The organism is Actinocorallia aurea (genome assembly GCF_054783995.1).
On the sequence record NZ_BAAGPQ010000015.1, the window covers coordinates 221,985 to 277,106 of the forward strand.

55 protein-coding genes (1 of these 55 cut by a window edge) are annotated in these 55,122 nt (G+C 73.4%); 27 read left to right on the plus strand and 28 right to left on the minus strand.

Going from position 1 to position 55,122, the window contains the following annotated elements; translation table 11 throughout:
* The 4 genes in view from ACYVOM_RS20730 to ACYVOM_RS20745 are tightly spaced (each overlapping or abutting the next) and all read left to right on the plus strand, a layout consistent with a single transcriptional unit that may run on beyond the window.
* On the plus strand, window positions 1–327 hold the final stretch of the coding sequence (locus tag ACYVOM_RS20730) for a cytochrome P450 family protein (RefSeq protein WP_460305077.1). Its footprint begins 921 nt before the window's first position; 327 of the gene's 1,248 nt are visible here — the last part of the coding sequence; the start codon falls outside the window, past its left edge; the stop codon is at window positions 325–327.
* On the plus strand, window positions 324–1,907 hold the full coding sequence (locus ACYVOM_RS20735; protein WP_460305078.1) for a peroxidase family protein: 1,584 nt from the start codon (window positions 324–326) through the stop codon (window positions 1,905–1,907). The genes ACYVOM_RS20730 and ACYVOM_RS20735 overlap by 4 nt, the downstream gene beginning before the upstream one ends.
* Window positions 1,904–4,054 (plus strand): hypothetical protein, encoded by a 2,151-nt coding sequence (locus ACYVOM_RS20740; RefSeq protein ID WP_460305079.1) that lies wholly within the window; start codon window positions 1,904–1,906, stop codon window positions 4,052–4,054. The genes ACYVOM_RS20735 and ACYVOM_RS20740 overlap by 4 nt, the downstream gene beginning before the upstream one ends.
* On the plus strand, window positions 4,051–4,290 hold the full coding sequence (locus tag ACYVOM_RS20745) for a hypothetical protein (RefSeq protein WP_460305080.1): 240 nt from the start codon (window positions 4,051–4,053) through the stop codon (window positions 4,288–4,290). Before ACYVOM_RS20740 ends, ACYVOM_RS20745 begins: the two co-directional genes overlap by 4 nt.
* Before the next feature lie 127 nt (window positions 4,291–4,417).
* On the opposite strand, the gene ACYVOM_RS20750 is transcribed toward ACYVOM_RS20745, so the two are convergent.
* Window positions 4,418–4,693 (minus strand): hypothetical protein, encoded by a 276-nt coding sequence (locus tag ACYVOM_RS20750; protein WP_460305081.1) that lies wholly within the window; start codon window positions 4,691–4,693, stop codon window positions 4,418–4,420.
* Between the two features lie 55 nt (window positions 4,694–4,748).
* Here ACYVOM_RS20750 and ACYVOM_RS20755 point away from each other — a divergent pair, with 55 nt between their 5' ends.
* Window positions 4,749–5,480: a MerR family transcriptional regulator gene (locus ACYVOM_RS20755; protein WP_460305082.1), complete on the plus strand. Its 732-nt coding sequence runs from the start codon at window positions 4,749–4,751 to the stop codon at window positions 5,478–5,480.
* 5 nt (window positions 5,481–5,485) lie between these two features.
* On the opposite strand, the gene ACYVOM_RS20760 is transcribed toward ACYVOM_RS20755, so the two are convergent.
* Entirely contained in the window at window positions 5,486–6,547 is a 1,062-nt protein-coding gene (locus ACYVOM_RS20760) for an AI-2E family transporter (RefSeq protein WP_460305083.1), read from the minus strand.
* A gap of 151 nt (window positions 6,548–6,698) precedes the next feature.
* Here ACYVOM_RS20760 and ACYVOM_RS20765 point away from each other — a divergent pair, with 151 nt between their 5' ends.
* The gene (locus ACYVOM_RS20765; protein WP_460305084.1) at window positions 6,699–7,241 is read left to right on the plus strand and encodes a hypothetical protein; all 543 of its coding nucleotides are present in this window, start codon (window positions 6,699–6,701) and stop codon (window positions 7,239–7,241) included.
* A gap of 9 nt (window positions 7,242–7,250) precedes the next feature.
* Here the strand turns inward: ACYVOM_RS20765 and ACYVOM_RS20770 are convergent, their stop codons facing one another.
* From ACYVOM_RS20770 to ACYVOM_RS20790, 5 genes are all read right to left on the minus strand, one after another.
* A complete protein-coding gene (locus tag ACYVOM_RS20770; RefSeq protein WP_460305085.1) occupies window positions 7,251–9,650 on the minus strand; it encodes a hypothetical protein in 2,400 nt (799 codons plus the stop codon).
* A 966-nt stretch (window positions 9,651–10,616) separates the two neighbouring features.
* Complete coding sequence (locus tag ACYVOM_RS20775) at window positions 10,617–13,592, minus strand: hypothetical protein (protein WP_460305086.1); 2,976 nt, start codon at window positions 13,590–13,592, stop codon at window positions 10,617–10,619.
* 124 nt (window positions 13,593–13,716) lie between these two features.
* Window positions 13,717–14,151 carry an ATP-binding protein gene (locus ACYVOM_RS20780; RefSeq protein WP_460305087.1) on the minus strand — a complete coding sequence of 145 codons (435 nt, stop codon included), beginning with the start codon at window positions 14,149–14,151 and terminating at the stop codon, window positions 13,717–13,719.
* Between the two features lie 525 nt (window positions 14,152–14,676).
* Window positions 14,677–14,868: a DUF3040 domain-containing protein gene (locus ACYVOM_RS20785; protein ID WP_460305088.1), complete on the minus strand. Its 192-nt coding sequence runs from the start codon at window positions 14,866–14,868 to the stop codon at window positions 14,677–14,679.
* Between the two features lie 86 nt (window positions 14,869–14,954).
* A complete protein-coding gene (locus ACYVOM_RS20790; protein WP_460305089.1) occupies window positions 14,955–16,535 on the minus strand; it encodes a glycoside hydrolase family 10 protein in 1,581 nt (526 codons plus the stop codon).
* A 72-nt stretch (window positions 16,536–16,607) separates the two neighbouring features.
* Here ACYVOM_RS20790 and ACYVOM_RS20795 point away from each other — a divergent pair, with 72 nt between their 5' ends.
* The 4 genes from ACYVOM_RS20795 to ACYVOM_RS20810 are packed head-to-tail and all read left to right on the plus strand — an operon-like array spanning window position 16,608 to window position 19,758.
* Window positions 16,608–17,099 (plus strand): pyridoxamine 5'-phosphate oxidase family protein, encoded by a 492-nt coding sequence (locus ACYVOM_RS20795; protein ID WP_460305090.1) that lies wholly within the window; start codon window positions 16,608–16,610, stop codon window positions 17,097–17,099.
* A gap of 39 nt (window positions 17,100–17,138) precedes the next feature.
* Window positions 17,139–18,029 carry a metal-dependent hydrolase gene (locus tag ACYVOM_RS20800; RefSeq protein ID WP_460305091.1) on the plus strand — a complete coding sequence of 297 codons (891 nt, stop codon included), beginning with the start codon at window positions 17,139–17,141 and terminating at the stop codon, window positions 18,027–18,029.
* A complete protein-coding gene (locus ACYVOM_RS20805; protein ID WP_460305092.1) occupies window positions 18,026–19,075 on the plus strand; it encodes a PDR/VanB family oxidoreductase in 1,050 nt (349 codons plus the stop codon). Before ACYVOM_RS20800 ends, ACYVOM_RS20805 begins: the two co-directional genes overlap by 4 nt.
* Window positions 19,076–19,095: 20 nt before the next feature.
* Window positions 19,096–19,758 (plus strand): TetR/AcrR family transcriptional regulator, encoded by a 663-nt coding sequence (locus ACYVOM_RS20810; protein ID WP_460305093.1) that lies wholly within the window; start codon window positions 19,096–19,098, stop codon window positions 19,756–19,758.
* 175 nt (window positions 19,759–19,933) lie between these two features.
* Here the strand turns inward: ACYVOM_RS20810 and ACYVOM_RS20815 are convergent, their stop codons facing one another.
* Window positions 19,934–21,169, minus strand: coding sequence for an isochorismate synthase (locus ACYVOM_RS20815; RefSeq protein WP_460305094.1), 1,236 nt, complete (start codon window positions 21,167–21,169; stop codon window positions 19,934–19,936).
* Between the two features lie 100 nt (window positions 21,170–21,269).
* Here ACYVOM_RS20815 and ACYVOM_RS20820 point away from each other — a divergent pair, with 100 nt between their 5' ends.
* A complete protein-coding gene (locus tag ACYVOM_RS20820; RefSeq protein WP_460305095.1) occupies window positions 21,270–22,043 on the plus strand; it encodes a tyrosine-protein phosphatase in 774 nt (257 codons plus the stop codon).
* A gap of 205 nt (window positions 22,044–22,248) precedes the next feature.
* Here the strand turns inward: ACYVOM_RS20820 and ACYVOM_RS20825 are convergent, their stop codons facing one another.
* On the minus strand, window positions 22,249–22,905 hold the full coding sequence (locus tag ACYVOM_RS20825; protein ID WP_460305096.1) for an HAD family hydrolase: 657 nt from the start codon (window positions 22,903–22,905) through the stop codon (window positions 22,249–22,251).
* Window positions 22,906–23,067: 162 nt separating this feature from the next.
* Between ACYVOM_RS20825 and ACYVOM_RS20830 the strand changes: the two genes are divergently transcribed.
* Window positions 23,068–24,822 (plus strand): hypothetical protein, encoded by a 1,755-nt coding sequence (locus ACYVOM_RS20830; protein ID WP_460305097.1) that lies wholly within the window; start codon window positions 23,068–23,070, stop codon window positions 24,820–24,822.
* Entirely contained in the window at window positions 24,819–25,160 is a 342-nt protein-coding gene (locus tag ACYVOM_RS20835; RefSeq protein WP_460305098.1) for a hypothetical protein, read from the plus strand. Before ACYVOM_RS20830 ends, ACYVOM_RS20835 begins: the two co-directional genes overlap by 4 nt.
* A gap of 177 nt (window positions 25,161–25,337) precedes the next feature.
* On the opposite strand, the gene ACYVOM_RS20840 is transcribed toward ACYVOM_RS20835, so the two are convergent.
* Window positions 25,338–26,357 carry a Gfo/Idh/MocA family protein gene (locus ACYVOM_RS20840; protein ID WP_460305099.1) on the minus strand — a complete coding sequence of 340 codons (1,020 nt, stop codon included), beginning with the start codon at window positions 26,355–26,357 and terminating at the stop codon, window positions 25,338–25,340.
* 55 nt (window positions 26,358–26,412) lie between these two features.
* Window positions 26,413–27,360 carry an endonuclease/exonuclease/phosphatase family protein gene (locus tag ACYVOM_RS20845; RefSeq protein WP_460305100.1) on the minus strand — a complete coding sequence of 316 codons (948 nt, stop codon included), beginning with the start codon at window positions 27,358–27,360 and terminating at the stop codon, window positions 26,413–26,415.
* A 98-nt stretch (window positions 27,361–27,458) separates the two neighbouring features.
* Between ACYVOM_RS20845 and ACYVOM_RS20850 the strand changes: the two genes are divergently transcribed.
* Both ACYVOM_RS20850 and ACYVOM_RS20855 read left to right on the plus strand, forming a co-directional pair.
* Window positions 27,459–27,911: a winged helix-turn-helix transcriptional regulator gene (locus ACYVOM_RS20850; protein WP_460305101.1), complete on the plus strand. Its 453-nt coding sequence runs from the start codon at window positions 27,459–27,461 to the stop codon at window positions 27,909–27,911.
* A complete protein-coding gene (locus ACYVOM_RS20855; RefSeq protein WP_460305102.1) occupies window positions 27,908–28,450 on the plus strand; it encodes an NADAR family protein in 543 nt (180 codons plus the stop codon). The genes ACYVOM_RS20850 and ACYVOM_RS20855 overlap by 4 nt, the downstream gene beginning before the upstream one ends.
* A 6-nt stretch (window positions 28,451–28,456) precedes the next feature.
* Here the strand turns inward: ACYVOM_RS20855 and ACYVOM_RS20860 are convergent, their stop codons facing one another.
* Genes ACYVOM_RS20860 through ACYVOM_RS20870 form a run of 3 tightly spaced genes read right to left on the minus strand, consistent with a single transcriptional unit; the run spans window position 28,457 to window position 30,306 of the window.
* Window positions 28,457–29,128 (minus strand): hypothetical protein, encoded by a 672-nt coding sequence (locus ACYVOM_RS20860; protein WP_460305103.1) that lies wholly within the window; start codon window positions 29,126–29,128, stop codon window positions 28,457–28,459.
* Window positions 29,121–29,618, minus strand: coding sequence for a SigE family RNA polymerase sigma factor (locus tag ACYVOM_RS20865; RefSeq protein WP_460305104.1), 498 nt, complete (start codon window positions 29,616–29,618; stop codon window positions 29,121–29,123). The genes ACYVOM_RS20860 and ACYVOM_RS20865 overlap by 8 nt, the downstream gene beginning before the upstream one ends.
* 13 nt (window positions 29,619–29,631) lie before the next feature.
* Window positions 29,632–30,306, minus strand: coding sequence for a class I SAM-dependent methyltransferase (locus tag ACYVOM_RS20870; protein WP_460305105.1), 675 nt, complete (start codon window positions 30,304–30,306; stop codon window positions 29,632–29,634).
* 211 nt (window positions 30,307–30,517) lie between these two features.
* On the opposite strand from ACYVOM_RS20870, the gene ACYVOM_RS20875 reads away from it, so the two are divergent.
* Window positions 30,518–31,651, plus strand: coding sequence for an MFS transporter (locus ACYVOM_RS20875; RefSeq protein ID WP_460305106.1), 1,134 nt, complete (start codon window positions 30,518–30,520; stop codon window positions 31,649–31,651).
* Window positions 31,652–31,667: 16 nt separating this feature from the next.
* Here ACYVOM_RS20875 and ACYVOM_RS20880 read toward each other — a convergent pair whose 3' ends face one another.
* Window positions 31,668–32,750 carry a hypothetical protein gene (locus tag ACYVOM_RS20880; protein ID WP_460305107.1) on the minus strand — a complete coding sequence of 361 codons (1,083 nt, stop codon included), beginning with the start codon at window positions 32,748–32,750 and terminating at the stop codon, window positions 31,668–31,670.
* Window positions 32,751–32,903: 153 nt separating this feature from the next.
* On the opposite strand from ACYVOM_RS20880, the gene ACYVOM_RS20885 reads away from it, so the two are divergent.
* Window positions 32,904–33,869 carry a pirin family protein gene (locus tag ACYVOM_RS20885; protein WP_460305108.1) on the plus strand — a complete coding sequence of 322 codons (966 nt, stop codon included), beginning with the start codon at window positions 32,904–32,906 and terminating at the stop codon, window positions 33,867–33,869.
* A gap of 54 nt (window positions 33,870–33,923) precedes the next feature.
* Here the strand turns inward: ACYVOM_RS20885 and ACYVOM_RS20890 are convergent, their stop codons facing one another.
* Window positions 33,924–34,763, minus strand: a complete 840-nt coding sequence (locus ACYVOM_RS20890; RefSeq protein WP_460305109.1) for a DUF4253 domain-containing protein — start codon at window positions 34,761–34,763, stop codon at window positions 33,924–33,926.
* Between the two features lie 117 nt (window positions 34,764–34,880).
* On the opposite strand from ACYVOM_RS20890, the gene ACYVOM_RS20895 reads away from it, so the two are divergent.
* A complete protein-coding gene (locus tag ACYVOM_RS20895) occupies window positions 34,881–35,669 on the plus strand; it encodes a CPBP family intramembrane glutamic endopeptidase (RefSeq protein WP_460305110.1) in 789 nt (262 codons plus the stop codon).
* Between the two features lie 43 nt (window positions 35,670–35,712).
* On the opposite strand, the gene glpK is transcribed toward ACYVOM_RS20895, so the two are convergent.
* Both glpK and ACYVOM_RS20905 read right to left on the minus strand, forming a co-directional pair.
* Window positions 35,713–37,188 carry a glycerol kinase GlpK gene (gene glpK / locus ACYVOM_RS20900; RefSeq protein ID WP_460305111.1) on the minus strand — a complete coding sequence of 492 codons (1,476 nt, stop codon included), beginning with the start codon at window positions 37,186–37,188 and terminating at the stop codon, window positions 35,713–35,715.
* Window positions 37,189–37,287: 99 nt separating this feature from the next.
* A complete protein-coding gene (locus tag ACYVOM_RS20905; protein ID WP_460305112.1) occupies window positions 37,288–38,052 on the minus strand; it encodes a hypothetical protein in 765 nt (254 codons plus the stop codon).
* A gap of 154 nt (window positions 38,053–38,206) precedes the next feature.
* On the opposite strand from ACYVOM_RS20905, the gene ACYVOM_RS20910 reads away from it, so the two are divergent.
* The 7 genes from ACYVOM_RS20910 to ACYVOM_RS20940 all read left to right on the plus strand — a co-directional run bounded on the left by ACYVOM_RS20910 (window position 38,207) and on the right by ACYVOM_RS20940 (window position 43,615).
* Window positions 38,207–39,205, plus strand: coding sequence for an AAA family ATPase (locus tag ACYVOM_RS20910; RefSeq protein WP_460305113.1), 999 nt, complete (start codon window positions 38,207–38,209; stop codon window positions 39,203–39,205).
* Entirely contained in the window at window positions 39,205–40,086 is an 882-nt protein-coding gene (locus ACYVOM_RS20915) for a DUF58 domain-containing protein (protein WP_460305114.1), read from the plus strand. Before ACYVOM_RS20910 ends, ACYVOM_RS20915 begins: the two co-directional genes overlap by 1 nt.
* Window positions 40,083–41,030 carry a VWA domain-containing protein gene (locus ACYVOM_RS20920; RefSeq protein WP_460305115.1) on the plus strand — a complete coding sequence of 316 codons (948 nt, stop codon included), beginning with the start codon at window positions 40,083–40,085 and terminating at the stop codon, window positions 41,028–41,030. The genes ACYVOM_RS20915 and ACYVOM_RS20920 overlap by 4 nt, the downstream gene beginning before the upstream one ends.
* A 175-nt stretch (window positions 41,031–41,205) precedes the next feature.
* Window positions 41,206–41,811 (plus strand): class I SAM-dependent methyltransferase, encoded by a 606-nt coding sequence (locus ACYVOM_RS20925; protein WP_460305116.1) that lies wholly within the window; start codon window positions 41,206–41,208, stop codon window positions 41,809–41,811.
* The gene (locus ACYVOM_RS20930; protein ID WP_460305117.1) at window positions 41,798–42,337 is read left to right on the plus strand and encodes a TrmH family RNA methyltransferase; all 540 of its coding nucleotides are present in this window, start codon (window positions 41,798–41,800) and stop codon (window positions 42,335–42,337) included. The genes ACYVOM_RS20925 and ACYVOM_RS20930 overlap by 14 nt, the downstream gene beginning before the upstream one ends.
* A 62-nt stretch (window positions 42,338–42,399) precedes the next feature.
* Window positions 42,400–43,176, plus strand: coding sequence for a glycerophosphodiester phosphodiesterase family protein (locus tag ACYVOM_RS20935; protein WP_460305118.1), 777 nt, complete (start codon window positions 42,400–42,402; stop codon window positions 43,174–43,176).
* Window positions 43,177–43,270: 94 nt separating this feature from the next.
* Window positions 43,271–43,615: an RNA polymerase-binding protein RbpA gene (locus ACYVOM_RS20940; RefSeq protein ID WP_460305119.1), complete on the plus strand. Its 345-nt coding sequence runs from the start codon at window positions 43,271–43,273 to the stop codon at window positions 43,613–43,615.
* Window positions 43,616–43,774: 159 nt separating this feature from the next.
* On the opposite strand, the gene ACYVOM_RS20945 is transcribed toward ACYVOM_RS20940, so the two are convergent.
* Window positions 43,775–44,326, minus strand: a complete 552-nt coding sequence (locus tag ACYVOM_RS20945) for an FxsA family protein (protein WP_460305120.1) — start codon at window positions 44,324–44,326, stop codon at window positions 43,775–43,777.
* Between the two features lie 240 nt (window positions 44,327–44,566).
* Here ACYVOM_RS20945 and lnt point away from each other — a divergent pair, with 240 nt between their 5' ends.
* The gene (gene lnt, locus ACYVOM_RS20950) at window positions 44,567–46,174 is read left to right on the plus strand and encodes an apolipoprotein N-acyltransferase (protein WP_460305121.1); all 1,608 of its coding nucleotides are present in this window, start codon (window positions 44,567–44,569) and stop codon (window positions 46,172–46,174) included.
* Window positions 46,171–46,884, plus strand: a complete 714-nt coding sequence (locus ACYVOM_RS20955; RefSeq protein WP_460305122.1) for a polyprenol monophosphomannose synthase — start codon at window positions 46,171–46,173, stop codon at window positions 46,882–46,884. The genes lnt and ACYVOM_RS20955 overlap by 4 nt, the downstream gene beginning before the upstream one ends.
* A 15-nt stretch (window positions 46,885–46,899) precedes the next feature.
* Here ACYVOM_RS20955 and ACYVOM_RS20960 read toward each other — a convergent pair whose 3' ends face one another.
* From ACYVOM_RS20960 to ACYVOM_RS21000, 9 genes are all read right to left on the minus strand, one after another.
* On the minus strand, window positions 46,900–47,673 hold the full coding sequence (locus ACYVOM_RS20960) for a hypothetical protein (RefSeq protein WP_460305123.1): 774 nt from the start codon (window positions 47,671–47,673) through the stop codon (window positions 46,900–46,902).
* Complete coding sequence (locus ACYVOM_RS20965; RefSeq protein ID WP_460305124.1) at window positions 47,670–48,596, minus strand: ABC transporter ATP-binding protein; 927 nt, start codon at window positions 48,594–48,596, stop codon at window positions 47,670–47,672. Before ACYVOM_RS20965 ends, ACYVOM_RS20960 begins: the two co-directional genes overlap by 4 nt.
* Window positions 48,593–48,895, minus strand: coding sequence for a PLDc N-terminal domain-containing protein (locus tag ACYVOM_RS20970; RefSeq protein ID WP_460305125.1), 303 nt, complete (start codon window positions 48,893–48,895; stop codon window positions 48,593–48,595). Before ACYVOM_RS20970 ends, ACYVOM_RS20965 begins: the two co-directional genes overlap by 4 nt.
* Window positions 48,892–49,758: a DUF5808 domain-containing protein gene (locus tag ACYVOM_RS20975; protein ID WP_460305126.1), complete on the minus strand. Its 867-nt coding sequence runs from the start codon at window positions 49,756–49,758 to the stop codon at window positions 48,892–48,894. Before ACYVOM_RS20975 ends, ACYVOM_RS20970 begins: the two co-directional genes overlap by 4 nt.
* Entirely contained in the window at window positions 49,755–50,093 is a 339-nt protein-coding gene (locus ACYVOM_RS20980) for a PadR family transcriptional regulator (protein ID WP_460305127.1), read from the minus strand. The genes ACYVOM_RS20975 and ACYVOM_RS20980 overlap by 4 nt, the downstream gene beginning before the upstream one ends.
* A 100-nt stretch (window positions 50,094–50,193) precedes the next feature.
* On the minus strand, window positions 50,194–51,129 hold the full coding sequence (locus tag ACYVOM_RS20985; RefSeq protein WP_460305128.1) for a carbohydrate ABC transporter permease: 936 nt from the start codon (window positions 51,127–51,129) through the stop codon (window positions 50,194–50,196).
* 10 nt (window positions 51,130–51,139) lie between these two features.
* Window positions 51,140–52,051, minus strand: a complete 912-nt coding sequence (locus ACYVOM_RS20990; RefSeq protein WP_460305129.1) for a carbohydrate ABC transporter permease — start codon at window positions 52,049–52,051, stop codon at window positions 51,140–51,142.
* A 29-nt stretch (window positions 52,052–52,080) separates the two neighbouring features.
* The gene (gene ngcE, locus ACYVOM_RS20995; protein ID WP_460305130.1) at window positions 52,081–53,526 is read right to left on the minus strand and encodes an N-acetylglucosamine/diacetylchitobiose ABC transporter substrate-binding protein; all 1,446 of its coding nucleotides are present in this window, start codon (window positions 53,524–53,526) and stop codon (window positions 52,081–52,083) included.
* A 77-nt stretch (window positions 53,527–53,603) separates the two neighbouring features.
* Entirely contained in the window at window positions 53,604–54,794 is a 1,191-nt protein-coding gene (locus ACYVOM_RS21000) for an ROK family protein (RefSeq protein WP_460305131.1), read from the minus strand.
* Window positions 54,795–55,122: the final 328 nt, after the last annotated feature.

The window sequence follows — 55,122 nt, forward strand, 5'->3', positions numbered from 1 at the left end:
CACGTCCTGGCCTCGGGCGCCCACCTTTCGGCGGGCGGGCCGGTGCTCGCCGCGGTCGCCTCGGCGATGTTCGACGAGGCGGCGGTCGCGGCGCCGAACGAGTTCCGGCTCGACCGTCCCGCGCACACCCTGCTGCACTTCGGGCACGGCCCGCACGGCTGCGTCGGCGTCCACCCCGGGCGCACCGTCATCGCCGAGACCCTTCGGCGGCTCCTTCTGCGACCGGGACTGCGCACGGAGGGCGCCATCGTGCGCGACCGCGGCGTCTTCCCCGACGGCCTCCTGCTGCACATGGACTCCCCCGCCTGGAAGGAGCCGCGCGCATGAGCCGCCGCAGCGCCCGCGGAATCTCCTCCGACGGCGCGGTCAACCGCCTGCGTTTCCTCGCCCTCACCCACGCCCGCCCGCTGTGGCGGCTCGCCGAGACCGCCACGCCGCTGCGGCGCGGGCTGAACGCCGTGCTCATCGACCAGGCGGTGCGCGAGATGCCCGCCCGCCCCGAACCGCTGAGCACCTTCGCGCCCTACACGTCCTGGACGTCCCTCACCGACCGCACCTACGCAGGGCGTCACCTGCCCCCGTCAGAGGCCGTTGAGAGCGGACGCCCGTCGGTCGACAAGGCTGCCGATCTCTTCACCCGCGAAGGCCCGATGGATCCGTGCCCACGGTCCACCGTGCTGTTCGCGTACTTCGCGCAGTGGTTCACCGACGGGTTCCTGCGCGGGGAGTCCGCCGAGCCGCGCGATCCCCGGCGCAGCACCTCCAACCACGAGGTCGACCTCAACCCGCTGTACGGGCTGGACGAACGGGCCACCCGCGCGATCCGCGCGCACGAGGGGGGCCTGCTGAAGAGCCAGATCGTCAACGGCGGCGAGTTCCCGCCCTACCTGTGCGAGAAGGGCGAGATCAAGCGGGAGTTCGCCGCCCTGTCGGCGGTGCGGATGGAGATGCTGCCGCCCGAGCACCGCGACACCCTCTTCGCCCTCGGCGGCGACCGCGGGAACGTCCAGGTGGGCTTCACCCTGATGACCGTGCTCTTCCTGCGCGAGCACAACCGGGTGGCCCGGCTGCTGGCCGAGCAGAACCCGGGCTGGGACGACGAGCGGCTGTTCCAGACGGCCCGCAACATCGTCATCGTGGAGGTCATCAAGATCGTCGTCGAGGAGTACATCAACCACATCACGCCCTACCACTTCCGGTTCCTGCTCGACCCCCGCCTCGGCCGCACCCTGGCGCGCGCGCCCTGGCACCGGCAGAACTGGGCGTCGGTCGAGTTCAACCTCGTCTACCGCTGGCACAGCCTGATCCCGGGCGCCCTCGACGTCGGCGGACGCGAGGTGCCGCTGGCCCAGACCCTGTTCGGCGGCGCGCTGATCCCCGGTCCCGGGCTCGGCCGCCTGTTCGAGGACGCCTCGGAGCAGCGGGCCGGGCGGATCGGCCTGTTCAACACGGATCCGGCGCTGCGCGAGGTCGAGGTCTCCTCGATCGCCGACGGCCGGGCGCTCGGCCTCGCGCCCTACAACGACTACCGGGAGCACTGCCGCTTCCCCCGCGTGCGCCGCTTCGACCAGGTGTCGGGCGATCCGCGGGTGCACGAGGCGCTGGCCGATCTGTACGGGAGCGTCGACGACCTCGAACTGTACGTGGGGCTCTTCGCCGAGGAGCCGGGGTCGGCCAAGGCGATCCTGCCGCCGCTGCTCACCAAGATCATCGCCATCGACGCCTTCTCCCAGGCGCTCACCAATCCGCTGCTGGGCCCGCGCGTGGCGAACGCAGCCACGTTCACGCCCCTCGGAATGGAGATCATCGGCCGTACCCGGAGCCTGTCGGACGTGCTGCACCGCAACATCCCCGAGGATCCGGCGCCCCGGTTCGTCAGCATGACCTGGCGGGGAGCTCCGGCATGAGCGATCTCGAAGGCGACGCCGACGCCCGGCTACGGGCCGCGGCCCGCGAGCTGGCCGAGATCGCCCACACGCTGCGGGAGGCGGCAGGGCGGGCCACCGCGGTGCTGGGCGACCCCGCGCTCGCGGCCTCGCTGCGCCGCTCACCGGGCACCGGGCTGCGCGCCCAGCGCGCGCTGCTGCGGGCGCTGACCGACCGGCGCGGGCTCGGCTGGGCCGCCACCGGCGGACGCACCGGGACCCTCGGCGCCAAGCTCGGCGGGCTCGTGGGCGCCGGCAGCCTCCCGATCCGGGTGATGACCACCTCGCTCCGGCTGCGGATCGCCGTGGTCGCCCGCGCCCATCCCGAACTGGGCGACGATCCGAAGCTGCGCACCCTGCTGGAGGCGGTCGCCGCCGACAGCGACCTCGCCGCCGGGCGCGCGCTCTACGCGCTGGTCAGGGACCGGGGCGCCGCACGCGCCCTGTCGGGGATCGCGCCCATCTTCGGCGAACTCCTGGCCCTGCGCGCGCTACTGGACCGCAACCCGCTGAACGACACCACGGCCTGGCTGATCGCCACCGGTATGGGCACCGCGACGGCAGATCCGCTGACCGGCATGAGCAACCGGGTCATCGCCGCGATCGACCGGGGACGGGGCGCGGCGGTCCCGGTGGAGCCCGCGCCGCACGAGACCGCCCGGCTCAGCCCGCAAGGGTCCTTCTTCGACTACCTCGCGGACCTCCAGGTGATCCGGCCGACCGGGCGGGCGCTGGTGCAGACGGTGCGCGGACCCGACGGGATGGAGCGGTACGTCGTCCTCGCTCCCGGCATGCGGATCGGCCGACCGCAGACCGAGCACCCCGCCGACCTGCTCGGCGCGTTCAGCAGCACGGTCCTGGACTCGGGCCCCTACAGCCGCTCCCTGGCCGCGGCGGTCGCCGAGTACGGGATTCCCGAAGGCGCGCAGGTGGCGTTCGTCGGGCACAGCGCGGGCGGCTCGGCGGTGATGAGCCTCGCGCAGGACCCGGCGTTCAACGCGCGGCACGACCTCACCGACGTGATCGCGATCGGAGCACCGATCGACTTCAAGCAGCCCGCCTCCCCCGCGACCCGCGTCTCCAGCATCACCAACCACCACGACATCATCCCGACCCTGGACGGCCAGGGCGCCGGGAACTGCTTCGCGCTGCACCCCGACTGGTACGTCGTGGACTACACCGACGGCACGCACCTCTTCCCTGCCTGCCACGCGCTGGAGCAGTACGCGGCCAATCTCCGCGACGACCTGCCCGAGGCGCGCGCCCACCTGGAGGCCCAGCTCTCCTCCTACACGGGGCCGATCGTCCGGCGCCGCCTCTACCGCCTCCTGGACCACGCGCCCGTGCCACCGGGCTTCCCGTTCCTCACCGTGCCCACCCACCGTGTCGCCGGACCGGCGGGGCCCGTCACGGTCCCCCTGCTCACCCGGGAGGCCACGGCGGTCTCCGCGTGGTTCGCCGTCCGCGCCGAAGCCGCCGCCGACGTCCTCGCCGGCACGTCCGCACACCCGGTCGTGCTCGGCTCTCGGGCGCTGGCGGTCCTGCACCTCACCGACCACCGCGCCGGGGCGCTCGGCCCGTACCGCGAGATCACGCTGAGCCTCGCGGTGCACTCGCCGCTGCGCCCGCACCGGCGCGCGCTCTGGCGGGACGCGCTGCGGCCGCCCGCCATGCGCCACGCGGGCCTGCGCCCGCTGGCCTCGCTCGTCACCACCGCCGAGGCGCTGCACGCCGCGGCCCTGTGGCCGCACCCCGCGCACTCGGCCGAGGTCGAGCTCCGCGTCACCGCGAAGTCCCTCGCGGCGTCCGCGGCCGAGGACGGGGAACCGCTGGTGTCGTTCGCGGGCGACCTGGGCCCTCGCCTTCCCGCCCGAGCTGGGTCCCACCCGAGTTACACGGGGGCCGATTCCGACCGCTCGGCACGCCACCTCCACGCCCCCGGCACCGTCCTGCACACCCTTCCGCGTCTTCGCCTGCACGCGAGCACCGCACCCCACCCCTTCACCGAAACCCTGCGCGCCCTGTCCTTGGACGGCGTCCGCCCACTCCTCGTCCGGGTCTCCCCCGAGGCCCGCATCCGCCGCGAGGCCCCCGCCCCGCTCCACCCCGCCGAGGAGCCCCGCCCATGACCTCCGCCGGCTCCCAGGCCGCAGCACTCGCCGCGTCTGCCGAGTCCGTCGCCGCCTGCGCCCAGCGCCTCCGCGTCCTGGCCGCCCGGCTCCGCACGGATCCCGCCGCCCCGCCCTGGCTGCACGCCGCCCTCGACGCCCACCTCACCGCCACCACCATCGCCGCCCACCATCTATCCGAAGCCGCCGCCCTCCTCACCACCCACCCCACACTTCCTCCCACCAAGAAGCCCTAACCAGTCGGCGGGGGCGGGTCTGGCGCGGGGGCGGCTGGATGTGGGAGGACTGGGCCGGGTCGGCGCGGAAGCAGTCGGCGCGACGGCCCCGTCGCGAGGGTCGGCGCGGGGACGGGGCGGGGGGTGGTCAGGGGGTGGGGGTGGAGAGTGCTTGGGTGAGTGCTTCGGAGGCGGTGGGGGCGTCGGCGTCGGCCAGGCGTTGGAGTTCGCGGAGGTCTCCGGCGGCGGCGGCGCGGCGGGTGAGGAGGAGGCCCGCGCGTTCCGAGCCCTCGTCCAGCAGGTCGTTCAGCTCGGCCAGGTCGCCTTCGGTGTCGGCGAGGTCGGCGAGGCGGTCCAAGGCGAGTTCGTTGCCTTCGTCGGCGAGGGCTCGGAGGGTGTCCCGGTCGGGGGTCGTGTGCGTCATGGGAGCAGGATGCGACCCTGCCCCTGGGGCAGGGTCAATCCGGGAGGATGGAGCCGTGATCACCATCGGACGGCTGGCCCGGTACGCGGGTGTGACGGTCAAGACGATCCGCGTCTACCACGCGAAGGGCCTGCTGCCCGAGCCGGAGCGCGACTCCTCGGGCTACCGGCGCTACACCGCCGCGCACGCCGTCGACCTCATCAAGATCCGCGCGCTCGCCGAGGCGGGCGTCCCGCTCTCCCGCATCCGGGAGCTGCGCGCCGCCACCGACGCCGATCTGCCCGCCGCGCTCCGCGGTGTCGAAGCCGAACTCTCGGCCCGCATCGACGACCTCCACCGGACCCGGGAACGCCTGCGCCGCCTCGCCGACGGCGACGCCGACCTCCTGCCGCCCGGGGTCGGCGCCCACCTCGACCGGCTGCGCCGGTACGGGTTCAGCGAACGGTGGGTGGAACTCCAGGCCGACCTGTGGCTCCTGCTGTTCACCACGCACCCGCAGGACGCCGCGGCGGCGTTGTCCGACCAGGCCGGGTCCGTCGCCGACCCCGGCCTGCGGCGGCTCTTCCTCGACCACGACCGCATCCACGGCGTCGATCCCGATGACCCCGCCGTCGCGCTGCTGGCGGAGCGGATCGTCCGCGCCACCCTGGAGCGCTACGGCACCGGAAGGCCGCCCGGGCAAGGCATCGACTCCGAGGTCCCGGCGCTCATGCAGCGTGCCGTCAACGGCGCGTCACCGGCGTGGCGGAGAGTGGACGCCCTGATCCGGCGGAGCCTCGGCCTCTGAGGCGTTCAGGTGGTGAGGGGGTGGTCTTCGACCTTGTAGCGGCGGATGTAGGTGGTGAGGAAGGCCTGCATGGTGGCTCCGGCGGGCAGTGCGAGGATCGCCCCTGGGGCGCCGAGCAGGGAGGCGCCCGCGATGACGAGGCCGAAGGCGACGGCGGGGTGCATGTCCATGCTGGCGGCCGTGACCTTCGGCTGCAGGACGTAGTTCTCGAACTGCTGGTAGGCGACGATGAAGAGCAGCACCCACAGGGCGGTCGACGGACGCTGGGCGAGCGCGACGAGGACGGGGACGGCACCGGCGATGTAGGTGCCGATGGTGGGGATGAACTGCGAGACGAGCCCCACGAAGATCGCCAGGGTGATCGCGTTGGGGACGCCGAGCAGTTGCAGCGCCACGAAGTGCGCGACCGCCGAGAAGATCGCGAGGATGAGGCGCGAGTACAGGTAGCCGCCCGTCTTGGTGATGGCGATCTCCCAGGCGCGGAGCACGTCGCGCTGCCGGGCGGGCGGCAGGAACGCGCAGACGGCCCGGCGGAGGCGCGGCCCGTCCGCGCACAGGTAGAAGGTGAACAGGGCGACGCCGAAGGTCTGGAACAGCACGGAGACGGCTCCGGTTCCGATGCCCCAGACGTTCCCGGCCACCGACGTGAAGTAGCCGTCGATGTTCGAGCGCATCTGGGCGAGCTGATCGGTGATGTCCGACGGGGACAGATCGAGGCGGAAGGTTCGGTTCACCCAGGAGATGACGGCGTTGACGCGGGAGGGGAAGTCGTTCACGAGGTTCTGGATCTGATCGACCAGCAGGCTGCCGAGAAGGGCGACGAACGCGGCGAAGAGGACGAGGAGCAGGATGAAGATCAGTGCGGTGGACAGGCCGCGCGGCCAGCCGCGCAGCGCGAGGGCGTTCACCGCGGGCTCGATCGCGAACGACAGGAACAGCGAGACCAGCAGGAGGATCAGCAGGCCCTGGAGGCGTTCGAGAATCCAGAGTCCCGCGAGGAACGCCAGGACCGACAGCGCCGCCAGCAGGAACGCCCGCGGCAGCCATCCCGGCATCCGCTCTCGCATCCGGCCAACGTAGCCGGGAAGGGCGGAGGCCTCGCGGAGGCGACACGGGCGATTCCCGGCGCGCGCGGCCGCGATTGCCTACAGTGGCGTTCGTCATGGGCGGTACGGGAGGATGTGTTCCCTGTGGTCGCCGTTACCGGGGAGGGAGACCGTGAGTCGCAGGCTGCTGAGCGTGGGTGTGCGGCTGCACCCGGAGAAGGGCATGTTCCGGGTCCATGACCTGGGCTCGGACCCGACGAGCCTCCAGGCACCGCCGCCTCCGGGCACCGCCCTGGTGAGCGTCGGCTACGACCAGATGTGGATCGGCAGCCTTCAGGACGACGTCGCCATCACCCTCCTGCTCGAGGAGTGGGACACCGAGCCGCCGTCGTCGCCCGGCCCGTGGGAGCAGGAGGCGTTCAGCGAGCTGTACCTGCGCGGGGCGATCGCGGCGTCGGTCGCGACGGGCGAGCCGGTGCTGCACGGCGTCCGCCTCGCGGGCGGGGTCGGCCGCTACCACCTCGCCGTCCGGACCAGGCACCGCGCCGAGATCGCCCGGCTCTACGACGACCTGCTGGACAGGTTCCGCGACGGTTTCAACGCCGAGTTCCAGGCGGCGCTCCGGGCGTTGGAGGGTGTGGAGCACTATCTCGTGCAGCTCTGGCCGATCCAGCCGACCGGGCCGCTGCGCGTGGTCGTCGACTCCCCGATCTGACGGCGCAGCTCACGGGGTCTGCCCTCGGCCTTCGGTGAGGTCGGTGCAGATGGCGCGGGCGCCGAGGTCGAACTCGCTGGCGGTGGCCATGCAGGCGACCCCCGCGAAGGCCGCCCCGTTCGCTTTGGCGGCGTCGAGGCGCTCACGCGTCATGGTGATCGTGCACGTCGTGGACGCGGGTGCCCCGTCGCAGCCGTACCAGCGCGGGGTCCGGTCGATCGCGGACTCCGACAGATACCGGCCCTTGGCCGGGACCTGACCGCTGATGACGGCCTTGAGGGTGACCGACCGGCCCATCGCCAGCCGGAACTCCCCGCACCGGCTCCGGCCGGTGATCGGATCGGTGTCGCCGGTCTCGTCGGTGTCGTGGCTGCATCCGGCGGGGGCGCCCTCGATCTCGACCCGCCACTGGGTCGGCGCGCGCAGGGCCACGTTGCCCGTGGCGCTCCCCGGCGCGACGGGGTTGCCGGCGGTGAGCGCCTCGCACTCGAGGCGGGCCGCGGCGTCGCGCGGGCCCGCAGTCGTCGCGCACACGACGTGGTCGCGTTCGGCCGTGACGGTGCACGCCTCCGACACGGGGCCTTCGTCGCAGCCCCAGTACCGCAGCTGAACGCCCCTGGAGGCGCGCGGTCCGACGGTGACCGCGGTGGCCTCGCCCTTGCGCGCGTCGACGACCGTCGTGCAGTCGGTCCCCGTTCCGGCGGGCGTGCACGTGGACTCGCCGGGGAGTTCCACCGCCGCGACGTGGGTGCGGACGGTGAGCCGGACCGCGACGGTGTCGCCGGTCGCGGCGCTGACCCCGGCGTAGCCTCCCGCGAGCGCGGCGGCCGCCAGGCCACCGGCGAGCGCCGTCCTGACGCGGCGGCGGGAGGCGGGCAGTGCGTGGCGCGCCTTGCCGTTGCCGCGCTGCGCCTTGGCCTCCTCACGCGGCTCCGGAGGCTGCGGGCGTGCCGTGGCCGCGGCGGGCGCGCCACGGGGAGGGGCGGACGCCGAGCCCGGGGACTCGACGCCCAGGTCGACCGACGAGCCGTGCCGGACCGTCTCGCGGGCGTCCTCGGTGAGGCCGGCCCCGACGGGATCGCCGATTTCCCGCCACAGCACCGCGGCCGCGGCCAGCGCGGAGGAGGCCGCGGCCCTGCGCCCGCTGAGCAGGAGCCGCACCCCGTCCTCGTGCAGCAGGTGCGCGAGGGTGCGGCGGTCCCCTGCGCGCTCAGCGGCGGCCTTGCCCTGTTCGAGGATCCGGCCCCAGGAACCGAGCCGCAGCGAGCGGGCGGCGCCCTCGGAGGCCGCGCGCGCCAGCAGGCCCCCGGACTCCGGGTCGCCCGTCCGGGAGGCCGCGGCGACCACCGCGGCGATGAGGTCGCCGTGCGCGGCGACCTCCTCCGGCGTCCGTCCGGGCGCCCCCGCCCAGGCCCGCAGGACCCGCGCGACGGCGCGCACGTCGGACGCGCCGGGGTTGGGGGCGATGACGGGGCCGGGCGCGATCCGGTACCCGTCGCAGGTCTCCACGGCGAGACCGATCCGGGTGAGCCGATCCGCCCCCGCCGAGCCGAGCGGCAGGAGGTCGTCCAGCAGGGCCGGGCGGACCGCGCCGCAGCCGGGCAGGGCGAGCAGGCTCAGAACGCGCAGGACCGGTTCGTCGAGCGCGTCGATGAGCGCGGGCACGAGGTCGCCGACCCGGGCGGGCGGCGGGAGTTCGCCGCCCGCGGCGCTCGCGACGGCCCGCAGCAGCGCCAGCGGCTCCCCGCTGGTGGCGCGCCACAGCGCCTCGGCGCGTGCGGCGTCCGCCTCCTCCTCGCCGCGGCCCAGCGCGGTGCGCACGAGGGCCAGAGCGGGCACCCGCTCCAGGCCCTCGACCTTCAGGACCGCGTCGTCGCCGAGTCCGGAGCGCGCGGTGCCGGAGAAGACGACGCCGGCCGCGGGCACCGCGTCGAGGATCCTGTCGACGGCGGCGGGGGCCAGATCGTCGATGATCAGGCGTACGGGGACGTCGGCGAGCAGCCGCCGCGCCTCGGCCTCGGCGGGGCGGTGCCCGGGCGCGTCGAAGCACGCCTCGAAGATGTCCTGGAGCAGGTCTCCGGTGTCGCGCCCGGTGGCGTCGAGGTGGACGAGGCCGGTGCCGCCGTGCAGGTGCGCCGCCTTGCGCAGCAGGCTGCTCTTGCCGACGCCCGCACCTCCGCGCACGTGCAGGGTGCGTCCCGCCTCCAGCGCGCGGACGACGGACGCGGTCTCGCTGTCGCGCCCGTAGAGCACGAGGGGTGCTTGGGGCAGGGTCCCCACGACCGGGCGGAGACGCGTCGGGGGCTGCTCCCCTTCCGGTAGCACGGCCACTTTCGATCCTTCGGCGGACACCGTCACCAGGTGCTCGCCGAAGACCATCGGCACACCGACGCCCCGCGCATTGTTCACGCCGCCCATCAGACCTCCGGAGGGTAGGAGAGACTTCAAGAGAATCCGCGCGGGATATCCGCCCTCTCTCTGTCCAAAAGGGGCTGGTCATCCATCGAAACCGCGCACGTCCACCTCGGACGTGCCCAGAGAATAAGCCTCCCCCCTCCTCCAGATCCCCCCTTTTCATCTTTTGATCTGCCCGCAGCAATGTCCACTAGTGACAGAGCCCGAGAATTCCCGCAAAGCACGAAAACCGGTAATTCCGACCGCCCGACACACCCCAAGACCGGGCGGAACCCTACGACACCCCTCCCGCACGACACAGCCGAACGCCCCACACAAGGGGCCACACTCCGACACCCGAGACACGAACGACCCGACAAACCCCACCAATCGGAGTAATCAACCATATCGCCCAATTCCCCGATCGGCCCGCGAGAGCAAGCGCTCTCCACACTTTCGCCATTCATGCCCAACCGGATTAAAGCCACAAACAAAACATAAGCGAATTACACCCACCCGCCTATCGGTCACCCGACCGACACACGATCCGAGATCACCGCCACCGCAGCGGACCCCCGACCCACCGCGCGGAGCCCCTCCGGCGACAGACGCGACGCGCACCGGGCCACGGATCCGCCCGACCCGGGTCGGCAATCCACGGCCCTGCGACCACACTTCGGCACCGGGCATATCGAGCCACGAAACCCACCGGACACGCGGCCGGGACCGGCGTCGTGAGTCCCGTCGCCAGGCCGCGAACGACCTTGCGCACGGCTAGGCCACCGGACTTAACGCGTCGGCGCGGCTGTCGGACATCGGCGGTACCGGGCGAGGGCACCTTCCGGACCCTGGCCCGGTGCCGGGGCGGGCTGGGGAACGGGAAACCGGCTCGAAAGAGCCGGGCGCCGCCGTGGAGACGGTCGCGGTGCCGGGGCGGGCGGAGGTTCGGGTGCCGGGGCCGTGGTCGGCTGGGGGGCGGGGTCAGGTGGGGAGCTCGGCGGCCACGCCGGCCACGTCTTGGGCGCTGAGGACGAAACCGTGGTCGCCGATGACGGCGAGGGTCTCGTCGGCGGTGCCCAAGTGGCGGGTGCAGGCGCGGTCGAGGAACGTCTCGACCAGGCGGGCGTTGACGAGCCTGCCGCGTCCGGGCACCCGGAGGAACTCGGCGCGGATGACCTGCCACGCGTGGTCGCTGATGGTGACGAACCGTTCGGCGGCCAGCAGCGCGAGCAGGTTCAGCCGGGTCTCGCGGACCTCGAGGTCGGGCAGGCGGACCGTGCGGAAGTCCGTGACGATCTCGGAGTGGGCCGCGGCGAACTCCTCGAAACGCTCCGGCCGGACGCTCGCGACGAGGGTCGTGGTGGTGACGCCCTCGGCGCGGACCCGGTAGAGGGCGCGGGCGAACGCGTCGCCTTGGCCGTCGTCGAGGATCAGGTCGTCGAGGCCTTCCAGCAGGACGGTCTGGCCCGCGTACCCGTCGAGGAGGGCGGGAAGGCCGTCGGGGCCTGCCTCGCGCACCTGCTCCAGGTGCAGGGTCGTCAGCCGCTCGCCGCTGAAGCCGACCTCGGCGAGCGCGCGGGCGATCATCCGGGCGAGGCGGCGCTGCCCGGTGGAGGGCGCTCCGACGAGGAGGACGGCGGGAGCCGAGGCGCTGGAGACCTCCTGCCCGCGCAGCTGCTGCGCCCACTTGCCGCGGCGGCGCACCTCGGTGAGCATCCGCTCGATGTCGTCGGCGCCGCACAGGAACCGGATGCCGTACGCCTCCACCGTGGTCCCGCCCGTGGGCGCGAGGGGCAGGCCGAACGGCTCGGCGGGCACCGGAACCGGGCCGGGCTCGGGTGATGGCGCGGGGGCGGGCGATGGCGCGGGGGCGGGCGCCGGGACCGGGGCGGGCGGCGGGGCCTGCGCCGCGAACGTCGGCATGTAGGGCGCGGTGCCCTCCGGCAGGTGGGCCGGGCCGGTGAAGTCGGGCGAGAACGGCGCCGTGGCGTCGGCCGGTGGCGGCGCCGCGGAAGGCAGCGGCTGGCCGTAGGGGTCGTACGCCGGGGGCTCGGAGGCCGCTCCTTGGCCGGGCACGTTTCCGATCGGCTGGCCATAGGCGTCGTAGGCGTAGGCGGGCGGGGCGCCGACGGGCCGCGCGTGCGGATCGAACGGCGGCACCGCGCCCGCCTCCGAGGAGGGCGACGCGGACGGGTCGTAAGGCGGCACGGAGCCGTTCGCGGCGGGCGGCGTGTACGGCGGCGGCGTCGCGGGACCGGAAGCCGGCTGGCCGTAGGCGTCGTAGGCCGGGGGCGCCTCGTGACCGGCGGGGCGGGCGTGCGGATCGAACGGCGGCGGGACCTCGGCCTGCTGCGGGATGTCGCGGCCGAACGGGTCTGGCTGCCGCGGGGCCTCGGGCGGGGGCGACGGCAGGTGGCTCGGACGGGTCGCGAAAGGGTCGTCGTCGAAGGGCGGGGGCTCCGGCGAGGGCGGAGGCGCGATGGGCGGCACGACGGGAGGCGGCGCGACAGGAGACTGTGCAGAGGGAGACTGAGCAGCGGGAGCGGGCGCTGCCTGAGACGCGCCGCGCTCGTCGGCGAGGTGGCGGCGCGCGGCGTTGATGATCTCCCACGCGGTGAGCTCGCCCGTCGCCTTGGGGCGGCTGAGCGCGGGTGTGCCGAGTTCGGCGGCGGCCGCCGCGGGGACGACGAACTCCAGATGCTGCGGCGCGGTCTGCGCGAGGCGGCACGCGGTCATCGCCAGCGTGTGGGTGAGCGCGAGCAGCGCCCGCACCTTGCCGGGATCGGTGCTGCTCAGCCCCGCGGGCAGCCGGACGCCCTGGGGGAACAGCTCGCGCAGCGGGTGCTGGGCCTGGCCGAGGACCTCCTGGACGGTCCGCGCCGACTCCGGATCGAGCCACGGCAGAACCGCGGGCACGGCCTGCGGAATGGTCTGGAGGTCGGCGGCGAAGACCGCCGCGGCGGCGCGGCGCAGTTCGGCGGGAGGCCGCGCGGTGCCTTCGGTGAGGTCTCCGTACAGCAGAGCGAGGTCGTACAGGGCCAGCCGCAGGTATTCGCCGGGCGAGGCCTCGCGCACGATGGGGGCGGCGTACTCCGCCGGGCAGCGGCGCAGCCACTCCTTGGCGACGGTCTGCGGCCCGTAGGCCATCGCCTGCTGGTCGGCCTGGACGTACTGGAGCGTGGTGGCGCAGATCGCCGCGAGCGCGGAGGCGCCGGGCTGGAAGGCGCGGTCGGTGGCCAGCGCCCCGGCCAGTTCCCCCATCATCCGCACGACGAAGGCCGCGCCGACGGGATCGCGCGCGCCGAGCCGGTCGGTGTAGTAGACGGCGAGGCGGGTGAGGTCGGGCGCGATCATCCAGCGCAGGTGCTCGGCCTGGACCGTCAGGTAGGGCGCGAACATGGCGACGAGCGGGTGCTCGCCGAGCACGACGGGCGTGCCCGCGCTGAACAGGACGGCGCCCCAGAGGGCGGCGACGGTGGTGGGGGTGCCCGGCTGGAACGCGGGGTCCTGCATGGCGAACTGCTGCGGGTCGACCGCGATCGCGGTGACGAGGGTCTGCTGCACCCTCGCGACGAGTTCGGCGGAGGGGGCTCCGGCGAGCAGGCCGGCCCCGGCCATGAGTCCCGCGGCGATGTCTGGACCGGTCGGGATGAGCTGGGGCGGAACGGGCGGGTTGCCCACTCCGGGCGGCGCGGGCGCCAGCACGCGGCGGGCGGCCGGGTCGGCGGGCGGCGGGCTCGGGTGCCAGTGCCCGTCGAGACCGGCGCGGTACCAGCGGCCCCAGGCCCCGTACAGCCACCACTCGCCGGGCCCGGCCAGCAACCGGGAGACGACCTGCTCCGCGCGCTGCTGCGGCGAGGCGGTCTGCCACCACGCCGAGGAGGTCATCGCGCGGACGTCGGCCTCGGCATTGGCGAAGGGGTCGTCTGCGGGGGCGCCGGAGGTCTGCCAGTTCACCTTTCGGATCCTAGTCGGGTCGGGTGACGCTTCGCCGAGCGCGTGAGCGCCGCGACCGGAGCGTGACCCGGTACCGGCCGCGGGTGCGGCCGGTACGCCTTCCTCCGCTCAGGAGACGGATCGCTCAGGAGGCCAGTTGGCTCAGCATGCGGGTGAACCACACGGTCTTGCCGTGCGGCTCGGTGCGGAAGCCCGAGTCGGCCGCGAGGGCGGCGACGAGCAGGAGCCCCCGGCCGTCCTCGGCGTCGAACTCGCGCTCGGTCCTCGGCTGCGGTGGTGGTTCGAAGGACTCGTCGGTGATCTCGCCGCGCAGGAGGAGTCCCTCCAGCAGCAGGCAGAGGTGGATGGGTCCCTTGCCATGGACGACGGCGTTGGCCACCAGTTCGTCGACCATGAGGACGACTTCGTCTATGTCCGACTGGTCGGCTATCCGCCAGGCCGCCAGCTCCCCCCGGGTGAGTTCCCTGGCCCTGCCCGGTGCGCGCAGGTCCGGGGTGAGCTCCCATTCCGCGGCGCGGGCGCCGGACCTGCCGACCAGCCCCAGTCGCGGTGCGTCCACTGCCCGTCTCCTCCCGTACGACGTGCGTTGCGATGGTGGCCGAGGCCCCCCGGCCCTCACCTTCGGATGTTCCCCCTCCGGCGGCGGAAAATTGCCGTCCGGCGACGGTATGGCCGAAACGGCACTCTTTCGTGCCGCGTCCGCTTCCGGTTCGACCGGGAGATGGCGTTCCGGCAAGGGCCCCTCCTCGCTGGATATCGGTCTCTCTACACATTTGCGACGCGCCAGGCGGCCGACCGGAGTACGTGACGCGTATCACACCTCGGAGAAACCGGCCTGAAGCAGGACAGGGGGGACGCGGTGCGCGAGACACCCCGCAGGAGCCGTTAAGCTGGCTAGGCCGGTGTGGCCAGTGTCCCCGGGCCGCATCTAACGCCTTCACGGAATACCGTTCGGCTGGAGCCGTGTTGTGCCATCCGCCGAGAGGCGACCACCACACCGGCCTTGACGCAAGACAAGGGCCCCGGCGCACCGCGCCGGGGCCCTCGCCGCGTCCGCACCTCCTCGACGCGGACGCGGAGGCGGTCAAGAGAAGAAGACCGCTATGGCGGTGCCGACCGCCGACACCAACCCGAGCACCGTGATCACCACCGCGGCCAGCACGCGCCTGGTGCGGGTCCGGCGCGCCCGGCCGAACCTCTCCAACCGCTGAGCCAGGGCGGGGTCCTCCCGGCTGAGCCGGGAGGCGATCTCGGTCAGGATCCGCTCTTCGTCCATTGAGAGAGCCAAGGCGCACCTCCGGGGGTCATTGAGGTCATCTTCCCCAGCCGAGACTCGTTCTATTCGTCCCGGAGTGATCTCTGTCACGGCCTTCGGACGGCGCCCGCGCCCGGAGCGCTCTCGTGCTGGTTGCGGTCGAGGGCCGTCACCCGGTACGTGTACGCCTTGCCCGGCTGAGCGCCGGGGTCGCTGAAACCCGTGCCGCGGGTGGTGCCGATGAGGTCCTGCGGGCGCACCGGAGCGCACTCCTGCCCCTCGCCCGCCGTGCGGTAGACCGCGTAGGACGTGCCGTCGCCCTTCCACGTCACCTTCACGGCGCCCTCTTCCGTCTTCGCCTGCACGTCCGTAGGCGCGGCGGGGGCCTCTCCGGTCTGCCACGGCGGGATGAGGGCGGGGCGCTGGTAGTGGTCGCGCAGGATCGCGCTCATGAACCCGCCCTTGTCGCGGGCGACGTCGGCGGAGCTGAAGTAGACGTCGCCGCGCACCTCGGGATACCTGGCGTTGAGCGTGAGGTGGCGGCTGATCTCGTCGGGCTTGCGCCACACCGCGTCGGCGCCGACCCGGTAGGCGCCCTGGCCGATGAACAGCCGCACGTCGGTGCCGCGCACGGCGCCCGACCACCACGGCACCAGGACGCGGTAGTCGGCGCGCGGGTCGCCGATCGGCCAGTAGAGCTGCGGGATCACGTAGTCGAGCCAGCCCTGGCGGATCCATCTGCGGGCGTCGCCGTAGATGGAGGCGTAGGAGTCGAGGCCGTTGGTGTCCGATCCGGCCGGATCGCCCGACTTGTTGCGCCAGATGCCGAACGGGCTGATCCCGAATCGCACCCAGGGCTTGGCGGCGTGCACCTCGGTGTCCAGGCGCTTCACCAGCTTGTTGACGTTGTCGCGGCGCCAGGCGGCCTTGCTCGGGTACTCCGCGCCGAACACGCGGTAGGTCTTGGCGTCGGGGAACTCGCCGTCCGACGGATACGGGTAGAAGTAGTCGTCCATGTGGATGCCGTCCACGTCGTACTTGTGGACGACGTCCATGACGGCCGAGACGGCGAGGTCGCGGACCTGGGGAAGGCCCGGGTCATACCAGAGGTACTTGCCGTACTTGACGGCCCAGCTCGGATTCTTCGCGGCGGGGCTGTCGGGCGCGAGCTTGGACCTGTCGTTGTCCTCGCCGACGCGGTAGGGGTTGAACCACGCGTGGAACTCCAGGTTCCTCGCGTGCGCCTCCTCGATCATGAACTCCAGCGGGTTCCAGCCGGGGTCCTTGCCCGCCTTGCCGGTGAGCCAGACCGACCACGGCTCGATCTCGGAGGGGTAGAACGCGTCCCCGGCGGGGCGGATCTGCACGAACACCGCGTTCAGCCTGGCGGCCTTGGCCTTGTCGAGCAGGGTGCGGAAGGCCGCCTTCTTGCGATCGACGGGCAGCTTCGGGTCGCCGGGCCAGTCGCCGCCGTAGACGGTGGCGATCCACATGCCGCGCAGTTCCTTGGCCGGGTCGTCGGGGGTCGGCTTCAGGCCGGTGCACTCGGCGGGCGCTTCCGCGGCGCCGCCCGGCACCGCGGCCTCGGCCTTCGGGGCCGGCACGGGGTCGATGCCCCCCACCGCCGAGCATCCGGCGACCAGGACCGCCCCCGCCACCGCCGTCACCGCCGTACGCGTTCCACCCATTTTCGTGAGGCTACCCGTTCGCCGCGGGGCGGACCCGCCGATTCTGTCGTACCCCCGTGCTGGTATGGGCGCATGGCCACATGGAATGACGTGATCGAGTCGGCGCCGGAGTTCGCCGAGGATGCCGCGGCCCTGTTCGGCGCGCACAAGCACAAGACCATCGCCACGCTGCGCAAGGACGGCGGACCGAGGATCAGCGGGATCGAGATGGAGTTCGTCGAGGGGCAGGCGGTCGTCGGGATGATGCCGCAGTCCCTGAAGGCGCGCGACATCCGGCGGGATCCACGGGTGGCCGTCCACTCCACGTCCGAGGACCCGGATCAGGCGGATCCGGCGGCGTGGCCGGGCGACGCGAAGATCTCCGGCCGGGCGGTCGAGGTCGCCGATCCCGCGGAGGCGGCGGCCCTGCTGAAGGCCATGGGCGCGCCGGAGGAGGTCGCGGGCAGCCCGGTCTTCGTCCTCGACATCGCCGAGGTCGTGGTGACGAGGGTGGCCCCCTCGGCCCAGTACCTGGACGTCTTCCTCTGGAAGGACGGGCAGGTCCGGCAGATGCGGGCGGAGTAGGCCCTTCCCTCTTATTGACGAATTATCTACTATTGCGAGGTGCTCAAGGAGACAACACCCCCCGACCGTCTCGTGCTCGGCGCGCGCGACGTGCGCTTCGACTGGTCGCGGCTGCCGCGCCACTGGGTGCCGGGCGAGCCGCTCGCCACCCACCTGATGAACGTGCTGCACCTTCTGCTGCCCGCGGGGGAGCGCTGGTTCGTCGAGGTGTTCAAGCAGGCCCTGCCCCTCATCGAGGACGAGGACCTGCGCCGCGACGTGCTCGGCTTCATCGGGCAGGAGGCGCTGCACGCCCGCGCCCACACCGAGGTGCTCGACCACTTCGCCGCCCACGGGCTGGACTGCCGGCCGTTCACCGACCAGGTGGAGTGGTTCTTCTCTGTGCTGCTCGGCGACCGGCCCCGGCTGCGCGGGCGCGCCGAGTCCGAGTGGCTGGTGGCGCGGCTCGCCTACATCGCGGCGATCGAGCACGTGACGGCGTTCATGGGCGACTGGATCCTGAACGCCGAGGGGCTCGACCGGGCCGGCTGCGACCCGACCATGCTCGACCTGCTGCGCTGGCACGGCGCCGAGGAGGTCGAGCACAGGTCCGTCGCGTTCGACCTGTACCGGCACGTCGACGGCCGCCATCTGCGCCGCGTCCAGGCGATGGTCGTCGTCGCGCCGCTGCTGTTCGTGATGTGGCGCAAGGGGGTGCGGTTCCTGTACTCGATCGACGGCGAGCTCGCCGGCGCTCCACTGCCGCGCGCCCGCGACGTCCGCGCCCCCGCCGCGCGCGGCGTCCTGCCGCCGCTTCCCCACCTGGGCCGCAAGGTCCTGCGCTACTTCTCCCGCGCCTACCACCCGACCATGGAGGGCGACACCGACCAGGCCGTCGCCTACCTGGCGTCCTCCCCCGCGGCCCGCGCCGCCGAAGGGCGGACGGGATGAGGCTGCCGGCCGAGCTGCGGGGCAGGGGCGGGGCGGACTCCCTGTTCGGGCTGCTGGCGCGGGTCTCCGCCATGCCGCCCGCGCTGGCGGCCCTGAACGGCTTCGGGCGGCGGGCGCCGCGGCCGGTCGATCGCACGCGGGTCCTTGTCGTCACCGAGGTGCGGGAAGAGGCCGAGGGCGTCGCGGGGCTCGTGTTCGGCGATCCCGCGGGGCGGGCGCTCGCGGGCTGGAGGGCGGGTGCGCATGTGGACGTGCGGCTGCCGTCGGGGCGGGTGCGGCAGTACTCGCTGTGCGGGGACCCCGCCGACCGGTGGTCCTACCGCGTCGCCGTTCGGCTGATGCCCGACGGGGAGGGCGGTTCGGCCGAGGCGCACGCGCTCGTGCCCGGCTCGGTCGTGCGGGTGTCGCCCCCGCGCAACGCGTTCCGCTTCACCGGCGGCGGGCCGCACCTGTTCGTGGCCGGCGGGATCGGCATCACCCCGATCCTGCCGATGGTGCGCGCGGCGGAGCGCCGCGGCGAGGACTGGCGGCTGCTCTACACCGGCCGGGAGCGCGCCGCGCTACCGTTCCTCGCCGAGCTCGCCCGGTACGGCGACCGGGTCGCGGTCCGCACGGACGACGCCGCGGGCGTCCCCGGCCCGGGGCTCCTGGACGGCCTCCCGGTGGAGGGCGCCGCGGTGTACTGCTGCGGGCCCTCGCCGCTGCTCTCGCTCGTCCGCGCGGAGGCGGCGGGCGCGCGGGAGTTCCACGCCGAGCGGTTCGCGCCAGGACCCGTCGAGGACGGGGCGTCCTTCGCGGTCCGGCTCGCGCGCACCGGCGTGACCGTCGCGGTCCCCGCCGACCGCAGCATGCTCGACGCGGTCCGCGAGGTCGTGCCCGACACGCCCTACTCGTGCCGACAGGGCTTCTGCGGCACCTGCCGGGTCCGGGTCCTGGAGGGCGATGTGGCGCACCGTGACCGTTTCCCCGAGCGGGCTCGGCGCGACAGTGAGATGATGCCGTGCGTCTCCCGAGCCTTGGGCGACCACCTCGTCATCGACCTGTGACCGTTCCCGGGAAGGGCCGTATGCCCACGACCGACAGACCGCCCGCACCGACCGCGCCCCGCCCCCGCAGGATGTCGCCCGAGCACCGCAAGCAGGCGCTCATCGACGCCGCCCTCGAACTGTTCGGCAGCGCCGCACCCGAGCGCGTCACGATGGAGGACGTCGCCGCGCACGCCCAGGTGTCGCGCGCGCTCGTCTACCGGTACTTCTCGAACATCGAGGAGATCCACGTCGCGGCGCTGCGCACGTCCGTCGACGACCTCGTCGGCCGGATCCGGCGCGAGCGCGAAGGCGACCTGCTGACGCATCTCCAGGACACCATCGGGGAGTTCGTCGCGTTCGCCGAGGAGCACGCGGCGGGGTACATCGCGCTGCTGCGCGGCGGGTCGGTCATCGCGACCTCCGAGACCGCGGCGATGGTCGACGAGGCCCGGCACGCGGCGGTCGCGGAGGTGCTGGCGCGGCTGGAGATCGCCGAGCCGTCGCCCTTCCTGCTGCTGACGCTGCGCTGCTGGGTCGCGGCCTGCGAGGGCGCGCTGCTCACCTGGCTGCAGGAGCGCACGCTGGCCCGCGAGGAGCTGGTGCCGTGGCTGTCGGGGCAGCTCGTGGCGATGATCGCCGCGACGGCGGGCCACGACCCGGCGATCGCCGCCTTCATCTCCAAACTGGAGCGCCTGGCCTGACCCGCGGCCGACTCCGCGTCCAGCGCGAAATCCTCAGGACCGGGCCGGCCCGTTCGCCGCACCGAGCGACGGGCGGGCCGGGCTGCGGCGTAGGACGAGCCTGTCGACGAGCTCACCGACCGGCTCGTCCCACCTCGGTGCGCGACGCCGTTCGGCCTCCGCCGCCCGGGAGCGCTCAGGTGTCGAGGGCGGTGCGCATGACGCTGAACTTGGCGCGGGCCTCGGCGATCTCGGCGGCGGGGTCGGAGTCGGCGACGATGCCGCAGCCGGCGAACAGGCGGGCGCGGCGGCCGTCGAGTTGGGCACAGCGCAGGGCGATCCCCCACTCGCCGTCGCCGCGGGAGTCGACCCAGCCGACGGGGCCCGCGTAGCGGGAGCGGTCCATCTGCTCGAGTTCGCCGATGAGGTCCATCGCCGCGGCGGTCGGGGTGCCGCAGACGGCCGGGGTCGGGTGCAGCGCCTCCAGCACGTCGAGGACGGAGCGCTCGCCCGCGAGCCTGCCGCGCACCGGGGTGGCCAGGTGCTGGACGTTGGCCAGGCGCAGCAGTTCCGGCTGCGCGGGCACGTCGAGGTCGGCGCACAGCGGGGCGAGCGCGTCGCGCACCATGTCGGCGGCGTAGGCGTGTTCGCGGCGGTCCTTGGCGGAGGCGAACAGCGCCTCGCCCAGCGCGCGGTCGGCCTCCTCGTCGGCGCCGCGCGGGGTCGTCCCGGCGAGCACGAGCGAGGCGATCTCGCCGCCGAAGCGGCGGACCAGGAGTTCGGGGGTCGCGCCGACGAGGCCGTCGACGGCGAAGGTGTAGCAGTCGGGGAAGCGGTCGGCGAGGCGGCGCAGCAGGACCCGCGGGTCGATCGGCTCGGCGGTCTCGGCCCACAGGTCGCGCGCGAGCACGACCTTGCCGAGCCGCCCGTCGCGGATGCGGTCCGTGGCGGTGCGCACGGCCTCGCCCCAGCCCGCGTCGTCGAGGGCGCCGCCGTGCCAGACGACGTCGGACGGCGGCCGGGGCGCGAACAGCTGCGCCAGCGGGTCGGTGTCTTCGCCGACGACGGTCTGCCAGGCGCGACCGTCGCGCCAGCCGACGACGCTGCGGGGCACGATGAGCACCGAGTCGTCGCTCTTCGGGTCGAAGCCGAACGTGCCGAAGGCCACCGGCCCCGAGCCGGGCACGCCGACGGAGTCGTCGATCTCGGCGCCGTCGAACAGGGCGGTCAGCGCGGCGCGGGCGCGGGCGAACCTGCCCGGCCCTCCGCCGATCGGGACTCTCGCCGCCTCGCCCCATCCGACGAGCCCGGAGTCGCGCCTGATCCAGGCCAGGGCCGCCGGATGCGGCAGCCGTCCGATGAGGTCGACGGGGCCCGGCACGGGTAGGGTCCGCACCGTCAGCCGCTCGGAGGTTCCCAGCACAACGCTCACGGGGCCCACAGTACAACTGAGTTGAACCCGTTCAAACCACACGTGTCGCTGTTCACACCGCGGCCTCCGTGGCGTGGGTTGCGCCGGGTAGGCTCCGATCATGCAGAACCGCTGGATACCCCTCGAAGGCGCCGTGAACGTCCGTGATCTGGGCGGTCTGCCCACCGAGGACGGCGGAGCCACCAGGTTCGGCAGGGTGCTCCGCTCGGACAACCTCCAGGACCTCACCGAAGCCGACGTCACCCTCCTCGCGGGCACCATCGGCATCGGCCACGTGCTCGACCTGCGCACCGAGGCCGAGGTCCAGCGGGAAGGGCCCGGTCCGCTCAAGCGCGCCGGAGTCGCCCACCACCACCTGTCGCTGTTCAGCACCTCCGACGACCCCAAGGAGGTCGACGTCGACGCGGTGCTGCCCTGGCAGAAGCGCGACGCCCGCGAGACGTCCGGCGACCGCTCCGTCGCGGCCTACCAGGGCTACCTGAGCGATCGGGCCGACTCCGTCGTCGCCGCGCTGCGCGTCATGGCGCACGAGGAGGGCGGCTCGATCGTGCACTGCGCCGCGGGCAAGGACCGCACCGGCGTCATCGCGGCGCTCGCGCTGTCGGCGGTGGGCGTGACCCGGGCGGCCGTCGTCGCCGACTACGCGCTGACCTCGGAGCGCCTCGACGCGATCCTGCGCCGCCTCCTGGCCTCCGACACCTACCGCCAGAGCCTGAGCGGCCGCGCCAAGGAGACGCACGAGCCGCGCTCCGACGTCATGGAGCGCTTCCTGTCCGGCCTCGACACGTCCCACGGCGGCCCCCTGCCCTGGCTCAACGCCCACGGCTGGACCCCCACCGACACCAAGGCCCTGCGCGACCGCCTCCTCGCCTGACGCGGCCCCCACACCCCGCCCCGTCCCGGACGGCGGCGAGCCGGAGCGGAGCGCCGAGCAGTCTCCGGACATCACCGCGCGTGGTCGGCTCGACCCGTCTTTTTCTGCGCCCGTGCCGCCCACCCGAGCCGGCGGCTGACGTGCCCGCGCGCTGACGCGCGACGCCGGTTTCGGCGGCACCGGCACCTGGCGGCTGCTCGGGGTGTCAGGCGTGCGCGGTGTCCAGGAGGGTGCGGGCGAGGGCGTAGGCCTCGGGAAGGGAGTCGCCCCGGTAGGAGAGGGCGGCGATGCCGGCGAGGTGGTGGTCGGCGTTGATGGCGACGGTGTGGGCGAGGTGGCGGAAGAGGGGCGCGTCGGAGTAGGAGTCGCCGTAGGCGACGACGCGGGAGACGGGCAGGGCGTGGCGGAGGCGGAGTTCCTCGGCGGCGTGCACCTTCGCCTCGGGGCCGAGGATGCCCCCAGGGTCGAGCGGGGTGGTGAAGGGCAGGGCGGGGAAGCGTGAGGCGACGACCTCGTCGACGCCCACGTCGAGCAGGAGGTCGGCGAAGAAGTCGGGCGACAGGGTGATGACGGCGGTCCTGCCGCCGCGGGCCCGGATGTCGGCGCAGACCTCGGTGATCCCGGTGAGCCAGGGCGAGGCGGCGAAGGCCTCGGCGACGTGGTCGGGCGTCAGCTCGTGCCACAGGGCGTAGACGCGGGCGGCGAAGCCCGGCGAGTCGATGAGCCCGGCGCCGAGGTCGGCGTCCAAGGCGGCGAGTTCGGCGGTGATCCCGAGGAGCCCGGCGATCTGAAGGCTCGCGGTCGTGCCGCGCAGGAGCGTGCCGTCCATGTCGAAAAGGTGCAGTTCCGTCACGGGGCCCATACCACCACCCCGTGCGTCCCTCGCGCATCGGGTTTTCCGGCGGGTTCGCGAGTGTGGTGTACATCGCGCACTGGTTTCCTCCAGAACGAGACATTCTCTAATGACACATAGGGAACTGATGCGTTACGGTGCCGAGGACCCCGCAGCGATGAGGAGAGGGACGTGAACGTTCTCGCCGAGGAACTGAAGCCGGCCGGAGGCGCCGCGCTCGACCAGGTGTTCATCGCCAGCGGAGCGGGCGTGGTGTTCGCCGTCGCCCTGCTCGCGCTCGGCTGGGGACACCGGACGGGCAGGCTCACCGCACTGACGAAGGCCGCGGCGGTGGCCGGCCGGAACGGGAAGCTGGGCATCCCGGGCTGGGCGGCGCTGCCGTCGATGGTCTCGCTGGTGTCGCTGCTCACCGCACTGCTCGGGATGTACTGGGATATATCCCTACACATCACCCGGGGGCGTGATGAAGGCCCGTTGGCGAACATCGCGCACTACCCGATCCTCATCGGACTCTTCGGCATCTTCGCCGCGGGCGTGCTCGCCCTCGTGCTGCCGCTGCGCGAGAAGCCCGGCCCGGCCCCGCTGCGCATCACGCGCGACTGGTACGTCCCGGCGGGCGGCGCGCTCGTCGCCGGCGCCGGGTTCTACGCGCTGCTCGGCTTCCCGCTCGACGACGTGTGGCACCGCATCTTCGGCCAGGACGTGACGCTCTGGGGCCCCACCCACCTCATGCTCATCGGCGGCGCGGGCCTCTCGCTCGTCGGCATGATGATCCTGGAGCGGGAGGGCCGCGCCGCGGGGTCGCCCGGCAACGGCGTCATCGCCTACATCCGGCGCGGCAGCATGGCGGGCGGCCTGCTCGTGGGCCTGTCGGTGTTCCAGGCCGAGTTCGACTTCGGCGTCCCGCAGTTCCGGCTGGTCAACCAGCCGTTCCTCATCGCGCTCGCGGCGGGCGGCGCGCTCGTCGTCGCGCGGCTGTGGGTCGGGCGGGGCGGCGCGCTCATGGCCGCGGCGTTCTACCTGCTGGTCCGCGGCGGCGTCTCGCTGCTCGTCGGCCCGGTCATCGGCGAGCTGACGGCGGCCGTGCCGATGTACCTCGCCGAGGCGCTCCTGGTCGAGGTCGTCGCGCTGTTCCTCATCCGGCGGACCTACGCGTTCGCGATCGTCTCCGGGCTCGTCATCGGGACCGCGGGGTTCGCGGCCGAGTACGCGTGGACGGGGGTCGCCTACCGGCTCGCCTGGACGCCCGACCTCGTGCCGGAGGGCGTGGCGATGGCGGTCGCCGGGGGCCTCGCGGGGGCGGTCCTGGGCGTCCTGCTCGCCGAGGGGCTGGCCGGGCGGCTGCCGCGGCCCGCGGTCGCCCGGGGGCTGTTCGCCGGCGCGCTGCTGGTCATCGCCGGGGGCGCCGCCAACGGGCTCATCGCGACGGTGCCGGACGACCTGTCGGCGCACGTCGAGATCGCCCCCGACGGCAACGCGGCCATCACCCTCAGCCGTCCCGTGGACGATCCCGCGTGGGTGCAGGTGACGGCGTGGCAGGGCGGCGACCTGCACGTCGACACGCTGGAGCAGACGGGTCCTGCCGCCTACCGGACGACGACGCCGATGCCCCTGGACGGCGAATGGAAGACCCTCATCCGGATCCACGACGGGCGGGAGCTGTCGGCGGTGCCGATCTACCTGCCGAAGGACCCGGCGATCGGCGCGGAGGCGATGCCGGCCGAGCCGTCGTTCACCCGGCCCGCCCAGTCGGAGAAGCTCGTCCTGCAGCGCGAGCTGAAGACCGACGTGCCGGGCTGGCTGTGGGGGGCCGCCTCCCTCGTCGTCCTGGGGTGCTCGCTGGCGCTCGTCCTGGCCCTCGGATGGGGCACCCAGCGCGTTGACCGTGCCACCCGGGAACGTCCCGATGTACGGTCTCGGTCATGATTCTCGCCGATCACTCCGCCACCGAGGCGATCGCCCTGTTCGTCCCGGCGCTGGCCATCGTCTCGGTCATCGCCGGAGCGATCATCGTCGACCGCCGCCGCGGCGCCGCCGAGGAGGCCGCGGGGGCCGCTGCCGACGATTCCCCCGAAGCGAGCCCTGAGGCCGAAAGCCCGTCCGACGCGGCAGACCCCGGCACGGGGACCGGTCAGGGCGAGGACCGAGGGGAGGGCGGCGCGGGCTCGCCCGTCTCCGGCGCGGGGACCGGTCCGGACGCGGCCGAGCCCGCCGACGGGTCCGCCGCGACCGGCGCGGCGGGCCATTCGGAGCGCGAAGCCTGACCAGGGGCGGGCGTCACCGCTCCCGCCCGAAGAGGCCGAGCCGCTCGTGCAGCGGCGCTTGGGGAGCGCGGGGGCCAGACCGCTGATCCGGCTGTCCGGCGCAGGATGCGGGGCGGGACCGGAGGGTCCCGCCCTAGAAGTCAGCTCTGGTGCGTGGGGCCCACTCGGGCGCCGCGGTCATCTGCCGACGGCGGAGCGGAGGGCGGCTTCGATGACCTCCAGGCCGGCGATCGCGTCGGCCATGCTGACGGGCGGCGGGGCGCCCTGCTGGAGTGTGGCGGCGACGCCCCGGTAGAACTCCTGGTAGGCGCCCGGGTCGGTGCGGACGGGGCGGGCCCGGCCGGGGACGCCGACCAGGCCGTAACTCTCGGGCGGCATCTGGCCCCAGCCCGGTTCGCGCGGGGTGCGCCCGGCGCGCAGGGCGGCCTCCTGCCCGTCCATGCCGTGGATGACGTAGGACGCCTCGCTGCCGAGGACGCGGAAGCGGGGTCCGAGGTCGGCGGCGGTGGCGCTCATCCAGAGGTGGGAGCGGACGCCGCCCTCGTGGGTGAGGCCGAGGAAGACGTCGTCCGGGACCTGGGCGCCCTCCCGGCGCGTGTCCACTTCGGCGTACACGTGGGTGGGCGGCCCGAACAGGCAGATCGCCTGGTCGACGAGATGGGTGCCGAGGTCGTACAGGATGCTGCCGGCGTCGGCGGGGTCGCGCGATTCCTTCCAGGATTCGGCGACCTCGGGGCGCCAGCGTTCGAAGCGCGACTCGAACCGGTGCGCCTTGCCGAGGGCGCCTTCGGCGATGAGCCTGCGGGCCGTCCGGAAGTCCCCGTCCCAGCGGCGGTTGTGGTACGGGAAGACGGGCGGCCCGTACGACTCCAACTCCCGGGCCTGCGCGGACGTCACGGCGACCGGCTTGTCCACGACCACCGGAAGGCCCGACTTGAGCGCCGCGGTGGCGAGCGAGACGTGGGTGCGGTTGGGGGTCGAGACGACGACGAGGTCGCAGTGCTGCGGCTCGGCGAAGACCGCCGAGGCGTCGGGCAGCACCGCGACGCCGGGGTACCGCTGCCTGACCGCTTCCTGCCGTTCGGGGTCGCCCGTCACGACGGCGACCAGCATCATCCCCGGCACCGAGCTGATGAGCGGGGCGTGGAAGGCCGCACCCCCGAGCCCGTATCCGATGAGGACCACACGCAGCGTCATAGACCGATCATGACAAACCGGCCCGGGACGGCGAGCGGGAGGGTGGCCTCACCGCTCATGGCAGGCGGAGGCGGGCGAAGACGGCGCGGTGGTCGCTGGCCGGGAGGGCGTGGACGGCGTAGTCGAGGACGGCGACGCGGGGGTCGGCGAGGATGTGGTCGATGGCGATGCCCGGGACGGGGCGGCCGTCGGCGGGCCAGGTGGGGTGCAGGGCCGCGCCGCGCGCTTCGGCCGCGGAGCGGTAGCCGGTGGCCAGGACGGCGCGGAGGCTCGCGTGGTCGAGGGTGGCGTTGAAGTCGCCGGCGAGGATGCGCACCGCGCCCTCCGGCGTGGCGGCGGGCAGCGCGGCCTGGCTGTCGCGCCAGCACTGGTCGAGGCCCGGGTAGAGCGGCGCGCAGGTGTGGATCGCGACGACCTCGACGGGTCCGGCCGCGCCGGGCACCGTGATCTCGGCCCGCACCGCGCCCGCCGGGGACGGTCCCGGCACGCCGATCGGTCGGGCCGAGTAGAGCGTGGTGTCGTTGGTGCCGTCCTGCGCGTGCGGCAGGTACTCGCGGATGCCCGCCTTCTCCAGGGCCTCCTTGGCGTGCGGTGGCAGCTCCGACAGGGCGAGGACGTCGATGTCGAGGGTGCGGACGAGGCGCAGGACGTCGCTCGCGGGGGTCCTGCCGTGCAGCAGGTTCGCCGCCAGGATCCGCAGTTCCGGCCCGCGGGCCGCAGGTTCGCCGTCCGCCAGGACGCGGGGCACGAGGAGCGCGGCGAGCACCGCGACGGAGACGGCCCCCGCGAGGGCGGGGGCGCGCCGCCGCAGGACGAGGGCGACGACGGGCGCGGCCACGGCCGCCGCCGCGACATAGGGGGTGAACGAGACGAGCTGCACCCAGCGGAAGGACCCCTCCCATCCGGACAGCCGCACCGCGGCCCACAGCGCGAAGGGCGTGACGAGCACCCAAGCGGCAACGGTCTTCCAGCGCCCCATGATCCGGCCCCCCGCGGCGATCACCCGGGGCGGCTCCCCGCGCCCCTCCGCGCAGGCTAACAGCGCGGACCCCCGCCGTGACTCCCTCGAACGAGTGAGTTGGATATGGCAACCTGGAGGGTATGAGCAGCACCGCGCGCCCCTGCTCGATCGCCGGGGCGCTCCAGATCGTCGGCGAGCGCTGGGCGCTCCTGGCCGTCCGCGAGATCATGTTCGGCAACCGCAGGTTCGACGAGATCGCCCGCAACACCGGCGCGTCCCGCGACATCCTCACCACGCGCCTGCGCTCCCTGGAGGCCGCGGGGGTCCTCACCCGCCGCCTCTACCAGGAGCGGCCCGCGCGCTACGAGTACCATCTCACCGAAGCGGGCCGCGATCTCGCGCCCGTCCTCACCGCCCTGCGCGACTGGGGCGACCACTGGATCGACGGCGACCCCCCGGTCACCGCGACGCACACCTGCGGCCAGGTGGCCGACACCGTCCCGGTGTGCCGCCACTGCCTCGGGGAGGCGACCCCGGAGACCCTGCGCCTGACCGTCAACGCCCCGGGCTGGACCTTGAAAGGACCTGAGTGACCTCCCCCCTCGACCTCCCCTCGCTGCGCCGCCTGGAGGCGGAGGGCGCGAGGCTCCGGTATGTGTACTTCTGGGGGCACACGCCCAACGCGAGCGGCAACCACGTGTTCTCGCAGTGGTGGCAGGGGGCGTTCGAGCTGGACGGGGTCCGCTATCCCTCGGCGGAGCACGCGATGATGGCGGGCAAGGCGCGGCTGTTCGGCGACGACGCGGCGCTGGCGAAGGTGATGGCCGCCGGGCATCCGCGCGACGCCAAGTCGGCGGGCCGCGAGGTCCGCGGGTTCGACGAGGACGTGTGGGCCGAGCACAGGTTCGATCTCGTGACGCGGGTCAGCGCCGCCAAGTTCGGCGCGACGCCGGAGCTGCGGGCGCATCTGCTCGGGACGGGCACCCGGGTCCTCGTGGAGGCCAGCCCGCTCGACCGCATCTGGGGCATCGGCCTGGCCGCCGACGCCCCCGACGCGTCCGCGCCCGCGCGCTGGCGGGGCCTGAACCTTCTGGGCTTCGCCCTGATGCGGGCGAGGGACCTGCTGGCCTGAGCGCGCTCAGCCGACCGTCCAGGTGCCGTCGGCGGCGGGGCGGACCCCTACGGGCTCGCCGTTCACGAAGACCAGCAGCCGCTCTCCGTCCGGCACGGCGGCGCCGAGCCGGACCGCCGCGCGGTCGGTCTCGTCGCGAGTGAAGGCCAGCGACGGCACGAGGGCCGCCAGCGCGGTCTTGAAGGCCTGGGGAAGCCTCTCCCTACCGCAGGACTCCCGGTCCGCGCAGAAGGCGTCGAAGACGGTGAGGGGCCCGCTCGCCTCGGTGCGCGGCAGCGCCGTCAGCGCGGCGGCGTATGCGGGGGCGATGTCTTCCGCCAGGCTCCCCGCGTCCTTGGCCACCTCGTTGTTCAACCCGCCGCCGTTCAGCCCGTCGCCGTTCCGCCCATCGCCGTTCCGCCCGTCGTCCAGGGGGGCATCGGGCGCGATGCTCGCCGGCTTCTCGTGGGAGGCCGCGTCGGGGCGTGCGGCGGATGCGGTGTGCAGTTCGGAGGACTGCTGCACCCACAGCAGCGGGAGCACCGCGGCGGCGCAGGCGGCGACGACCGACGACACCGCGACGGTGACGCGGCGCCTGCGCCGGACCCGCCGGACCTCGCCGAGGACGGCGTCGGCGAGGGACGCCGACGGCCCGGGCGCGTCGTCGGCGAGCAGGTCGAGCAGGGTGCGGTCATCCATGGGCGTCGTCCCGTACCGTGCCGTAGGCTTCGCGGAGTTTCTCCAGGCCGCGCATGGTCTGGCTGCGGACGGTGACCGCCGAGCAGCCGAGGAGTTCGGCGACCTCGGCGACCTCCAGGCCGACCCAGTGCCGCAGCACCACCGCGGCGCGCTGGCCCGCGGGCAGGGCGGCGAGCGCGGCGCGCAGCCGCACGTTCCCGTCGACGGAATCGAACGGATCGGCCCCGGGGCGCTCGGGCGGCGCCTCGGTCGCGGTCTCGTACCGCCGGTGGGGGCGGCGGTGCTCGTCCGCGGCGACGGTGACGAGGATCCGGCGCACGTAGGCCTCCGGGTTCGTCTCGATGCGCTTCCACCGAAGATACGCCTTGACCAGGGCGTTCTGCACCAGGTCCTCGGCGCCCGCGCGGTCGGCGGTGAGCAGGTAGGCCAGCCGCAGCAGCGCCGGGGAGCGTTCGGCGACGAAGTGCCGGAACGCCTCCTCGTCGGCCATCGTGGCCTCCTCGTTAAGCCGGGACCTGCCATACGGTGGTCCGCTTGTGCCGGGCGTCCTCCAGCGCACGGCTCACCGGCACGTCGTACCGGGCGAGCGCGGTGTAGCTGCCGCGCGGCAGGTAGCGGCGTCCGGGGTCGCCGACGAGGACGAGCGCGCCGCGTCCGGCGTTCGCGCGGAGGAACGGCTCGACCCTACGGGACATCGCCTTGTCGTAGAAGACGTCTCCGGCGAGCACGAGGTCACTGCGTTCGTGCTCATGGGGCTCATCGGCGACCTCTTCGAGGAGGTCGGCGCAGACCGCGGTGACGGTGACGCCGTTGGCCTCGGCGTTGGCGGTGACCGCGGCCGCGGCGTACGGGTCCACTTCGGCGGCGACGACCTCGCGGGCGCCCGCGAGGGCCGCGGCGACGGCGACGACGCCGGAGCCTGAGGCGAAGTCGAGGACGCGGCGGCCGCGCACGAGTTCGGGCCGGTCCAGGACGTGCCGGGCGAGGGCGAGCCCGCCGGTCCAGGCGAAGGCCCAGTAGGGCAGGCCGGTGTCTTCGGTGCGCTCCCAGAGCCCATAGGGATCATCGGCCTGGTGGAGCACCATTTCGGGAAGGAACGGGACGGGTCTCAGGCGCGTGTGCGCGCGCACGAAGGCGAGTTCTTCAGGCGCCTGGCAGAGCGGGGGGTTCGACTGCACGTTGGAGACCTTAAACCGCGCGCCCTTACAACGCCATTTCCCACGGTCATTTTTCCTCAGGTTCCATTTTGTTGCCTAATCAGACTATGTCTGGTGACACTTCCTGCGACCTGGAAAAACCGTCATAAAAGGCAACATCCGCCCCGCCCCCGCGATCCGGCGCCACGGCCCGCCTTCCAATAGTTAACAAACTTACCTAATATGGGCGCCCATGTGGTCACCCAGGATGTCGGTCGCGGCGGTGTTCGCCCTGCACGGTGCGGTCGGCGGCTCGTTCGCCACCCGCATCCCGTGGATCCAGGAGAGGGTCGACGCCGGCGCCGGCGGGCTGGGCCTCGCGCTCCTCGCCCCCGCGTGCGGCGCGTTCCTCGCGATGCCCCTCACCGGCCGCCTCATCCACCGGCGCGGCGCCCGGACCGTGGCCCGCGCGACGGCGCTGCTGTTCGCCCTCTCCCTCGCCGCGCCCCCGCTCGCCTCCGACCTCGCAGTCCTGTGGGTGCTGCTGCTGGCCTACGGCGTGCTCGGCGGCGTGTGCGACGTGGCGATGAACGGCCTCGGCGTCGAGGTGGAGCGGTCCCTCGGCAGGCCGATCATGTCGGGCTTGCACGGCATGTGGAGCGTCGGGGCGCTGGTAGGCGCGGGGGCGGGCGCGCTCGCCGCGGCGGCCGGGATGGACGCGCGCACCCATTTCGCGGCGGCCTCGTGCGTCCTGGTCCTGCTCGCCCTGGCCGCCGGGCGCGGCCTGCCCGACCCGCCGCCCGGCGAGGCCGAACCGTCCCGGTTCACACTGCCGGAGCGCGGGCTGCTCGGCATCGGCCTCGTCGGCTTCTGCGCGGTCTTCGCCGAAGGCGCCACCGCCGACTGGTGCGCGGTCTACCTGCGCGACGTGGTGGGCGCCGAGCCTGGCATCGCCGCGGCCTCCTACACGGCGTTCGCGGTGACGATGGCCGCGAGCCGGCTCGTCGGCGACGCGGTCGTGGCCCGGCTCGGCACGGTCCGCACGGTCCGGCTGGGCGGGGTGATGGCCGTCGCGGGCGGCGTGCTCGTGGTGACGGGCCGCGCGCCGGCCCCGGCGATCGCGGGCTTCGCGCTCATCGGCCTCGGCATCGCCGTCGTGGTGCCGCTCGCGTTCGCCGCGGCGGGACGGGCCGCGGACGCGCCCAACGAGGGCGTCGCCGCCGTCGCGACGATCACCTACTCGTGCCTGCTCATCTCCCCCGCCCTCGTCGGCGGCCTCGCCTCGGCGACCTCGCTCCCGGTCTCGTTCGGCGTGATCACCGCGATGGCCGCGCTGATGACCGCCTCGGCGGGGTTCCTCGGCCGCGGCGAGGCCAAGGCCGCCTGAGGCGGCCCGAGGCGGCTCAGCCCAGCAGGCGCAGAGCGCGCTGGGTGCCGCTCCTGGCGGCGCTCGCGGCGAGCTTCGGGACCGCCGCGGGCGCGGTGCGCAGCGTGACGCGGACGGCGATCGCGGCGGCGGCCTCGCCCGCGGGCCCGCCCACGACGAGTTCGGTGATCCGGCGGGTCGCGCGGGAGACCGTGCCGTCGGCGGCGGCCGGGACGGGCTCGCCGCGCAGCACGCCGACCGCGCCCGTCCAGGCCAGGCGCACCGACTCGCGGGCGCTGTCCTTCATCCGCTCGCGCAGCGCGGTGCGCGCGACGTCCTCGGCCATCTCGGTGAGCGCGCGCCCCAGCTCGGTGCCCGCCGCCCAGGAGGCCGCGCCGGACGCGCCGCGCCCGGCCAGCTCCGCCAGCCCGCTCGACCCGGCGAGCTCCACGACCACCCTGACGGGCTCGCTGCGCGCCACGTCGCCGGCCCAGCCGACCGCCGCGGAAGGCAGCATCCCTGCTCCGACGAGCCGCGACGCCACCTCCTCGGCCGCGTGCCTGGCGATGTTCTCGGCGACCTCCAGGGCGAGTTCCGGCCCCACCTCGATCACCACGTCCATGACGACGTCGGCGACCACGTCCGTGACGGAGTCGAGCGCGGTGTCGACGGCGGTCCTGGCCAGCGCGCTGCCCGCGGCCCGCTCGGTGATCCCGACCCAGGTGGAGGCGGCTCGCGTCGTCAGCGGGTTGCGCAGCGCGAGGCGGCGCGCGGCCTTCGACAGCGGGTGCCCGGCCGCCTGGCCCGCGACGGCCAGCGCGGTGGCGGTGACGCCGTAGGCGGCGCCGGTGACGGCGTTGCCGCCCGCGGCGGTGGCGAGCTGCGCCGCGGCCTGCTCGGCGATCGTGATGGCGAGGCGCTGCGCCGCGGTCTGCGCGGCCCGCTCGACGGGGACGCGCACGGCGGGCAGGTCGAGGGCGCGTTCCAGGCCGGTGCGCGCGACGCCGACGGTGAGGTCCCGGCCGAGTTCGCGGACCGGGCGGGTGATGAGGGAGCCGAGCCGCCAGAGGCCGGCGACCTCCCGCCGGAGGTCCGTGCCCCCGGTGTGTTCCGCCTCCATCGCCCGCTCCTTAGGCCGTCACTCCACCTCGCCCGGGAGCTGTCTTCCCCCGGCCGACCTGCGGCGAAGAGGGTATCCCCTGCCGCCCGCGGAACAATCCCGATCACTTGGGGCGATCTTCGGGGGACGGATCCGGCCGATACCGTTGAGGCCATGAGCAATCTGGAGATCGCGCCCGAGCCCGTCGCCACCGGCGGCACCGCCGACGTCAAGGCGACGCCCGTCCGGGAGTTGCTGCCGGTGAAGGAGGTCATGCTGGGCGGCACCACGCTGGTGCGGCGGCTGCTGCCCTCGTTCGGCCGCCGCATGGTCGGCGCGTGGTGCTTCCTGGACCACTACGGGCCCGACGACGTCGCGAACGAGCCGGGCATGCAGGTCCCGCCGCATCCGCACATCGGCCTCCAGACCGTCAGCTGGCTGCACGCGGGCGATGTCCTGCACCGCGACAGCCTCGGCAGCCTGGCGACGATCCGGCCCGGTGAGCTGGGCCTGATGACGTCGGGGCGGGGCATCGCCCACTCCGAGGAGTCCCCGGCGCCGCATCGGCCGATCCTGCACGGCGCGCAGCTGTGGACGGCCCTGCCGGACTCGGCGCGGCACAAGGCGCCCGCGTTCGCCCACCACACCGACCTGCCGGTGGTCACCGCGCCGGGCCTGCGCGCGACGGTGTTCCTCGGCGAGTTCGACGGCGTGGTCTCACCCGGCGAGGTGTTCACGCCGATCACCGGCGTGGACGTGGCCGTGGAGGCGGGCGGCGAAGCCCGGCTGCCGCTGGAGTACGACTTCGAGTACGCGGTGCTGACCATGACCGGCGACGTCCGGATCGACGGCGCCGAAGCGCCCGTGGGGCGGCTGCTCTACCTCGGCTGCGGCCGGGACGAGGTGCCGGTCGAGGCGGGTTCCGCGGCCCGGTTCCTCCTGCTGGGCGGTGTCCCGTTCGAGGAGAAGCTGGTGATGTGGTGGAACTTCGTGGGCCGCACCGGGGCGGAGATCGCGGCGGCCCGCGACGCCTGGATGACCGGCGATTCCCTGGGCGTCGTGCACGGCTACGACGGCCCGCGCGTCCCGGCCCCCGCCCTGCCGAAGGTCCCCCTGAAGCCGCGCGGCCGCGAGCGCTGACGGCCCGGCCCGGCCGGGACCGTCAGGCCCGAGGCCGCCTCGTCGCCCAGGGGGTCAGTCCCACCAGAACGACCAGGCGTTGCGGCCCACGAGCTCCTCGGCGTAGCCCTCCAGGCTGCCCGCGCCCTGGACGACGACGTCCGGGCAGAACGCCCAGTGCTCGGCGGCGACGTGCACGGCGTGCTCGGCGTCGCGGGGCGGCGCGGCGACGCTGAAGTCCATCGTGTTGAACCCGATCCGGACGAGGCGCGCGCCGAAGCGGTCCTCCCAGCCGCGCGCGACGGCGGCCATCGGCGCGGTCCACGGGTTGTGGTTCAGGGCGCCCTGCCAGCCCATGACGGCGAGGGTGTCGGCGGAGCGGGTCGCGGCGACCAGCCCGAGAAGGGTGCTGCGGCCGTCGGCGAGGCGGCCGACGAGCCAGTCGGCGGCCTCCATCGGCTCGGCCATCGGCTCGCCGGGCGCGGCAAGGCCGGGGCAGAACTTGCCGAACGGGGCGAGGTCGTCGAAGTCGTCGCCGTAGCGCAGCCGCGGCTCGATCATGTCCTGCCAGACCTCGGTCATGAACTGGGCCGGCTCGTAGACGTCGATCTCCGCCTCGGGCTCGGGCGCGACCTGGCCCGCCGCCCACGGCTGCGCGGACTCGTCCAGCAGCAGCGGCCACAGGCCCGAGTACCGGTGCTCGGCGGCGAGGCTGCGCCAGACGTCGGCGGTGACGGGCGCGTCGCTCAGCCAGAACGCGGGCCGCGTCACCGGATGATCGCGGCGGTAGGACCGGTCCGGCCACACCACCGCACCCTCGGGCAGCGGAACGTTCAAAGTCCGGCCGTTGCCGCCGTCGGCGAACAGCCGGTAGACACCCGCCGGCAGCGCCCTGCCGGGCCGGGGATCGTCCATGCTCGACCACTTTCGACTTGTAACGACCTATGCCGGATCTTGGCGCATTCCAGGACTCTACTGCCACCGGGCCGCCCTGTGCGGCTCCCGCAGGCAGAGCGTGCGACGATCGGTGCCGTGACCGCCGAGACCAAGCTGCCCGCGCTGCTCCCCGACCGCCGGACCCTGACCCGGGAGATCTGGCTGGTGTTCGCCCTGTCACTGGGCGCTTCGGCTCTGGCGGCGCTGATCTCGTTCACCGGCTCGGTCACCGCGGAGAAGGGGCTCGCCGAGCAGACCGCCTCGCTCGTCACCGACCGGTACGCCGGACGGCCCTGGCTGGGCCTGTCCTGGCAGCTCTACGCGATCGCGTCCTCGCTGGTGCCCGTCGCCCTCGTCGCCCATTTCCTGGCCCGTTCTGCCGAGCCGATCGGCCGGACCCTCGGCGTCGCGTGGGTCCCGCGGGGACTCGACCTGCTGCGCGGCGCGGGCGTTGCGGCCGCGATCGGCGGCTCGGGCCTGCTGCTGTACCTGGGCGCGAACGCCGCGGGCGCGAACCTGACGATCGTGCCGACGACGCTCGGCGACGTGTGGTGGCGGATCCCGATCCTGGTGCTGTCGGCGATCGAGAACGCGGTGCTGGAGGAGGTGATCGTCCTCGGCTACCTGATCCACCGGCTCGACCAGCTCGGCTGGTCCCGTTGGAAGGCCGACCTGACGAGCGCCGCGGTCCGTGGCGGCTACCACCTCTACCAGGGCCTCGGCGGGTTCTTCGGCAACTTCGTCATGGGCGTGGTCTTCGCGTTCCTCTACCGCCGCTGGGGCCGCGTGATGCCCCTGCTCGTGGCGCACGCCCTCATCGACATCGTGGCGTTCGTCGGCTGGGTCGCCCTCGCCGGAAAGGTCTCCTGGCTCCCCGGCACCTGAGAGACCGTTGCCGCAGGGGGACGCCGGCCGGCTCCCGCGCGGGTCAGTCGGCCCAGTCGAAGGTGCGGGTGACCGCCTTGAGCCACTGGGCGTACTCGCGTTCGCGCTGGTCGGCGGGCATCTGCGGCTCCCAGCGGCGGTCGGCCTTCCACTGGGCTGCGAGCTCGCTTCTGTCCGCCCAGACGCCGGTCGCCAGGCCCGCCGCGTAGGCGGCGCCCAGAGCGGTCGTCTCGTTGATGCGCGGCCGGACGACGGGGACGCCCAGCACGTCGGCCTGGATCTGCATGAGCAGGTCGTTGACGACCATGCCGCCGTCGGTCTTCAGCTCGCTGAGGGTGTGGCCGGAGTCCCGGTTCATCGCGTCGACGATCTCGCGGGTCTGCCAGGCCGTCGCCTCAAGGACGGCGCGGGCCAGGTGGCCCTTGTGCACGAAACGGGTCAGGCCGACGATCGCGCCGCGCGCGTCGGAGCGCCAGTAGGGGGCGAACAGGCCGGAGAACGCGGGCACGAAGTAGCAGCCGCCGTTGTCCTCGACGGTCGCGGCAAGCTCCTCGACCTCGGCCGAGGAGGAGATGACGCCGAGGTTGTCGCGCAGCCACTGCACGAGCGCCCCGGTGATCGCCACCGACCCCTCCAGCGCGTAGACGGCGGGGGCGTCGCCGATCCGGTACCCGACGGTCGTCAGCAGCCCGTGCCGGGACGCGACCGGGCGCTCCCCGGTGTTCAGCAGCAGGAAGCTGCCGGTGCCGTAGGTGTTCTTGGCGTCGCCGGGCGCGAAGCAGCACTGGCCGAACAGGGCGGCCTGCTGGTCGCCCAGCGCCGACGCGATCGGCACGCCCTCCAGGACCCCCCTGCCCGTCCCGTAGACCTCCGCCGACGAGCGGATCTCCGGCAGGACCGCCTCGGGGACGCCGAACGCCGCAAGGGTGGCCGGATCCCACGCGAGGGTCTTCAGGTCCATGAGCATCGTGCGGGAGGCGTTGGTGACGTCGGTGACGTGCCGTCCGGTGAGGTTCCAGATCAGCCACGAGTCGACGGTGCCGAACAGCACCTCGCCGCGCTCGGCGCGCTCGCGCAGGCCGGGGACCTCCCGCAGCAGCCAGACCAGCTTCGGGCCGGAGAAGTAGGTCGCCAAGGGCAGCCCGCAGGAGGCGGCGAAGCGGTCCGGGCCCTCTTCTCCGGCGAGTTCCTTGCACAGCCGGTCGGTGCGGGTGTCCTGCCAGACGATCGCGTTGTGCACGGGCTCGCCCGTGCGGGCGTCCCAGACGACGGTCGTCTCGCGCTGGTTGGTGATCCCGACCGCGGTGAGCTCCGCCGCCGCCAGCCCGGCCCGCTCCAGTGCCTCGGCCACGCACTCCTGGACCGACGCCCAGATCTCGGCAGGGTCGTGCTCGACCCAGCCGGGCCGGGGGAAGATCTGCGCGAACTCGCGGCGGGCGTCGCCGACGACGGTGCCCGCGGAGTCGAAGACCATGCACCTGCTGGACGTCGTGCCCTGGTCGATCGCGGCCACGTACACCGGCTGCCTCCCGCTGGTCGTCCCCGCGGCGGCCCGCGGGCGGTGCCGACATCTTCGCGGAAACCCCGCCCCGCCGTCACGGGGGACGGGCGGCGGGCGTCAGAGCGGGTTGTCGTCGGACGGGTCGCCCTGGCCCGGGCCGCCCTCGTCGCCCGGTGACGGGGAGTTCGTCCGGGTCGGCGCCGGGGTGGGCTGCGGGGAGCCGGTCTGGCCCGGCGTCGGGGTCGGGCTCGTCGTCTGGACGGGCTCGGGAGGCAGTTTTTCGGGCTGGGAGCGCCACAACCAGATGACCGCGCCCAGGATCAGCGCGAGCAGCAGGAGCACCGCGACGGCCGCCAGGATCGTCCCCCACGGCCCGGTGCTCCCGCCGCGGGCGGAGTCTCCAACGCCGCCGAAGAGCATCGTGTCGCGGCGCGGCCCCGTGCCCGCGCCCGCGCCGCGGGCGGCGTAGCGGGGGAAGACCAGGTACGGGCCGCCCGAACCCGCGGGGGGCACGCCCGACTCGGTCACCGGGTAGGCGGGCTCGGCGGCGCCGACCCAGTGGTGCGCCAGCGGCGGTCCGCCGCCCTGGCCGGAGAGCTCGACCGAATCCAGGAGCCCGCTCAGGTCGCCTTCGCCGACCGCCCAGGGACCCGGATTGGAGACGTCGTAAGACAGCAGGCCGCCCCGCTCGCCGCGTACGGCCGCGGCGAAGCGGTCGCGCGCCGCGGCGTCCCCGGCGGCGCCCTTGGACAGCAGCACCACCTGCACGGCCCGCCCCACGCCGTCGACCGCGCCGAAGACGTACCCGGCGGGCGTCTGGCGGAGCGCGCCCGTCAGACGGTACGGGCCGGGTGACGGCGGGGACGGCGGCGGCGCTGTCATGACATGACCATAACGCCCGCGGGGAACGCTCTCGCGAACCGCACGCGATCATCCGTGTCGGCGGCGGGGCACCGGGTAGTCACGTAGGGTCGGACTTGTCAGTCGAGACAGTCTTGTCAGTCGATGCAGTGGAATTCGGGGCGAAGGGGCTGGTGTGACCGTCACCGAAGGGACCAAAGAGGCGTCCGCGCTGCTGGAGCGCGCGCTCTCCGAGGTGAAGAAGGTCATCGTCGGCCAGGAGCACATGGTCGAGCGGCTGATCGTCGCGCTGCTGGCGGGCGGCCACTGCCTCGTCGAAGGCGTGCCCGGGGTGGCCAAGACCCTCGCCGTCTCCTCCCTCGCCCAGGTGACCGGCGGATCGTTCGCCCGCGTCCAGTTCACGCCCGACCTCGTGCCCTCCGACATCGTCGGCACCCGCATCTACCGGCCCTCCAGCGAGTCGTTCGACGTGGAGCTCGGCCCGGTCTTCGCCAACTTCGTCCTCGCCGACGAGATCAACCGCGCCCCCGCCAAGGTCCAGTCGGCGCTGCTGGAGGTCATGGCCGAACGGCAGGTGTCCCTGGCCGGCCGGACCTATCCCCTGCCGAGCCCCTTCATCGTGCTCGCGACCCAGAACCCGATCGAGTCCGAGGGCGTCTACCCGCTGCCGGAGGCCCAGCGCGACAGGTTCCTCATGCGGATCAACGTCTCCTACCCCGACGCGGCCGACGAGATGGCGATCCTGCGCCGGATGAGCGTCGACCCGCCCTCGGCCGAGCAGGTCCTCGACCCGCAGACCCTGATCGACCTCCAGAAGGCCGCCCAGCGGGTGTCGGTGCACGAACTCGTCGCCGACTACGTCGTCCGGCTCGTCATGGCCACCCGGCAGCCCGGCGCCTACCGGATGCCCGACCTCGCCCCGCTCATCGAGTTCGGCGCGAGCCCCCGCGCGACCCTCGGCCTCGTCTCCTCCTCGCGCGCCCTCGCGCTGCTGCGCGGCCGCGACTTCGTGCTGCCCGAGGACGTCCACGACGTGGCACGCGACGTCCTGGTGCACCGCCTCGTCCTGACCTTCGACGCCATCGCCGACGGGGTGTCGGCCGGCGAGCTCGTCGCCCGCGTCCTGGCCTGCGTGCCGCCGCCGCGGGTCGTGTGGAACCACGGCCAGGTCTGATGCGGATCCCCGAAGACAGGCTCCGCAGGCTGGAACTCAAGGTGACCGGCCGCCTCGACGGGATGCTCGGCGGCGAGCACCTCGGCCTCCTGCCGGGGCCCGGAAGCGAACTCGCCGAAGCGCGCGCCTACCAGCCGGGCGAGGACGACGTCCGGCACATGGACTGGTCGGTCACCGCCCGCACCGCGATCCCGCACGTGCGCGACGTGGTCGCCGACCACGAGCTCGAGGCCTGGGCCCTGGTCGACCTCACCCCGAGCATGGACTACGGCACCACCGACCTGCTGAAGCGCGACCTCGCCGTCGCCGCCCTCGCCGCCGTCGGATTCACCGCGACCCGCCTCGGCGACCGGGTCGGCGCCTACCTCATGACCGGCCCCGCGCTGCGCCGCAGGCCCGCCCGCACGGGCCGCAGCCGCCTGTACGCGCTGCTGCGCGAGGTCGGCGAGGCGCCCAGCGAACCCGGCCCGCTCACCCTCGAAGGCGGGATCACCGCGCTCGACCGGGGCCAGCGCCGCCGCGGCCTGCGCGTGGTGATCAGCGACTTCCTCGACGGCTCGGACTGGGAGCGGCCGCTGCGCCGGATGGCCGCGCGCCACCAGGTCCTCGCGGTCGAGGTGATCGACCCGCGCGAGCTGGAGCTGCCCGCGACCGGCATGATCGAGTTCGCCGACCCCGAGACCGGGGCCGTCAGCGAGTTCCTGCTGAACGCCCGCGTCGCCGAGGACTACCGGCGGGCCGCCGCCGCCCAGCGGGCCGCGAACGCCGTCGCGCTGCGCCGCGCGGGCGCCGGCCACCTCGTGCTGCGCACCGACCGCGACTGGGTGACCGACATCGCCCGGTTCGCCCTGCGCCGCCGCAGACTGGGAGGGCGCGCATGACCTTCCTGTCGCCCTGGTGGCTGCTGCTCCTCGCGCTCGTCCCCGCGATGCTGCTCGCCTACCTCCTGCTGCTGCGCCGCGGCTCCCGCCAGGCGGTCCGGTTCACGAACCTGCCGACGCTGCGCGCGGTCGCCCCGCGCAGCCCGGCCTGGCGCAAGCACCTGCTGGCGGGGATGTTCCTCACCCTGCTGACGGTGCTGTGCGTCGGCGCCGCCCAGCCCGCCGCGACGGTGAAGGTGCCCCGCGAGCGGGCCACGATCATGGTCGCGATCGACGTGTCCCTGTCGATGCAGGCCACCGACGTGAGCCCCTCCCGCTTCGAGGCGGCCAAGGCGTCGGCCAAGACCTTCATCGAGAGCCTGCCCCGGCGGTTCAACGTCGGCGTCGTCTCCTTCGCCGGGACGGCCAACGTGGTCGCCTCGCCCACCGCCGACAGGGTCGCGGCGCTCACCGCGATCGACAACATCGCCCTGGACCGGCGGACGGCCATCGGCGAGGCGGTCTTCGCCTCGATCACCGCGATCAAGACCTTCGACGCGGGCAACGGCTCCGACCCGCCGCCCGCCCACCTCGTCCTGCTCTCCGACGGGGACAACACCTACGGCAGGTCCGTCTCCTCGGCCGTCGCGGCGGCGCGGGCGGCGAGCATCCCGGTCTCCACGATCGCCTTCGGCACCCCCTACGGCACCGTGACGATCGAGGGCGAGACGACGACCGTCGACGTCAACAAGGCGACCCTGCGCGCGCTGGCGTCCCAGACCGACGGGCACGCCTACGAGGCCGAGGACTCCGCCCAGCTCTCCGAGGTCTACGAGAGCATCGGCACCTCCCTCGGCTGGCGGCCGGAAAGCCGGGACATCACCTCCTGGTTCACCGCCCTGGCCGCCCTCCTGGCCCTCGCGGGCGGCGCCCTGTCCCTCACCTGGTTCTCCCGCCTGCCCTGAGCCGGGTACAGGGCGCCCCGGCGCAGCCGGGCCCTCAAGCGCCCAGTACCCGGCCCAAAGAACACAGCCGGGTACAGGGCGCCCCGGCGCAGCCGGGCCCTCAAGCGCCCAGTACCCGGCTCGAAGAAGCACAGCAGGTCGGGCGGGTATCGCGACGGCATTAGGCTTGGCGGCCGTGGGGGATCATTACTTCTCGGCCGAACCGGGCACGTCCAGCCGTCCGGCCTCCGTCGACCTGGTGCTGCGCGACCTGCACCTGCGGCTGGAGACCGATCGGGGCATGTTCTCCCCCGACCGCGTCGACGCCGGCACCCGGATCCTGCTCGACTCCGTGCCCCCGCCGCCGCAGGAGGGGCATCTCCTGGACATCGGCTGCGGGTACGGGCCGATCGCGCTGACCCTCGCCAAGCGCGCCCCCGGCGCCACGGTCCACGGCGTCGACGTCAACCGGCGGGCGCTGGAGCTGGCCGGGCGCAACGCCGCCGCGGCGGGCCTGGAGAACGTGTCCTTCACCGAGCCGGACGCGCTCGATCCGGCGCTGCGCTTCGCGGTGATCTGGTCGAACCCGCCGATCCGGATCGGCAAGGCCGCGCTGCACGAGCTGCTGGAGACGTGGCTGTCGCGGCTGACGGCCGACGGCCGGGCCTACCTGGTCGTCCAGAAGCATCTCGGGAGCGACTCCCTCCAGCGCTGGCTCACCGAGTCGGGCCTGGCGGCGTCCCGGCTCGCGTCCCGTTCGTCCTACCGCATCCTGGAGGTCCAGGCCCGTGAACACCCCTGAACGCCGGCAGCTTCGCGCGACCGACGTCAAAAGGCTGAACCGCACCTGGCGGCGGGCCACCGAGGGGCGGCTCGGCCTGCTCGTGGAATCGGTCACCCAGCCGTTCAACATCGGCTCGATCTTCCGCACCGCCGCGGTGTTCGGCGTCGAGCACCTGTGGCTGGCGGGCAACGCGACCCCGCCGACCCACCCGAACGCGCAGAAGACCGCGCTCGGCACCGACCGGCTCGTCCCCTGGGACCACGCCGGGACCGTCGCCGACGCCGTCAAGAAGGCCCGCGCGCAGGGGTTCAAGGTCGTCGCGCTGGAGCTGACGGGCGACGCGAAGCCGCTGCACGAGGCCGATCTCGCGGGGAACGTGTGCCTGGCCGTGGGCGGCGAGGACCACGGCTGCTCCCCCGCCCTGCTGGCAGCGGCCGACTCCGTCGCCTACATCCCGCAGGTCGGCCGGGTCGGCTCGCTGAACGTCGCGGTGGCCACGGCCGTCGCGCTCTCGGAGATCCGCCGCCGCGAGTGGGCCGGCTGACGGCGCGCCGGGTGACCCGGGCCACTGCCTTTACACAGTAAGTCCGAGTCATACTGAGGGCGATGCGCTACGCCTTCCTCGACCACGACGGCCCCATCGCGTTCGCCCACCGCGGCGGGGCCTTCGGCGCGCCAGAGAACACCATGGCCGCCTTCCAGCGCGCCGCCGACCTCGGCTACCGCTACATCGAGACCGACGTCCAGGCCACCTCCGACGGCGCCCTCCTGGCCTTCCACGACGCCGATCTCGCCCGGGTCACCGGCGAGCCCGGCAGGATCGCGCGGCTGCCCTACCGGCGGATCAGCCAGGCCCGCATCCACGGCACCGAGCCGATCCCCCTCCTGGAGGACGCCCTCGGGTCGTTCCCCTCGATCCGCTTCAACATCGACATCAAGGACCACCCCGCGATCACCCCGCTGATCCGCGTCCTGCAGCGCACCCGGGCCTGGGAGAGGGTCTGCATCACGTCCTTCTCCACCCGCCGGCTCGCCCGGGCGCGGGCCCAGGCCGCCGAACTCACCCGCGAACCCGTCTGCACCGCGCTCGGCCCCAGCGGGGTCGCCGCCGTCCGGCTCGGCGGCCGGGCCGCCCGCATCGCCGCCGAAGGGGTGGCCTGCGCCCAGATCCCCCACTCCCTCGGCCCGCTGCCGTTCGCGACCGCGTCCTTCGTCACCCAGGCCCACGCCGTCGGCCTCGCCGTGCACGCCTGGACGGTCAACGAACGCGGAGTGATGGACCGACTCCTCGACGCGGGCGTCGACGGGATCATGACCGACGATCTGGAGGCGTTGCGGGAGGTCATGGCCGGACGCGGCCTCTGGGGCGGGGCCGGAGGGTAACAGACAGGGTTGGAAAGGCGACCAGCGGGAATCTTGTAGCGGTATCCAGCGTTGGTCACAGCAGGACCGCTAGCCGTCTGGGAGGCGTTTTTCGATGGCAGAGCGCGCACTTCGCGGCACCCGGCTCGGGGCGACGAGCTATGAGAACGACAGGAACACCGACCTGGCACCGCGCCAGGAGGTGTCGTACACCTGCCCGAAGGGCCACCAGTTCAGCGTCACCCTCGCCGCCGAGGTCGAGGTGCCGATGACCTGGGACTGCCGCAACTGCGGTGTTCCCGCCCTTCTGATGGACGGGGAGGTGCCCATCGCCAAGAAGGGCAAGGCACCTCGCACGCACTGGGACATGCTCCTGGAGCGCCGCTCCATCGAGGACCTGGAGGAGGTCCTGGCCGAGCGCCTGGAGATCCTCCGCTCGGGCAGGCGAAAGACCGCATAGCCCGCGGAAGCCCGCGAGCCGCGAACGAAGAACGAGTCACCGATGAAAGGCCCGCACCGCGATCGGCGGTGCGGGCCTTTCGCGTCCGCCCGGCGGGCGGCTGCTCGGCGCGCGGCTGCTCGGCGCGCGGCTGCTCGGCGCGCGTCCGCTCGGCGCGGATCAGCGGCGGCCGGGGCCGTCGCCCTCGTCGTCGTCGCGCAGGACGTCGCCGCGCAGGATCTCGCCCTGCACGGGGGGCCGGGCGGGGCGGTCGTCCTCCTCGACGACCTCGCCGCGGATCACGTCGCCCTGGCCGGGGAAGACGGGGCCGCCAGGGCCGGGGAAGCCCGCCGTGGCGCCGATGCGCGCGGCGCGGCGCTCGGCCCAGGCCATGAGGGGCTTGCGGACCAGGGGGCGGGTGAAGGGCAGCACGCACAGGAATCCGACGATGTCGGTGAGGAAGCCCGGGACGATCAGCAGGACGCCGCCCGCGAGGATGAGGAACCCGTCGGCGAGTTCGCGGTCGGGCATGCGGCCCTGGGAGAGGTTCGCGTTGAGGTTCGACCACGCGCGTTTGCCCTCGCGCTTGACGAACCAGAGCCCGAGGAGGGTCTCGGCGACCAGGAGCAGCAGGGTCCACCAGCCGCCGATCGCGTGACCGACCTGGATGATCACGTAGATCTCGGCGACCGGAAGGAGCACGAACAGGAGTGGAAGGAGCAGCGGCCACATGTCTTCATCATCCCCGATGATGTGCGGTGTCCGAACTGCTGGTTCATGTTTGACAGGGCAATGGATTCCGGTAGTTTGAGCCGTCTGGTCCAGACCGGACCCGACGGGCTCGGGCATCCTATAGACAACGGACACCGCCTCCACTGCCTGTGGGGACGCGTCCGGCCCGACGGATGTCCGGGCCCGCGTCCTTTGCCGGTACCTTCTTTTGCAAGGGGCGCCGGGAACGCTGGAGATGGTGTGACGCAGGAGACGGTGACGGCCGAGCCCCGAGAGGCGCCCGAGGGGCCGCACGCCGCGGCGAGGCCCCGCCGGGCGGCGCGGATCGCGGTGTGCGCGGCCGCCGGCCTGATCATGTGCCTCGCGTTCCCGCCGAGCGTCTTCGGGCCGGACACGGGCAGCCCGTCGGGCCTCTGGCCGCTGGCCCCCGTCGGTGTGGCGGTCCTGGCGCTGGCGCTGCGGGGCCTTCGCCCGTGGGCGGGCGCGCTGGGCGGCCTGGTGTGCGGCCTGTTCTTCTTCGTCCCCGTCCTGCCGGGCCTGCGGCCCATCGGGACCGACGTCTGGCTGGGCCTGAGCCTCGTCGAGGCGCTCTACTTCGCGCCGATGGGCGCGGCCATGGCCTACGTCGCCAGAACCCGCCTGTGGCCGCTCTGGGTGGCCGGGCTGTGGGTCGCCCAGGAGCTGGTGCGGGGCCGGGTGCCGCTCGGCGGCTTCCCCTGGGCCCGCCTCGCCTTCTCCCAGACCGATACCCCCTTCACCGCGTTCGCGGCCCTCGGCGGCGCTCCGCTCGTCTCGTTCGCCACCGCCCTCACCGGCGCCCTGCTGGCCTTCGCGGTCCTCGCGGTCGCGGCCCGCGGCCTGCGCGCCGCCGCGCTCGGCCTCGTCGGGGCCCTGGCGGTGCCACTCGCCGGACTCGCCGTGCCGACGGGCTCCGGCACCGGCGGCGAGACCGCGACCGTGGCGGTGATCCAGGGCAACGTGCCGCGGTCCGGCATGGACTTCCTGGGCCAGCGCCAGGCCGTCCTCAACAACCACATCGCCCGCACCCGGGAGCTCGCCGCGCAGGTGAGGGCGGGCGAGGTGGCCCGGCCCGACCTCGTGATCTGGCCGGAGAACGCCAGCGACATCGACCCCTACGGCGATCCCGAGGCCCGCGCGCTGATCGACGAGGTCGTCGAGGAGGTCGGCGCGCCCGTCCTCGTCGGCGCCCTCACCTCCACCCCGGACGGGACGATGGTGGAGAACCGCGGAATCGTCTGGGACCCTGAGACGGGCCCCGGCGAGTACTACACCAAGCGGCATCCCGTGCCGTTCGGCGAGTACATCCCGTTCCGGGACGTCCTTACCAAGATCATCTCCCGGCTGGAGAGGGTGCCCCGCGACTTCGCGCGCGGCACCCAGGACAACATCCTCACCATGGACGGCGTCCACGTCGGCGACGTCATCTGCTTCGAGGTCGCCTACGACGGGATCGTCCGCGACGCCGCGGACGCGAAGCTCCTGGTCGTCCAGACCAACAACGCCACCTACGGGCACACCAGCCTGCCCTGGCAGCAGCTCGCCATGTCGCGGCTGAGGGCGGTCGAGCACGACCGCACCGTGCTCGTCGCGGCCACCAGCGGGATCAGCGCGATCGTCGCCCCCGACGGCACGCTGGTCGACCAGTCCCGCGAGTTCACCCCCGATGTGCAGGTGGCCTCCATGCCGCTGCGCACCTCGGTTACCATCAGTGACCGCCTCGGCGGGCTGCCGGAATGGCTGCTCGCCCTGGTCGGCGTCACCGGGGTGGGCCTCGCGCTCACCACGCGGAGGCGGGCCTCGAACACAGGCTCCGGAGAGGCAGCATGAACGCGATCGTCGTGATCATCCCGACGTACAACGAACGGGACAACCTCCCCCTGATCACCGCGCGGGTCCGGGCCGCGGTGCCCGGCGCCGACCTTCTGGTGGTCGACGACGACAGCCCCGACGGCACCGGCCTGCTCGCCGACGAGATCGCCACGGCCGACGACCACGTCCACGTGCTGCACCGCACGGCCAAGAACGGCCTCGGCGCCGCCTACCTGGCCGGGTTCCGCTGGGCGATCGAGCAGGGCTACGACATCATGGTCGAGATGGACGCCGACGGCTCCCACCAGCCCGAGCAGCTCCCCCGGCTGCTGGAGGCGCTGGAGGAGGCCGACCTGGTGATCGGCGCCCGCTGGGTGCCCGGCGGCGAGGTGGCGAACTGGCCGAAGCGCCGCGAGATCCTCTCGCGCAGCGCCAACACCTACGCCCGCCTCATGCTCGGCATGCCGCTGCACGACGCGACGGGCGGCTACCGGGCGTTCCGCCGCGAGACCCTGGAGAAGCTCGACCTGGACGACGTCGACTCGCGCGGCTACTGCTTCCAGATCGATCTCGCGCTGCGCGCCCACCGGGCCGGCCTGCGGGTCGCGGAGGTCCCGATCACCTTCGTCGACCGCATCCACGGCTCCAGCAAGATGGACGGCTCGGTGATCGCCGAGTCCATGCTCCGGGTGACCTCCTGGGGCCTGCGCGCCCGCTTCGGCCGCTGACCGTCCCCTCGGCCGTCAGAGCTCGCGGCGCCGGAACACGGCAGTGGCCGCGGCGAGCAGGGCCCCGGCGAGCAGGAGCCCTGTCGCGACCGGCCACCACAGGGTGCGGTCGGCCGCCTGGGCGCCCATGGCCAGCGCGTTCGTCACCGGGACGAGGCCGGCCGGCGTGAACTCGGTGAGCGCGGGCACCACGCCGAGCAGCACGAGCAGGAAGAAGGCCCCGATGCCGACGCCCGCCGCGCCCGCGACCGCGTCGGTCGCCGCCGACGCGAGGAGCGACGCGGTGATCAGGACCGCGGCGAGCACGAGCCACACCGCCGTCGCCCCCAGGACGGGGCCGAGGGGGGCCGATCCGAAGACCGCCCAGGTGACGCCCCAGGACACGAGGGCGCCGAGGAGCGCGGCCGCGGCCGTGAACGCCAGGAGCACGACGGCGTGGGTGAGCACGTAGGCGGTCCGGGACGGGGGTTTCACCAGGGTCAGCGCCGCGACTCCCGAGCGGACCTCGGAGTTGATCGCCCCGGCGGCCATGACGACGACCACGAACACGACGAGCTGGGTGAGATTCTTCGTCCACTGGGCGTTCGCGTCCAGCGCGGTGGGGTCCGGCAGCGGGATCGCCGCGGCCTGGCCGGGGCCGAGCGCCGCGGCCAGGAGGTCGTTCGTGAACCTCGCCAGCACCGGGCCGGACGCCGCCAGGAAGAGCACGACGGCGGGGAGCACCCAGATCCGCCAGGTGCGGACGATCTCCCGCGCGCGGAGGCGGAGGAGGGCGGTGGCCGCGCTCACCGGCCGGCTCCGATCAGGCCGACGAAGATGTCTTCGAGGCCGGTCTCCCGCGGCTCCAGACTGCGCAGGCGCAGCCCGAGGGCGGCGATCTCGGCGGGCAGCCGCACCGCGGCCTCGTCAAGGTCGGCGACCGTCAGCACGAGTGTGCCGGGGGCGAGGTCGTCGGCGACGCCCGCCACCCAGGGCAGGCCGGTGAGGGCCTCGCGCAGGCGCGGGGCGTCGTCCACCTCCACCAGCAGGCGGCCCTGGACTCCACCGTAGGCGGCGCGCACCTCCGCGAGCGGCCCGGAGGCCACGACCCTGCCGCCGTCGACGATCGCGACGCTGTCGCAGACCCGCTCCACGTCGGGCAGCAGATGCGTGGAGAAGAACACCGTGGTGCGCCCGCGCAGTTCGCTCAGCAGCTCCAGCACGACGTGCCGGCCCAGCGGGTCGAGGGCCGAGGTCGGCTCGTCGAGGAAGAGCATCTGCGGGGCGTTGACGAGCGACTGGGCGATCCCCAGCCGCTGGCGCATCCCGCGCGAGTATCCGCCGACCCGGGAGTCGACGCCGGCGAGCCCGGTGAGTTCGAGGAGTTCGTCGGTGCGGCGGCGGGCGGTCCGGGCGGGCAGGCGGAACAGGCTCGCGCTGCTCTCCATCACCTCGCGGGCCGTCATCCAGGCGGGGAACCCGGGCACGTCGGGGCAGTACCCGAGCAGCGCGCGGACCCGCGGATCGGCGGGCTCGCGGCCGAGGACGCGCACGGTCCCGGCGCTCTGGCGCGCCAGGGCGAGGAGGATCCGCAGCGTCGTGGTCTTCCCTGAGCCGTTCGCGCCGAGGAAGCCGAACACCGAACCCTGCTCGACCCGCAGGTCGAGCCCGTCGAGCACTCGGCGTGCCCCGTAGGACTTGACGAGGCCGCGGACGTCGATCGCCGCGGTCATCGATCGTCTCCGTAGAGGCTCCGGACCGTGCGCCGGACTCCGTCGCCGGCCGGCTCGGGCGCGGGAGCGTCGGCGGCGGGCGCGGGACGGCGGCCGACGGCGAGGAACACGATCACGCCGAGCAGGCTCATCAGCACGATGGCGATCGCCCACGGCCACTTCCGCCCGGACACGACCCGCTCGCGCGGCAGGCGGGCCAGCACGACCAGGGAGGCGACCTGGAGGGCGAGCTGGACGGCGGCGAGGGCGCCGAGCGCGATCAGGACGGGTGTCGGGACCGCGGACGGGTCGGAATTCATGACGTCTCCTTCGTCGGGGTGGAGGCCTCGCGCCAGGCGCGGCGAAGGCCCGAGCGCAGCGGCACGACGAGGACGGCGAGGGAGGCCGCGACACCGGCGGGCAGCGCGGCCGCGGTGAGGAGTCCCCACCGTCCGCGCGGTGCGCGGGCCTGCGCGACGGTGGCCGCGACCACGCTCGCGGAGATCACCGCGAGCGAGGTGGCGCTCGCCGCGCGCACGAGGCGCTCCTCGGTGGGGACGCCCCTTCGCTGGGCCCAGAGCGCGGGCACCGCCCCGAGGGCGACGGCTCCGGTGAGCGTCCAGCGGGACGCCTCCCCTCGCGGCCTGCCGCTGAGGCCGAATCCGGAGGCCACGGTGGGCGGGAGGCCGCGCCATGCCAGGGCGAGGGCCGTCGCCGTCGCTCCCGCGATGGCCGCCGGCACCGCCTGCGCGAGGCCGACCTCGCGCCGCGGGATGCGGGCCAGGACGTCGTCGCCCGCGTCGTCGGGGCGGATGAGGCCCAGCCGCACCGCGACCGCGCCGAGGTTGAGGGTCCAGCCGAGCCCGAACAGGCGCGGGACGACCAGGCGGGGGTTCGCCGGATCCCAGGTCCGGGAGCGGACCTCGGCGCTCACCGGCCCGCGGGTCTCGACGGGCAGGCCGAGGACGCGCCAGCGGGCCTCCTGTTCCGGGGACTCTCCGGCCAGGGCGTCCCGCAGGTGGGCCGCGTACTCCGCCGGGTCGCCGAGCGCGGTCGCCGGGTCGATTCCGGCGTCGGCGAGTTCGTCGAGCTGGGCGGACAGCGCGGACAGCGCGCGCCTGCGGTCGGCGCCGGGCAGACCGCCCAGGTGCGCGCCCACGGCGCGCAGGTAGTTCTCCGTCATGATCTTCCTCCCCCGAGGATCTCCGTCATCGCGCCGCTCAGCGCGACCCAGGCCGCGGCGCCTTCCGCGAGTGAGGCGCGGCCTTCTTCGGTCAGCCGGTAGTACTTGCGCGGCGGCCCTCCCGCGGCCTCGGCCCATCGCGTGGCGACGAGCCCCGCCTTGTCCAGCCGGGCGAGCAGCGGGTACACCGTGCCGGGCGTCGGGGCCAGCGCGGGGTACGCGCCGAGCCGCTCGATGATCTCGATGGCGTAGCACTCCTCCCGGTCGAGCACCGCGAGAATCCCGAGTTCGAGCACGCCCTTGCGGAGCTGAACGGCCCGATCACCAACTGGCATGACATACATCCTTGCACAACAAGGTACAGGGTCCGGACGCGCGAAAACCCCGCCCGGTACGCGGGCGGGGCTTCGCTGGGGGTGTCCTGTGCCGGGTGCGCTACTTGACGGCGCCTGCGGTGAGGCCCGCCTGGATCTGCCGCTGGAAGATGATGTAGACGATGACGACCGGGATGATGGCCATGCTGAGCGCCGCCATCAGGGCGGGCCAGTCCTGGCGGTAGCCGGCCGAGGTGCTGATGGTGGCGATGGCCTGCGGCAGGACCCACTTGTTCTGGTCCGCGGGGACGATGATGATCGGGAGCAGGTACTGGTTCCACTGGCCGATCACGTTGAAGATCGTGATGGAGACCAGGCCGGGGCGGGCCATCGGCATCATGATCTGGAAGAACGTGCGGATGTGGCCGGAGCCGTCGATGAACGCCGCCTCGGCGACCGACGTCGGCAGCGTCCGGAAGAACGCGGTCAGGAAGAACACCGTGAACGGCAGCGAGTAGGCGACGTACACGAGGATGAGGCCCTGGTAGGTGTTGTGGACGTGCAGGTTCTGCACGACCTTGAACAGCGGGACCAGGGCGAGGAAGACCGGGAACATCATCCCGGACACGAACATGAAGTAGACGAGCTTGCTGCCGCGGAACTCGTACCGGGCCAGCACGTAGGCGGCCATCGAGCCGAACAGCATCGTCAGGAACGTGCTGCAGGTGACGACGAAGATGCTGTTCAGCAGGTAGCGGCCGATGTTCGCGTCACGCCAGGCGCGGCCCCAGGCGTCGAAGTGCCAGCTGGCCGGGAGCGTCCAGGCGTCGCCGAAGATCTCGCTGTTGGTCTTGAACGCCGCGACGAACGTCCACACGATCGGGACGATCACCAGCAGCGCCCAGATGGCCAGCGCGACGTGGGACATGCCGTTGAACACGCTCGACGCCACCCCGGACAGCCCGCCGCGACGCTCTTCGGGGGCGGAGTCCTTGCGGGCGGGCCGGGCGGAGGCGACCGGCAGGTCCGTGCTCGTCTGTGCTGCGTTGGTCTTCATCGCGGCCGCCTTAGAACTCGATGCGTTCGCGGCGGGTGACGCGCAGGGTGAGCGCCGCGAAGGTGAGGGTCATGAAGAACAGGACGACGCCCATGGCCGAGGCGTAGCCGAGGTCGGAGTAGCGGAAGACCTGGCGGTAGATCTCCAGCGCCACCACGGTCGTGGAGTTGTCTGGGCCGCCCTGGTCGACCGACAGGACCTGGACGATCGCGAACATGTCGAACGCGGCGATCCCGAGGTAGATCCAGCCGACCTGGAGGGTGTCCCACAGGAGCGGGAGCGTCACCCGGAAGAAGAGGGTGAAGCGGCCCGCCCCGTCGATGGCGGCGGCTTCGAACACGTCCTTGGGGATGGCGGACATCCCCGCGGAGAACAGGACGACGTAGAAGCCGACGCCCTGCCAGACGACGACCCCGATGATCGACCACAGGGCGATCTTGGGATCGTTGAGGAACTGGACGGGGGCGACCCCGACCTTGGCGAGCAGGCCGTTGAGCATGCCGCTCTCGTTCGGCCGGTAGACGGCCTGGAAGAGCACGCCGAGGATCGCCACCGCCAGCACCTGCGGCAGGAAGAAGACCACCTTGTAGAAGCCGGAGAACCGGACCCCCTTCATCGTGCCGGTCTTGCCCGCGCCCCCGCCGACGTTCAGCAGGAACGAGAAGAACAGCGCGATGACGAGGGTCGCCAGCGGCAGGGTGATGAGGATCCACAGGTGGTGCCAGAGCGCCGAAGTGAAGGCCTCGTCCTCGAAGAGGTCCTGGAAGTTCTTCAGTCCGACGTACTCGGGCGCCTTGTAGCCGTTCCACTTCGTGAGCGCGATCTGGAAGGCCTGGACGTACGGGCCGATCACGAAGACGGCGTACAGAACCACCGGGATCGCGAGGAACCCGATGATGAAGGGATATCTACCCTGCCGCATGGCTGGTTCTCCGGAATTCTGGGGGAAGGTCAGGACGCCCGGGTCTGGATGTCGGAGCCGGCGTCCTCCTTGGCCTTGTCGGCGGCCTTCTGCATCTCGGCGCAGAACGTCTTGGCGTCGTTGCGGCCGTACATGAGGTTGTTGGTCTGGCGGCGGAGCTCGGTCTCCAGCTCCTTGTACCAGTTCTCGAACAGGCTGGTCGTCACGACGTTCTGCCCCGCGGCCTGCTGGGCGGCGAACACCGAGGACAGGCCGGGCGAGAGGGTGAGGCCCTCGGCGGCGCCGTTGACGATGGTGAGCGAGCCGGACTTCTCGGTGAAGCCCTTCGCGCCCTCCTTCGACAGCATCTGGCGGAAGTACTCCATGCCGCCCTGCGGGTTCTTGCCCTTGGCGGAGACGAAGTAGTACTCGCCGGCGGCGACCCGGACCGCCTCGTACGGCATCGCGTCGGCGGCGGTGACGGACGGGGTCGGCGCGAGCCCGTACTTGAAGGTGGCGGGGGTGGACGGCTTCTGCTCGTTCTCCAGCCAGGAGCCGGACGGGTAGAAGGCGACCTTGCCCTCGTTCTGCTGGGTCTGGACCTCGGTGTGGATGAGGCCCTCGTAGGACTTGTCGGAGTACTTGGTGTTGATCTCCGCCCAGGCGGCCGCGGCCTGCTCGACGGCCGGGTTGGTCCAGGCGCCGTCGACGAGGTTGTCGATGTCGAGCAGGACCTTGTTGCCGCCGATCTTCGCCGCCGAGATGAGGATCATCCAGTAGGCGTAGTAGGAGGCGTTCTTGCCCGCGTAGGCGAACGGGGTGATGCCCGCGCCCTTGATGGTCTCGGCGAGGGTCTTGAACTCGTCGAAGGTCTTCGGCGGGGTCCAGCCCTTGGCCTTGAAGAGCTCGGCGTCGTACCAGAGGCCGTAGGTGGTGGACACGTACGGGAGCAGGAACGGCTTGCCCGCGACGAGACCTGCCTCGATCGCGCCCGGCATGACGGTGTCGCGGACCTTCTTGGCGGCGTCGTCGACCGAGGGGGCGTCCCACAGGGCGGTGAGGTCCTGGAGGTGGCCGGCCTCGGCGAGGGCGCCGGTGTCCATGAGGTCGGTGCCGGAGTTGGCGACGACGTCGGGGATGTCGGTGCCGGAGGAGAACCGCGGCTGGAGGGCCTTGCCGATCTCGACGATGCCCTCGTGCTTGATCTTCGCCTCGGGGAACGCCTTGACGTACATCGGCTCGTGGAGCTGGGTGGCGTAGTCGTCGCCCAGGCCGCCCTTGAAGATGACGACGTTGAGCGGCAGCGTTCCGTCGACCTTGAAGGGGTTCTTGGCGTCGCCGTCGGACTTGACGTCGGTGCCGCCCTCGTCGTTGCTTCCGCCCGTCGCGCAGGCGCTCAGCAGGGACAGGCCGGGCGCGGCCACGGCCACGAGGCCGAGGCGCTTCAGGACGTCGCGGCGCTGGAGGCCGGTGTTCGCTCCGGTGAACTCGGTCATGAGTGCTGTCTCCCTAGGGGGAATGGGGTCGGGACAGGGGCAAGGGATTCGGGGGTCACGCGGGATCTTCCGCATGTTCAGGGCGGCACGGTCGAGGCGAAGAGCTCGTCGCGGGTGAGCGTGAGCCCGTGTTCGACCGCTCCGGTGAGGACCGGGTCGGGTCCGACGGTGGACAGGCGCAGCGGCGGCCGGGGGATGGTCAACCGGTGCAGTTCGTGTTCGACGTGGCGGCGCAGCGCCTCTCCTCCGGCCATCAGCACGTCCCCGGTGAGGACGACGAGGGCGGGGTCGAGGAGCGCGGTGACGGAGGCCAGGCCGGTGGCGAGGCGGACGGCCACGTCGCGCAGGGCGTCGCGGGAGGCCGGCTCGTGCTCGCGGGCCGCGGCGGCGCGGACGGCCGAGGCGGCGTCGGTGCCGCGGAAGCCGTGCGAGCGCAGGACGGTGCGGACGGCGGCTCCGGCGGTGAGGGCCTGGAGGCCGTGCGGGGCGAACCGGCCGGTCTCGCGGGCGGTGGGCGCGCCGGGCACCGGCATGAAGCCGATCTCCCCCGCGCCGCCGCCCGCGCCCCGGTGCAGCCGGCCGCCCAGCACGAGCGCCATGCCGAGGCCGGAGCCCGCCCAGAGGACGACGAAGTCCTCGTGGCCGCGGGCGATGCCGTGGGCGGCCTCGGCGAGCGCCGCCAGGTTGACGTCGTTCTCGATCTCGACGCGGGTGCCGAGCGCGGCGCGGAGCCGGTCGGCGAGATCGGGGATGCGCCAGCCGGGCAGGTGCCGGGAGTAGCCGAGGCGGCCGGTCTCAGGTTCGACGACGCCCTGGACGCCGACGACGACCCGGGACAGCCCGGTGACGTCGATCCCGGCGGCGGCGCAGGCGCCCGCCACGGCGGTGGAGACCTCGGCGGCGGCCTTGCCCCCGGCGCGCGAGGGGCTGGGCAGGCGGAACCGTCCGACGGTCTGGCCGGTGAGCCCGGCGACGACCGCCTCGATCCGGCCGGGGGTGATGTCGAGCCCGCACACGTGCGCCGCCGACGGGTTGATCCCGTACTCCTCGGCGGTCGGGCCAGGCCCTCCCCCGCGCCGTCCCTCCCGCACGACCAGCCCGGATTCCCTGAGGCGGGTGAGGAGCTGGTGCGCGGTCGGCTTGGACAGCCCGATGAGGTCGCCGAGTTCGGGCCGGGTGAGCGGCCCGTGCTCCAGCAGGGCGCGGAGCGCGGCCTGGTCGTTGATGGCGCGCAGAAGCTGCGGTGTGCCCGGTATGTGCGCGCTCATGACCTGCCTCCTCTCCGACCCGGAAGATTAACTATTAGGAAAGTGTCCTAATCATTGAGGTGAAGGTAGATCCCGATCGCCCGACCGTCAAGCGCGCTTCCCGCCCCCCGACACGTTCGCAACCAACCCGTGACAGACCCGTCCGCGCCGTGTTTCCCGCACATGACGCGGGCCCCGCCCGCGTGATGCGGACGGGGCCTGCGGAGACTCCGGAGACGTCTCAGAATACGGACGAACCATCAGGCTTCTTACCTGTTCACCCCCGCCTCCCTCCCCCGGGCCTCGGGGCCGGCGGCATCCGCGCCGGGTCCGGAGGCGGCCGGGCCTG

Excerpts from the sequence above, each read along its gene's own strand:
- ACYVOM_RS20735 (WP_460305078.1), top strand. The coding sequence starts at position 324 with ATGAGCCGCCGCAGCGCCCGCGGAATCTCCTCCGACGGCGCGGTCAAC.
- ACYVOM_RS20740 (WP_460305079.1), top strand. The coding sequence starts at position 1,904 with ATGAGCGATCTCGAAGGCGACGCCGACGCCCGGCTACGGGCCGCGGCC.
- ACYVOM_RS20745 (WP_460305080.1), top strand. The coding sequence starts at position 4,051 with ATGACCTCCGCCGGCTCCCAGGCCGCAGCACTCGCCGCGTCTGCCGAG.
- ACYVOM_RS20750 (WP_460305081.1), bottom strand. The coding sequence starts at position 4,693 with ATGACGCACACGACCCCCGACCGGGACACCCTCCGAGCCCTCGCCGAC.
- ACYVOM_RS20760 (WP_460305083.1), bottom strand. The coding sequence starts at position 6,547 with ATGCGAGAGCGGATGCCGGGATGGCTGCCGCGGGCGTTCCTGCTGGCG.
- ACYVOM_RS20785 (WP_460305088.1), bottom strand. The coding sequence starts at position 14,868 with ATGGACGAAGAGCGGATCCTGACCGAGATCGCCTCCCGGCTCAGCCGG.
- ACYVOM_RS20790 (WP_460305089.1), bottom strand. The coding sequence starts at position 16,535 with ATGGGTGGAACGCGTACGGCGGTGACGGCGGTGGCGGGGGCGGTCCTG.
- ACYVOM_RS20795 (WP_460305090.1), top strand. The coding sequence starts at position 16,608 with ATGGCCACATGGAATGACGTGATCGAGTCGGCGCCGGAGTTCGCCGAG.
- ACYVOM_RS20805 (WP_460305092.1), top strand. The coding sequence starts at position 18,026 with ATGAGGCTGCCGGCCGAGCTGCGGGGCAGGGGCGGGGCGGACTCCCTG.
- ACYVOM_RS20810 (WP_460305093.1), top strand. The coding sequence starts at position 19,096 with ATGCCCACGACCGACAGACCGCCCGCACCGACCGCGCCCCGCCCCCGC.
- ACYVOM_RS20820 (WP_460305095.1), top strand. The coding sequence starts at position 21,270 with ATGCAGAACCGCTGGATACCCCTCGAAGGCGCCGTGAACGTCCGTGAT.
- ACYVOM_RS20825 (WP_460305096.1), bottom strand. The coding sequence starts at position 22,905 with ATGGGCCCCGTGACGGAACTGCACCTTTTCGACATGGACGGCACGCTC.
- ACYVOM_RS20835 (WP_460305098.1), top strand. The coding sequence starts at position 24,819 with ATGATTCTCGCCGATCACTCCGCCACCGAGGCGATCGCCCTGTTCGTC.
- ACYVOM_RS20840 (WP_460305099.1), bottom strand. The coding sequence starts at position 26,357 with ATGACGCTGCGTGTGGTCCTCATCGGATACGGGCTCGGGGGTGCGGCC.
- ACYVOM_RS20850 (WP_460305101.1), top strand. The coding sequence starts at position 27,459 with ATGAGCAGCACCGCGCGCCCCTGCTCGATCGCCGGGGCGCTCCAGATC.
- ACYVOM_RS20860 (WP_460305103.1), bottom strand. The coding sequence starts at position 29,128 with ATGGATGACCGCACCCTGCTCGACCTGCTCGCCGACGACGCGCCCGGG.
- ACYVOM_RS20865 (WP_460305104.1), bottom strand. The coding sequence starts at position 29,618 with ATGGCCGACGAGGAGGCGTTCCGGCACTTCGTCGCCGAACGCTCCCCG.
- ACYVOM_RS20875 (WP_460305106.1), top strand. The coding sequence starts at position 30,518 with ATGTGGTCACCCAGGATGTCGGTCGCGGCGGTGTTCGCCCTGCACGGT.
- ACYVOM_RS20880 (WP_460305107.1), bottom strand. The coding sequence starts at position 32,750 with ATGGAGGCGGAACACACCGGGGGCACGGACCTCCGGCGGGAGGTCGCC.
- ACYVOM_RS20885 (WP_460305108.1), top strand. The coding sequence starts at position 32,904 with ATGAGCAATCTGGAGATCGCGCCCGAGCCCGTCGCCACCGGCGGCACC.
- ACYVOM_RS20890 (WP_460305109.1), bottom strand. The coding sequence starts at position 34,763 with ATGGACGATCCCCGGCCCGGCAGGGCGCTGCCGGCGGGTGTCTACCGG.
- ACYVOM_RS20905 (WP_460305112.1), bottom strand. The coding sequence starts at position 38,052 with ATGACAGCGCCGCCGCCGTCCCCGCCGTCACCCGGCCCGTACCGTCTG.
- ACYVOM_RS20915 (WP_460305114.1), top strand. The coding sequence starts at position 39,205 with ATGCGGATCCCCGAAGACAGGCTCCGCAGGCTGGAACTCAAGGTGACC.
- ACYVOM_RS20920 (WP_460305115.1), top strand. The coding sequence starts at position 40,083 with ATGACCTTCCTGTCGCCCTGGTGGCTGCTGCTCCTCGCGCTCGTCCCC.
- ACYVOM_RS20935 (WP_460305118.1), top strand. The coding sequence starts at position 42,400 with ATGCGCTACGCCTTCCTCGACCACGACGGCCCCATCGCGTTCGCCCAC.
- ACYVOM_RS20940 (WP_460305119.1), top strand. The coding sequence starts at position 43,271 with ATGGCAGAGCGCGCACTTCGCGGCACCCGGCTCGGGGCGACGAGCTAT.
- ACYVOM_RS20945 (WP_460305120.1), bottom strand. The coding sequence starts at position 44,326 with ATGTGGCCGCTGCTCCTTCCACTCCTGTTCGTGCTCCTTCCGGTCGCC.
- ACYVOM_RS20955 (WP_460305122.1), top strand. The coding sequence starts at position 46,171 with ATGAACGCGATCGTCGTGATCATCCCGACGTACAACGAACGGGACAAC.
- ACYVOM_RS20965 (WP_460305124.1), bottom strand. The coding sequence starts at position 48,596 with ATGACCGCGGCGATCGACGTCCGCGGCCTCGTCAAGTCCTACGGGGCA.
- ACYVOM_RS20970 (WP_460305125.1), bottom strand. The coding sequence starts at position 48,895 with ATGAATTCCGACCCGTCCGCGGTCCCGACACCCGTCCTGATCGCGCTC.
- ACYVOM_RS20975 (WP_460305126.1), bottom strand. The coding sequence starts at position 49,758 with ATGACGGAGAACTACCTGCGCGCCGTGGGCGCGCACCTGGGCGGTCTG.
- ACYVOM_RS20980 (WP_460305127.1), bottom strand. The coding sequence starts at position 50,093 with ATGCCAGTTGGTGATCGGGCCGTTCAGCTCCGCAAGGGCGTGCTCGAA.
- ACYVOM_RS20985 (WP_460305128.1), bottom strand. The coding sequence starts at position 51,129 with ATGAAGACCAACGCAGCACAGACGAGCACGGACCTGCCGGTCGCCTCC.
- ACYVOM_RS20990 (WP_460305129.1), bottom strand. The coding sequence starts at position 52,051 with ATGCGGCAGGGTAGATATCCCTTCATCATCGGGTTCCTCGCGATCCCG.
- ngcE (WP_460305130.1), bottom strand. The coding sequence starts at position 53,526 with ATGACCGAGTTCACCGGAGCGAACACCGGCCTCCAGCGCCGCGACGTC.
- ACYVOM_RS21000 (WP_460305131.1), bottom strand. The coding sequence starts at position 54,794 with ATGAGCGCGCACATACCGGGCACACCGCAGCTTCTGCGCGCCATCAAC.